Origin of the sequence: Hafnia psychrotolerans (assembly GCF_014639435.1) — a bacterium.
Classification (GTDB): Bacteria; Pseudomonadota; Gammaproteobacteria; order Enterobacterales; family Enterobacteriaceae; genus Ewingella; species Ewingella psychrotolerans.
Genome location: NZ_BMFZ01000005.1, coordinates 230,685 through 288,355, shown reverse-complemented (window position 1 = coordinate 288,355; position 57,671 = coordinate 230,685). Strand labels below are relative to the sequence as shown.

General features: G+C 50.5%; 50 protein-coding genes, 2 tRNA genes and 1 other annotated feature (2 of these 53 cut by a window edge). Of the genes, 33 read left to right on the top strand and 19 right to left on the bottom strand.

The window, feature by feature from the left end; translation table 11 throughout:
- Nucleotides 1-1,508 carry the 5' portion of an acetolactate synthase AlsS gene (gene alsS / locus IEV89_RS11695; protein ID WP_188473686.1) on the bottom strand. It extends 169 nt beyond the left edge of the window, so only the first 1,508 of its 1,677 coding nucleotides appear in the window; its start codon is at nt 1,506-1,508; the stop codon falls past the left edge of the window.
- 31 nt (nt 1,509-1,539) lie between these two features.
- The gene (budA, locus tag IEV89_RS11690) at nt 1,540-2,343 is read right to left on the bottom strand and encodes an acetolactate decarboxylase (RefSeq protein ID WP_188473685.1); all 804 of its coding nucleotides are present in this window, start codon (nt 2,341-2,343) and stop codon (nt 1,540-1,542) included.
- Between the two features lie 104 nt (nt 2,344-2,447).
- On the opposite strand from budA, the gene IEV89_RS11685 reads away from it, so the two are divergent.
- A complete protein-coding gene (locus IEV89_RS11685; RefSeq protein WP_188473684.1) occupies nt 2,448-3,320 on the top strand; it encodes a LysR family transcriptional regulator in 873 nt (290 codons plus the stop codon).
- A gap of 288 nt (nt 3,321-3,608) precedes the next feature.
- Here the strand turns inward: IEV89_RS11685 and IEV89_RS11680 are convergent, their stop codons facing one another.
- Nucleotides 3,609-3,893 carry a DUF1435 domain-containing protein gene (locus IEV89_RS11680; protein WP_188473683.1) on the bottom strand — a complete coding sequence of 95 codons (285 nt, stop codon included), beginning with the start codon at nt 3,891-3,893 and terminating at the stop codon, nt 3,609-3,611.
- A 289-nt stretch (nt 3,894-4,182) separates the two neighbouring features.
- Between IEV89_RS11680 and IEV89_RS11675 the strand changes: the two genes are divergently transcribed.
- Entirely contained in the window at nt 4,183-5,274 is a 1,092-nt protein-coding gene (locus IEV89_RS11675) for a diguanylate cyclase (protein WP_188473731.1), read from the top strand.
- A 237-nt stretch (nt 5,275-5,511) separates the two neighbouring features.
- On the opposite strand, the gene IEV89_RS11670 is transcribed toward IEV89_RS11675, so the two are convergent.
- A complete protein-coding gene (locus IEV89_RS11670) occupies nt 5,512-7,686 on the bottom strand; it encodes a YgiQ family radical SAM protein (RefSeq protein WP_188473682.1) in 2,175 nt (724 codons plus the stop codon).
- A 349-nt stretch (nt 7,687-8,035) separates the two neighbouring features.
- Here IEV89_RS11670 and IEV89_RS11665 point away from each other — a divergent pair, with 349 nt between their 5' ends.
- Both IEV89_RS11665 and IEV89_RS11660 read left to right on the top strand, forming a co-directional pair.
- Nucleotides 8,036-8,671, top strand: coding sequence for a carbonic anhydrase (locus IEV89_RS11665; RefSeq protein ID WP_188473681.1), 636 nt, complete (start codon nt 8,036-8,038; stop codon nt 8,669-8,671).
- Entirely contained in the window at nt 8,664-10,145 is a 1,482-nt protein-coding gene (locus IEV89_RS11660) for a SulP family inorganic anion transporter (protein ID WP_188473680.1), read from the top strand. Before IEV89_RS11665 ends, IEV89_RS11660 begins: the two co-directional genes overlap by 8 nt.
- Before the next feature lie 72 nt (nt 10,146-10,217).
- On the opposite strand, the gene IEV89_RS11655 is transcribed toward IEV89_RS11660, so the two are convergent.
- The 6 genes from IEV89_RS11655 to rsmC form a co-directional block, all read right to left on the bottom strand.
- The gene (locus IEV89_RS11655) at nt 10,218-11,870 is read right to left on the bottom strand and encodes a dihydroxyacetone kinase subunit DhaK (RefSeq protein ID WP_188473679.1); all 1,653 of its coding nucleotides are present in this window, start codon (nt 11,868-11,870) and stop codon (nt 10,218-10,220) included.
- Nucleotides 11,871-11,954: 84 nt separating this feature from the next.
- On the bottom strand, nt 11,955-13,322 hold the full coding sequence (locus tag IEV89_RS11650; protein WP_188473678.1) for an L-serine ammonia-lyase: 1,368 nt from the start codon (nt 13,320-13,322) through the stop codon (nt 11,955-11,957).
- 136 nt (nt 13,323-13,458) lie between these two features.
- The gene (locus IEV89_RS11645; RefSeq protein WP_188473677.1) at nt 13,459-14,742 is read right to left on the bottom strand and encodes an HAAAP family serine/threonine permease; all 1,284 of its coding nucleotides are present in this window, start codon (nt 14,740-14,742) and stop codon (nt 13,459-13,461) included.
- A 726-nt stretch (nt 14,743-15,468) separates the two neighbouring features.
- A tRNA-Leu gene (locus tag IEV89_RS11640) sits at nt 15,469-15,554 on the bottom strand.
- Between the two features lie 54 nt (nt 15,555-15,608).
- Nucleotides 15,609-15,694, bottom strand: a tRNA-Leu gene (locus tag IEV89_RS11635).
- Between the two features lie 220 nt (nt 15,695-15,914).
- Nucleotides 15,915-16,973: a 16S rRNA (guanine(1207)-N(2))-methyltransferase RsmC gene (rsmC, locus tag IEV89_RS11630; protein WP_188473676.1), complete on the bottom strand. Its 1,059-nt coding sequence runs from the start codon at nt 16,971-16,973 to the stop codon at nt 15,915-15,917.
- 147 nt (nt 16,974-17,120) lie between these two features.
- Here rsmC and IEV89_RS11625 point away from each other — a divergent pair, with 147 nt between their 5' ends.
- The 13 genes from IEV89_RS11625 to deoD all read left to right on the top strand — a co-directional run bounded on the left by IEV89_RS11625 (nt 17,121) and on the right by deoD (nt 30,073).
- Complete coding sequence (locus IEV89_RS11625; RefSeq protein ID WP_188473675.1) at nt 17,121-17,534, top strand: DNA polymerase III subunit psi; 414 nt, start codon at nt 17,121-17,123, stop codon at nt 17,532-17,534.
- Entirely contained in the window at nt 17,503-17,946 is a 444-nt protein-coding gene (gene rimI, locus IEV89_RS11620) for a ribosomal protein S18-alanine N-acetyltransferase (RefSeq protein WP_188473674.1), read from the top strand. The genes IEV89_RS11625 and rimI overlap by 32 nt, the downstream gene beginning before the upstream one ends.
- Nucleotides 17,947-18,122: 176 nt before the next feature.
- The gene (locus IEV89_RS11615; protein ID WP_229746451.1) at nt 18,123-18,455 is read left to right on the top strand and encodes a helix-turn-helix domain-containing protein; all 333 of its coding nucleotides are present in this window, start codon (nt 18,123-18,125) and stop codon (nt 18,453-18,455) included.
- Nucleotides 18,455-19,714: a type II toxin-antitoxin system HipA family toxin gene (locus IEV89_RS11610; protein ID WP_188473673.1), complete on the top strand. Its 1,260-nt coding sequence runs from the start codon at nt 18,455-18,457 to the stop codon at nt 19,712-19,714. Before IEV89_RS11615 ends, IEV89_RS11610 begins: the two co-directional genes overlap by 1 nt.
- Nucleotides 19,715-19,887: 173 nt before the next feature.
- Nucleotides 19,888-21,477, top strand: coding sequence for a peptide chain release factor 3 (gene prfC / locus IEV89_RS11605; protein ID WP_188473672.1), 1,590 nt, complete (start codon nt 19,888-19,890; stop codon nt 21,475-21,477).
- 428 nt (nt 21,478-21,905) lie between these two features.
- The gene (gene osmY / locus IEV89_RS11600) at nt 21,906-22,496 is read left to right on the top strand and encodes a molecular chaperone OsmY (RefSeq protein WP_188473671.1); all 591 of its coding nucleotides are present in this window, start codon (nt 21,906-21,908) and stop codon (nt 22,494-22,496) included.
- Between the two features lie 326 nt (nt 22,497-22,822).
- Nucleotides 22,823-22,984: a DUF1328 domain-containing protein gene (locus tag IEV89_RS11595; RefSeq protein ID WP_013577105.1), complete on the top strand. Its 162-nt coding sequence runs from the start codon at nt 22,823-22,825 to the stop codon at nt 22,982-22,984.
- A 197-nt stretch (nt 22,985-23,181) separates the two neighbouring features.
- Nucleotides 23,182-24,381: a patatin-like phospholipase family protein gene (locus IEV89_RS11590; protein WP_188473670.1), complete on the top strand. Its 1,200-nt coding sequence runs from the start codon at nt 23,182-23,184 to the stop codon at nt 24,379-24,381.
- Nucleotides 24,378-25,160 (top strand): TatD family hydrolase, encoded by a 783-nt coding sequence (locus IEV89_RS11585; protein ID WP_188473669.1) that lies wholly within the window; start codon nt 24,378-24,380, stop codon nt 25,158-25,160. The genes IEV89_RS11590 and IEV89_RS11585 overlap by 4 nt, the downstream gene beginning before the upstream one ends.
- Nucleotides 25,161-25,724: 564 nt before the next feature.
- Complete coding sequence (deoC, locus tag IEV89_RS11580; protein ID WP_188473668.1) at nt 25,725-26,504, top strand: deoxyribose-phosphate aldolase; 780 nt, start codon at nt 25,725-25,727, stop codon at nt 26,502-26,504.
- Between the two features lie 93 nt (nt 26,505-26,597).
- Nucleotides 26,598-27,917 carry a thymidine phosphorylase gene (gene deoA, locus IEV89_RS11575; RefSeq protein ID WP_188473667.1) on the top strand — a complete coding sequence of 440 codons (1,320 nt, stop codon included), beginning with the start codon at nt 26,598-26,600 and terminating at the stop codon, nt 27,915-27,917.
- Nucleotides 27,918-28,025: 108 nt separating this feature from the next.
- Nucleotides 28,026-29,249, top strand: coding sequence for a phosphopentomutase (gene deoB, locus IEV89_RS11570; protein WP_188473666.1), 1,224 nt, complete (start codon nt 28,026-28,028; stop codon nt 29,247-29,249).
- 104 nt (nt 29,250-29,353) lie between these two features.
- Nucleotides 29,354-30,073: a purine-nucleoside phosphorylase gene (deoD, locus tag IEV89_RS11565; RefSeq protein ID WP_188473665.1), complete on the top strand. Its 720-nt coding sequence runs from the start codon at nt 29,354-29,356 to the stop codon at nt 30,071-30,073.
- A 133-nt stretch (nt 30,074-30,206) separates the two neighbouring features.
- Here the strand turns inward: deoD and IEV89_RS11560 are convergent, their stop codons facing one another.
- Nucleotides 30,207-31,007, bottom strand: coding sequence for a YtjB family periplasmic protein (locus IEV89_RS11560; protein ID WP_188473664.1), 801 nt, complete (start codon nt 31,005-31,007; stop codon nt 30,207-30,209).
- A gap of 193 nt (nt 31,008-31,200) precedes the next feature.
- Here IEV89_RS11560 and serB point away from each other — a divergent pair, with 193 nt between their 5' ends.
- From serB to nadR, 3 genes are all read left to right on the top strand, one after another.
- Entirely contained in the window at nt 31,201-32,166 is a 966-nt protein-coding gene (serB, locus tag IEV89_RS11555; RefSeq protein ID WP_188473663.1) for a phosphoserine phosphatase, read from the top strand.
- A 29-nt stretch (nt 32,167-32,195) separates the two neighbouring features.
- Nucleotides 32,196-33,578, top strand: a complete 1,383-nt coding sequence (gene radA / locus IEV89_RS11550) for a DNA repair protein RadA (RefSeq protein ID WP_188473662.1) — start codon at nt 32,196-32,198, stop codon at nt 33,576-33,578.
- Nucleotides 33,579-33,654: 76 nt separating this feature from the next.
- Complete coding sequence (gene nadR / locus IEV89_RS11545; protein WP_188473661.1) at nt 33,655-34,911, top strand: multifunctional transcriptional regulator/nicotinamide-nucleotide adenylyltransferase/ribosylnicotinamide kinase NadR; 1,257 nt, start codon at nt 33,655-33,657, stop codon at nt 34,909-34,911.
- Nucleotides 34,912-34,993: 82 nt separating this feature from the next.
- On the opposite strand, the gene IEV89_RS11540 is transcribed toward nadR, so the two are convergent.
- The 3 genes from IEV89_RS11540 to rcsA all read right to left on the bottom strand — a co-directional run bounded on the left by IEV89_RS11540 (nt 34,994) and on the right by rcsA (nt 38,714).
- A complete protein-coding gene (locus IEV89_RS11540; RefSeq protein WP_188473660.1) occupies nt 34,994-35,995 on the bottom strand; it encodes a zinc-binding alcohol dehydrogenase family protein in 1,002 nt (333 codons plus the stop codon).
- 158 nt (nt 35,996-36,153) lie between these two features.
- Entirely contained in the window at nt 36,154-37,821 is a 1,668-nt protein-coding gene (gene ettA, locus IEV89_RS11535; protein ID WP_188473659.1) for an energy-dependent translational throttle protein EttA, read from the bottom strand.
- 212 nt (nt 37,822-38,033) lie between these two features.
- A complete protein-coding gene (rcsA, locus tag IEV89_RS11530) occupies nt 38,034-38,714 on the bottom strand; it encodes a transcriptional regulator RcsA (RefSeq protein ID WP_188473658.1) in 681 nt (226 codons plus the stop codon).
- A gap of 540 nt (nt 38,715-39,254) precedes the next feature.
- Between rcsA and sltY the strand changes: the two genes are divergently transcribed.
- Both sltY and trpR read left to right on the top strand, forming a co-directional pair.
- Nucleotides 39,255-41,174 carry a murein transglycosylase gene (sltY, locus tag IEV89_RS11525; RefSeq protein ID WP_188473729.1) on the top strand — a complete coding sequence of 640 codons (1,920 nt, stop codon included), beginning with the start codon at nt 39,255-39,257 and terminating at the stop codon, nt 41,172-41,174.
- A gap of 55 nt (nt 41,175-41,229) precedes the next feature.
- Nucleotides 41,230-41,562 carry a trp operon repressor gene (trpR, locus tag IEV89_RS11520; RefSeq protein WP_188473657.1) on the top strand — a complete coding sequence of 111 codons (333 nt, stop codon included), beginning with the start codon at nt 41,230-41,232 and terminating at the stop codon, nt 41,560-41,562.
- A 14-nt stretch (nt 41,563-41,576) separates the two neighbouring features.
- Here the strand turns inward: trpR and yjjX are convergent, their stop codons facing one another.
- Nucleotides 41,577-42,110 carry an inosine/xanthosine triphosphatase gene (gene yjjX, locus IEV89_RS11515; protein ID WP_188473656.1) on the bottom strand — a complete coding sequence of 178 codons (534 nt, stop codon included), beginning with the start codon at nt 42,108-42,110 and terminating at the stop codon, nt 41,577-41,579.
- A gap of 51 nt (nt 42,111-42,161) precedes the next feature.
- Here yjjX and gpmB point away from each other — a divergent pair, with 51 nt between their 5' ends.
- Nucleotides 42,162-42,809 (top strand): 2,3-diphosphoglycerate-dependent phosphoglycerate mutase GpmB, encoded by a 648-nt coding sequence (gene gpmB, locus IEV89_RS11510; RefSeq protein WP_188473655.1) that lies wholly within the window; start codon nt 42,162-42,164, stop codon nt 42,807-42,809.
- A 24-nt stretch (nt 42,810-42,833) separates the two neighbouring features.
- Here the strand turns inward: gpmB and robA are convergent, their stop codons facing one another.
- Entirely contained in the window at nt 42,834-43,700 is an 867-nt protein-coding gene (robA, locus tag IEV89_RS11505) for an MDR efflux pump AcrAB transcriptional activator RobA (protein WP_188473654.1), read from the bottom strand.
- 208 nt (nt 43,701-43,908) lie between these two features.
- On the opposite strand from robA, the gene creA reads away from it, so the two are divergent.
- Complete coding sequence (gene creA / locus IEV89_RS11500; RefSeq protein ID WP_188473653.1) at nt 43,909-44,385, top strand: protein CreA; 477 nt, start codon at nt 43,909-43,911, stop codon at nt 44,383-44,385.
- A gap of 117 nt (nt 44,386-44,502) precedes the next feature.
- Here creA and arcA read toward each other — a convergent pair whose 3' ends face one another.
- Nucleotides 44,503-45,219, bottom strand: coding sequence for a two-component system response regulator ArcA (gene arcA, locus IEV89_RS11495; protein WP_188473652.1), 717 nt, complete (start codon nt 45,217-45,219; stop codon nt 44,503-44,505).
- A 669-nt stretch (nt 45,220-45,888) separates the two neighbouring features.
- Here arcA and IEV89_RS11490 point away from each other — a divergent pair.
- From IEV89_RS11490 to thrC, 5 genes are all read left to right on the top strand, one after another.
- Nucleotides 45,889-46,575 carry a tRNA/rRNA methyltransferase gene (locus tag IEV89_RS11490; protein ID WP_188473651.1) on the top strand — a complete coding sequence of 229 codons (687 nt, stop codon included), beginning with the start codon at nt 45,889-45,891 and terminating at the stop codon, nt 46,573-46,575.
- Between the two features lie 216 nt (nt 46,576-46,791).
- Nucleotides 46,792-46,860 carry a thr operon leader peptide gene (thrL, locus tag IEV89_RS11485; protein ID WP_188473728.1) on the top strand — a complete coding sequence of 23 codons (69 nt, stop codon included), beginning with the start codon at nt 46,792-46,794 and terminating at the stop codon, nt 46,858-46,860.
- Nucleotides 46,799-46,916 (top strand) — a sequence feature (Thr leader region). It overlaps the preceding gene by 62 nt.
- 55 nt (nt 46,917-46,971) lie before the next feature.
- Entirely contained in the window at nt 46,972-49,431 is a 2,460-nt protein-coding gene (gene thrA / locus IEV89_RS11480; protein ID WP_188473650.1) for a bifunctional aspartate kinase/homoserine dehydrogenase I, read from the top strand.
- 1 nt (nt 49,432) lies between these two features.
- Nucleotides 49,433-50,362, top strand: a complete 930-nt coding sequence (thrB, locus tag IEV89_RS11475; RefSeq protein WP_188473649.1) for a homoserine kinase — start codon at nt 49,433-49,435, stop codon at nt 50,360-50,362.
- A 3-nt stretch (nt 50,363-50,365) separates the two neighbouring features.
- On the top strand, nt 50,366-51,655 hold the full coding sequence (gene thrC, locus IEV89_RS11470) for a threonine synthase (protein WP_188473648.1): 1,290 nt from the start codon (nt 50,366-50,368) through the stop codon (nt 51,653-51,655).
- Between the two features lie 69 nt (nt 51,656-51,724).
- On the opposite strand, the gene yaaA is transcribed toward thrC, so the two are convergent.
- Complete coding sequence (yaaA, locus tag IEV89_RS11465; RefSeq protein ID WP_188473647.1) at nt 51,725-52,498, bottom strand: peroxide stress protein YaaA; 774 nt, start codon at nt 52,496-52,498, stop codon at nt 51,725-51,727.
- Between the two features lie 400 nt (nt 52,499-52,898).
- On the opposite strand from yaaA, the gene tal reads away from it, so the two are divergent.
- The 3 genes from tal (at nt 52,899) to IEV89_RS11450 (ending at nt 56,071) form a co-directional block, all read left to right on the top strand.
- Nucleotides 52,899-53,852 (top strand): transaldolase, encoded by a 954-nt coding sequence (gene tal / locus IEV89_RS11460; protein ID WP_188473646.1) that lies wholly within the window; start codon nt 52,899-52,901, stop codon nt 53,850-53,852.
- 181 nt (nt 53,853-54,033) lie between these two features.
- Complete coding sequence (gene mog / locus IEV89_RS11455) at nt 54,034-54,621, top strand: molybdopterin adenylyltransferase (RefSeq protein ID WP_188473645.1); 588 nt, start codon at nt 54,034-54,036, stop codon at nt 54,619-54,621.
- Nucleotides 54,622-54,748: 127 nt separating this feature from the next.
- The gene (locus tag IEV89_RS11450) at nt 54,749-56,071 is read left to right on the top strand and encodes an MFS transporter (protein WP_188473644.1); all 1,323 of its coding nucleotides are present in this window, start codon (nt 54,749-54,751) and stop codon (nt 56,069-56,071) included.
- A 74-nt stretch (nt 56,072-56,145) separates the two neighbouring features.
- On the opposite strand, the gene satP is transcribed toward IEV89_RS11450, so the two are convergent.
- The gene (gene satP / locus IEV89_RS11445; RefSeq protein ID WP_188473643.1) at nt 56,146-56,718 is read right to left on the bottom strand and encodes an acetate uptake transporter; all 573 of its coding nucleotides are present in this window, start codon (nt 56,716-56,718) and stop codon (nt 56,146-56,148) included.
- A 320-nt stretch (nt 56,719-57,038) separates the two neighbouring features.
- Here satP and dnaK point away from each other — a divergent pair, with 320 nt between their 5' ends.
- A protein-coding gene (dnaK, locus tag IEV89_RS11440) for a molecular chaperone DnaK (RefSeq protein ID WP_188473642.1) crosses the window boundary here: on the top strand, nt 57,039-57,671 show its start. It continues 1,269 nt past the right edge of the window; only the first 633 of its 1,902 coding nucleotides appear in the window; it begins with the start codon at nt 57,039-57,041; its stop codon lies beyond the right edge, outside the window.

The window sequence follows — 57,671 nt, the reverse complement described above, 5'->3', positions numbered from 1 at the left end:
TAGGCTTTAAAGTCTATCGGGCCGAATTTTACGCCGGAGGTGCGCTGATATTTCTTCTGTTCCTGAATCGCTACCATGTTGTAGCCGTCATCCACCCAGATGATGTGCAGCAAGTTGACGCCAAGACGTACCGCGGTTTCCAGTTCCATGCTCGACTGCATGAAGCCGCCGTCGCCGGAGACAGACACCACTTTGCGGCCGGGTTCGACCAGTGCTGCACCAATCGCCCACGGCAGCGCGACGCCCATCGTCTGCTGGCCGTTGGAGATCAGCACCTGACGCGCACGGAAGCTGTAAAGATAGCGGGCGATCCATATATGGAAACTCCCCATGTCCACGCACAGCGTCACGTCACTGTTAACAATGTCCTGCATGGCGCGCACCAGGCGCAGTGGGTGAATGGCAAACTGGTTCAGGCTACGACCTTTTTGGGCCAGCAGTTCGCGCTGTTGGCGGCGATCGTCAAGGATCGCCAGCGTCGCCGAGCTGAGGTCAAAATGTTGATGCACCTGCTCGGTCAGCAGGTCCAGCGTATCGGCGATGTCACCGACCAGTTCGATATCAGGGGAGTAATCACTGTCGGTCTCAGCAGGCACCACGTCGATGTGTACCAGCTCGGCCTGGTCGTTACTCCACTGTGCCGGTTCGTACTCAACCGGACTGTAACCGATAGTGATCACTAAATCGGCATTGCGCAGCAGGCGGTCACCGGCCTGATTATTGAATAAACCGACGCGACCCGCGAAGCGGTGGAAGTGTGCCTGATCGATAACGCCTGCCGCCTGATAGGTGCTGGTCACGGGCAGATCGCTTTTACTGAGTAACCGACGGATGGCCGCAGCGTTGCGTGGCTGGCTGGCCATCAGGCCAAGCAGCAACACCGGATTTTTGGCTTTCTGCAGACAAGTGGCAACCTGATGGATGGCATCCTGTGGCGCACTGCCGAGTGTTGGTGGCTGCGAACTGAGCAAGCGGCCCTGTGCTGGCTCGTTGATAATGTCCATCGGCAGGCTAATGAATGACGCGCCGGGGCGACCAAACTCAGCGGCACGAAAGCCGTTGGCCAGCACTTCGGAGAGCGCAGAAGAGGAGGTGACTTCGGCGGCAAACTTGGTTACCGGGCGGAACATTGCCACCGTGTCCATGGTCTGGTGGACCTGCTTAACATGATCAGCACGTTTCACCGCACCGCCGATGGCGACCAGTGGGTCACCTTCTGAGGTGGCGGTAGCGACGCCGGTGATAAGGTTTGAGCAACCAGGTCCGGAAGTCACCAGCGCCACGCCAGCTTTGCCGGTCAAACGGCCAACTGCACCGGCCATAAATGCAGCATTGGCTTCGTGGCGTACCGGAATGGTCATGATCGACGAGTCGACCAGTGAATCGAATACCCGGTCAATCTTTGCACCGGGGATGCCAAAGACATGCTTCACGCCCTGTTGTTCAAGCTGCGCAACGACCAGATCCGCCCCGCAGTTCCACGTGTTTTTGTTGTCTGAATGGTTCATGAATCACACTCCTTCTTTAGCTCGGTGGCGGTTAACTTTCAACAGAACGGATGGCGTCATCCAGATTGCCAGGGTTGAGATCGGCCTGCTTAAAGTCGCGGTCGGTCGGGAAATCAATCAGTAACTTGTCAACGGTGCCGAAGGTCAGCACGCCACTTTCCAACTGGTAATCCAGCACATGGCCGCCGCTGCTGCGCTCGCGGTTGATAAAGTGCTCGTGATAGCCGGCAACGTTGATGCCTTGCATGTATTCAGGGGTCAGAAAACCAATCAATACCCCTTCGCTATGTTCAATGTGGAAGGTCGGTTGCGCCTCGATGGCCTCCAGCATGGGTTTGTACGGGCGGTGCTGTTCCGGCACGGTGCGTGTCTCCACGCGGCTGAATACACCGTCGATGCGCAGGGCGCAGAAGGTGTTATTGCTGGCGAGCACACCGTCGATGATTTTATGGATATCATCGCGACTGTGCGGTTTATCGAGAGGGTATTCATTAGTCGGATTGAAGAATGTCATCACTGCAAACGGTGTTTTTTGCTCGGGTCTGGCACGGCGGGCGGTACCATCGCCGCGCAGCTGGAATATGTTGCTATTAAAGGCAATCAGCTCACCGTCGAGATGGTTGAACGTCCCGAGGCCAAAATCGCCGTGTTCGAGCAGGTCGGCCATGGTGGTCTTGCCTTCGTAAACCCCGCTCAGCAGGGCGCTCATCATTGACGATTGATAAATGACGCGCTCAGGATGATCGTGCTGAAGCTGCATGGCGCTGCGGGTGATATCCGCCACGCAAGAGCAGTTGCTGTGGGCGTCATGGCGGTGAAGGTTATGGGAAGTCATGTTGTCGCTCCGTCAGAAAATGGTTAGCATTGTTAACTAAAGGTTGACTCCATTCAGCAAGGAGTTCCAATATGGCAAGGTGTTCACTTTGAGACGTTTTTGATATGGAACTTCGTCATCTGCGTTATTTTGTGGCAGTGGTCGATGCCGGGAATTTCACCCGCGCCGCCGAACAACTGGGGATATCGCAACCTCCGCTAAGCCAGCAAATACAGCGTCTGGAGCATGAAATCGGCGCGCCTTTACTGCGCCGCCTCACGCGGGGTGTTGAACTGACCGATGCGGGAAAAACGCTGTATGACGATGCCGTCAATATCCTGAAGCTGACCGATTCCGCACTGGAACGTGCGCGCAGCGTGGCGCGTGGCGTCAGCGGAACGTTGCGGATCGGCTTTGCCAGTTCGACCGCTTTTAATCCGCAAGTGTTTTCGCTGTTGCACCGCTTTCGCGAAAGTTATCCGGGCATGGAGTTATTGCCGCAGGAGAGGGAGATGTCGGGGTTGATGACCGCGCTGGCAGACGGCGCTATCGACGTGGCATTCATCCGCCTGCCCTGTGAGCGCAGTAAAGATTTTGCCTGCCGGGTTATTGATTTTGAGCCGATGGTGGTGGCACTGCCGAGTGCGCACCCGTTAGCACAGAAGGAGGATGTCGCGCTGGTGGCGTTGAAAGATGAATCGCTGATCACCTTTCCAAGGGACGTCGCTCCAAGCCTGTATGACTCGGTGATCGCCGCCTGTAATGAGGCCGGTTTTACGCCTAAGCTCGGGCAACAATCGCCGCAGGTCACTTCGGCCATCAGCATGGTCGCCACCGGTTTTGGTTACGCGGTCGTCCCTGCGTCACTGGGGAAAATCGATGATAAGAATGTCACCTGCCTGCCGCTCACCGGTCCGCCGCTCATCACCCAGGTCGCACTGGCGTGGCGGCGTAATGATAATGGTAAAGCGGCTATGCATCTGCTGAAGCTATTGTAGATTTGATCATGCCCGTACTGAATGTTAAAGATATGCCAGGGAATGTCACTCACTCTGTATTAGTGATGACGTTATGTTTTTAACAGGCACAGGGAAGAGATGAGGTGCTGACGTTATGATGATTATTTATAGGCAAAGGAAGAGTGATAGATATTCGTTTATTTTGTCTGGAAATGAACATGATAAATAATTTTGTGTAACTGCTGCTATATATTTATTTCAGGTGAATAATCAAGTCATTCTCTAAACGCAATAATAAAAAGTGACATAAGTAAATTTTTTCGGTTGTTATAGCAGGTTGACGTTAAGCCATAACGCTACCAACCCTCCTGCTACTGCGACGAATGACGGCAGCAGCATGTAGTGACGCAACGTTTTATGTAACAGCATGACCAGCGTGGCCAGCATGGCAACCACCACCAGCATACGCAGTTGTTCCAGAGATAAATCCGCCAATGCCAAAAAAGGTAACAGCCCGCAAGGGAGTAATACCCCCCATCCGCTGGTCAGACTCTTGCCAAAAAACCAGCTCACGCCCCACATTCCACACACTGTTACCATTGCTGCGATCATGATTTAGGCCATTAATGATAATGAGAACTAATAACATATAGGAATTTTTCTCATCATGCACCTTTTTACCTGTCAACCATCCCGCTGAGTGACACTCAATGCCAAAAGTGGTAATTTTAGCGCCAGATGTTTTTATTTTCATTCAATTGAAATAATAACGCAGGGTTACTTCTTGCGTTTTCGCATCTTGCCACTTATTTTTCTTCTCGGAATAAGCAGCGTACGACTGAAGATAGGTGCATCATCCTTATCTATTCAGAAGACCACCGGTTACCAGAGTGAATTTTTAATGATATTTCATTCCTATGATGAGTTGCTTAAAAGTAAACACCATCTTTCGATGTTGTTATTCTTTTTTTTAAATAGTGCTTCAGCACTCTTCGCCATATTGAATCCGACATTAAAAACATTAAAAATCACCTTACCTCTGGCCATGATCTTTGCTTTCTGCATCTTGGGATTTATCTTTACTTATTTTAACAAGAAAAATAGCTCGCCCTATTTAAATTTCTGTTCAATCACTGTCGGTATCTTATGGGCATGGCATATTTCTCTGCGCTTTGAGCAAATGGGGCAGGTGGATAATAACTTCCTGCTGGTCAGTTTACTCAGCGTGTTTTTTATCAGTGCTATTGCCTTAACGGATAATTTTCTGGGTTTTTGCCTTCATGCAGCACCATCCTCTATTGCTGTCATTTTATTAGATGATTTCAACCACACCGGTAAAATAGTATTCACGATTGCCCTGCCACTGATTGGCCTCTCTTTGCACCATTTTATGCTCAGGCGCAGCGATGCTTTCACGCGCCGGCTGGTGGCCAATTTATATACTGAAAGAGAGAAGTTTAGCGATCTAAGCATGCTTGACCCACTCACCGGGCTGTACAATCGGCGCGGGTTACAGAACAAGCTGGGGACATTGTTAAGCCAACAGGAGGCCAGTCATTATGTTATGTTGCTGGATATTGACCACTTCAAGGCCTATAACGACAATTATGGTCACAGCATGGGGGATCTGGCACTGGTTCAGGTCTCTGCGGCCATACGCGACGCTGTCCGCTCGCGGGATGTCGTGGTGCGCTATGGTGGCGAAGAGTTTCTGGTGCTGATATCTGACGTCAATCAGGAGTGCGCTATCCGCATGGCTGGGCGTATTCAACGTCAGGTTCTCGATCTGAACATCCCCCATCATTTTAATGCTGAGGTGTCGACGAAGGTGACGGTTAGCGCAGGGTTATCTGTCTTAGTGAAAGGAGACTTCGAAACAGCGCTAAGTGCTGCCGACCAATCCCTTTATTTGGCAAAAAATAGCGGGCGCAATAAAATTTCCTACGCATGGGATCAATCTCCGGTGAGAAAGGCCGAAAAAGTGGCACAGTGAATGGCTACCTCATTGTTATCTTTACCTATAAGTCAGGCCGTGTTGATAAATTAAGTCGTATCATGCTTGACCCTGACATGCGTTAAAGAACGGTACTGCATAACCCTACCAAATATCCCTACCCATTCGATCTTATGTCCCTACGTGAATATCCTGAATTCTCTACAGCCCTTTACCCCTAATGCCATGAGTCGTCGATGCCAGCCAATACTGATAACAGCCCGGTCAGTGATTCACTTATACCGGTTTTTTACCCCGACTGACCGGCTTTCTTTTCGCTGCGGGTTGAATGACACCGGGAGCGCCGGTAAAGCGGGTAGCCGCAGGGCTGCTGGTAAATTTCGATCTGTGGGAGGTATGACCTTTAGCCCGATCTTCGGTGTTTTCAGCCGGGATCAGGCAATCAGCACGGCTGCCAACCAGATGCTTGAGACCCAATGCGTTCAGCCCTGCACGGATCACCGGCCAGTTGAGAGGATCATGATAGCGCAGTAGTGCTTTATGCAGGCGGCGCTGACGATCCCCTTTTGGCACCACCACATCTTCACTTTTATAATCAACCTTATTCAGTGGATTTTTGCCGCTGTGATACATCGTGGTAGCGCTGGCGAGCGGAGACGGGTAGAAGTTCTGCACCTGATCTAACCGGAAACTGTTCTTTTTCAGCCACAGTGCCAGATTGACCATATCTTCATCACGGGTGCCTGGATGTGCTGAAATAAAGTAGGGGATAAGATACTGCTTTTTGCCCGCCAGTTTGGAATAGTGATCAAACAGTTTTTTGAAACGATCATAGCTGCCCATGCCCGGTTTCATCATTTTTGATAGCGGTCCGGCCTCGGTATGTTCCGGCGCGATCTTCAGATAACCCCCCACATGATGCTCAGCCAGCTCCTTGATATACAAAGGATCCTGTACCGCAAGGTCGTAACGCACACCGGAGGCGATCAGGATTTTTTTGATACCGGGTAGTGCTCGTGTACGGCGATACAGTTTGATGGTGGGTTCATGATTGGTGTCCATGTGGTGACAGATATCGGGGTAGACACATGAGGCCCGGCGACAGGTTTGTTCGGCACGGGGTGACTGGCAGCGCAACATGTACATATTCGCGGTTGGACCACCGAGATCGGAGATGACGCCGGTAAAGCCCGGAACCCGGTCACGGATCTCTTCAATCTCTTTGACAATCGACGCTTCCGAGCGACTCTGGATAATGCGCCCTTCGTGTTCGGTGATGGAACAGAACGAGCAGCCTCCGTAACACCCACGCATGATATTGACTGAGAAGCGGATCATGTCATAGGCCGGAATACGTGCCTGGCCGTAGGATGGGTGGGGCACGCGCTGGAAGGGCAGGGCAAAGACCCAATCCATTTCGTCGGTCGCCAGCGGGATGGCTGGCGGATTGATCCACACATAGCGATCACCATGTTTTTGCATCAGCGCACGTGCGCAGCCAGGGTTGGTTTCATGATGCAAAATGCGCGACGCATGGGCGTACATCACTTTGTCGTTTTTGACTTTCTCAAATGACGGCAGCAGCACATAGGTTTTCTCCCACGGCTTTGGTTTTGGTGCGCGAACGTTGATCGGTTGAGGGCCGTCGGGGTCAGGCAATACACCTTCGGAGCACGGCAGATCTTCACCGTACGGGTTCATGATAGGTTCAATGCGGCCAGGTTTGTCGAGGCGGGTAGAGTCAACCCCGCTCCAGCCGGTCAGCGCTATTTTGCGCATGATGGCCGTATTACGTACGTCAACGATGTCGGTGATCTTCTCTCCCACCGCCAGCCGATGCGCCACTTCGACTAACGGTCGTTCGCCATTACCATAGATCAACATGTCAGCCTTGGAATCTACCAGCACTGAACGGCGAACAGTGTCCGACCAGTAATCATAGTGCGCAATGCGCCGTAAGCTGGCTTCGATGCCCCCAAGCAGCACCGGTACATCACTAAATGCTTCTTTGCAGCGCTGCGTATAAGCCACAGTCGCGCGATCCGGGCGCATCCCGCCTTTATCATCCGGCGTGTAGGCATCATCATGGCGCAATTTTCGATCCGCCGTATAACGGTTGATCATTGAGTCCATATTGCCAGCCGTGACGCCAAAGAACAGATTCGGCTTGCCGAGCTGCATGAAGTCCTCTTTGCTGGTCCAGTCAGGTTGAGCAATGATCCCCACACGATAGCCTTGTGCTTCCAGCATCCTTCCCACAATCGCCATACCGAAACTCGGATGATCAACATAGGCGTCACCCGTTACCACGATCACATCGCAACTGTCCCAGCCAAGTCGAACCATCTCCTCGCGCGACATCGGCAGAAAAGGGGCCGTGCCAAAACATTCAGCCCAGTAGAGCGGGTAAGAAAACAGGTGACGATCGGGTTGGATCAGGCTGGTGGACATGAGGTCTCTTCATACAAAAAAACAATTTATAGATAAGTTTTTCTTATGTAAAAGCGCTTGATAGCCAAAGAATTTGAGGCGGGGGATTATACGGTGAGGCCGCGTGATATGTGGGCAAGAAGCACATTAACCTGCGCAATATCAACATTTTTTATACGCACTGCCATGATAGCGTGAGCAAAATCCCATCACTCTAAGATTTTCCTTATGCTGAATGGCCAACTAACATGTTAGAAAGTGTATAAATAAGCTTCAAACCGTAATTAAAGAACGCTTATGTTTATACGTTTATGGCCCTGGGCAGACGGGCTCAATCCCCGTTTGTCCCTCAGACCGAGAGAATCACACTGTGACAACATTGACACCTCTTCTGGCACGTAACCGCAGCTGGGCGCAGAAACAGCGTCAGAGCGATCCTGACTACTTCCAACTCACCGCCCAACCGCAGCAACCCCATACCTTGTGGATAGGCTGTTCTGACAGCCGCGTTCCGGCCGAAGTCCTGACCGGTGCATATCCCGGTGAACTCTTTGTGCATCGCAACATTGCCAATATGGTCATTGCCGAAGACGATAATCTGATCAGCGTGCTGCAATATGCGCTGGAGTATCTGAAGGTGTCGGCCATTATTTTGTGTGGTCACTATGGCTGTGGCGGGGTGCAGGCGGCGGTGCAATTACCTGAAATGCCCCTGGCAGCAGAAGACAGCGCCTTATCCCGCCGTATCCATCATTTACGCCACGCGCTGCAAGAACCCCTGGAGGATTTCCAGCGTGCGAAGGGGAATGACAGCGAGCGACTTAACCTGTTGGTTGAAGCCAACGTTCTGACTCAATTCGCCACGCTGATTGCCACTGCGCCGGTTCAGGCCACCTGGCGGGAAGGCAAGCCGCTGCACGTTTTCGGCTGCGTCTACGACCTGCACAGCGGTCATCTCAAACCTTTGGTGCAGCAAAGTGCTGACGGGAGTCCTGACCATGAGTAAACATCTTAGTTTTTCCACTCTGCGCTATGACATTCCCGCCGGCATTGTTGTGTTTCTGGTGGCCTTACCGCTGAGTCTTGGCATTGCTCAGGCGAGTGGAATGCCGCCTTTTGTTGGCTTACTCACCGGCGTTATCGGTGGTGTGCTGGTCACGCTGCTCAGCCCGTCGCGCTTTGCCGTTAGCGGTCCGGCAGCAGGTTTAGTCACCATTGTGGTCGGCGCGATGCATACCCTCGGTTCCTTTTCTACCCTATTGCTGGCACTCATGTTGGCGGGCGTGCTGCAAATTATCTTTGGTATTGTGAAGGCTGGCCGCTTCGTCTCGCTGGTCCCTGGCTCCGTCATTCAGGGCATGTTGGCGGCGATCGGCGTGTTGCTTATCCTGCAACAAATTCCGGTCGCGTTGGGTTATGAGGGGGATGGCGGCCTGAAAGCGTTAATCGCTGATCCGTCTGTCAGCATTTCGCCAGCCTCGCTATGGATCGCGATGGTGGCATTACTGATTTTGTGGGTGTGGACGACGGCACCCTTCAAACGCATCAAATTGATGACCTACATTCCTGGTCCGCTGATTGCCGTGCTGTGGGGAAGTCTGGCGGTGATCTTGGGTGACCGCATTCTGCCGGACGCCATGCAGTCGCTGCCGCGAATTGCTTTGCCTAAATTCGACAGTTTCGATGAAGTCACCGCGCAGTTGGAGAAACCTAATTGGAGTGCATGGAATAACCCGCAGGTTTATATCATCGCGGCCACGCTGGCCCTGGTTGCCAGCCTGGAAACATTGCTCAGCCAGGAAGCGCTGAAAAAGCTGAAAGAGCAGACGCCAGCACCGTCGCCAAACAAGGAGATGCGTGCACAAGGCATCGGTAATCTGGTGAGCGGCTTTCTGGGCGGCCTGCCGATCACCGCCGTGATTGTACGCAGTTCGGTTAACGTCAATACTGGCGCACGTAGCAAGATATCCATACTGCTGCATGGGGTTCTTCTCCTGCTGTGCGGCATGTTTTTCAGTGATCTGTTGAATACCATTCCACTGGCCTGTCTGGCGGCCGTTTTGCTGTATACCGGGTATAAATTGGCTTCACCCGAGTTGTTCATTGCGCAGTGGCGTCTTGGCCTGCCGCAATTTTTACCGTTTCTGGCCACGCTGGCGGGGATTTTAGTGTTCGGGATGCTGGCGGGTATAGGTATCGGTTTACTGGCCCAGCTGTTGTCAAGCACCTACAAAAGTCACCGCAATGCGTTACAGCTAACACGTTACGATAATCACTACGTGGTACGTTTTCAACAGAACCTGACTTTCCTGCACAACCCGCGGTTGCAGAGTTTACTGGCCGAAATACCGGACAACAGTGTGGTACGTGTCGAGCAAGACAACGCCGACTACATTGATCCTGACGTTAAAGCCGTACTGTCTGAATTTGGCGCAAAAGCTTCCGGGCGAGGTATTACTCTGGATCGCTGGCCGGGTTAATACCTGCCGGCTCATTATAAAAAACGGCCTGCCGGGCAACCGGGCAGGCCGTGAGACTTTTCGCTGGTGGCGTTACTTAGCCAGTGCTTCGAAGACTTTTTCTACTGCCACCGCGCCTGGGTCTTTCACCCCTTTTAGGCTGCTGCTGTTGAGGTAAGAAGAGCGGCCCGCATTGGCTTTTTTCATGCTGGCAGTCTCTTTCGCGCCTTTTGCCGCTGCTTTGGCGGCAGCGGTGAGATCATTCTTTTTACCGAGCGCTTCCAGTGCCGGTTGCAGCGCGTCAATCAAGGTACGATCACCCAGATTCGCACCGCCATAATGTTTCATGCGCTCAAGACCAAACAGCAGCGCATCGGCCACTTTTTTGCCTTCCTGTGCCTTTTGCCCTGCAGCGGTAAAGAAGATCGACATTAGCACGCCGCTGGAGCCGCCCATCACCGTTGCGAGCCTGTCACCCACCAATGTCAGTAATGCCGGCAGATCGTTGAGCGGCAATTTCTTGCCTTTGTTCTGCTGATGAATATCACGAGCACCTGACGCAAAGGTGGAACCGGTATCGCCATCGCCCACTTTGGCGTCCAGCTTATTCAGCTCGTCTTCAAGCCCTGATAGGGTTTGGGTGATGGTCTCGACAATGTTGCCGACTGCGGCATTGGCCGATGCCTTCACTTTCACTTTCTGGCCGATTTTTTTCGCTTTCTGTGTGGGGAGTTTTTCCAGTTTGACCAGCGGCTGCCAGCCGGAGGCTTGCACATCTGCCAGCAAGGCTTTCTCGATATCATCATTCAGGACAATGGCCGACAGTGAAAAACCTTTCATATCCAACGCACTGACCATCGCCGCAGGACCGATCAGATAACGAATGGATTTACCTAGCGCAGAGTGCACTAACTCTTTGGTCAGTTGGTTCATCTCCAGTGGAGAAACACCGCCAAGATTGTTGATAAGCAACGCCAGTTTGTCGCTCTTTTTCAGCGGTTCCTGGAGTTTCCCCACCAGCGTAGCGATGACTTTTTCACTGTTTTGGGTTTTGAGAATAGACACACCAGGCTCACCGTGAATGCCTAAACCGAGTTCAACCTGCCCGGCAGAAATACGGTTCTCTTCATCTTCTTCACTGTTGTCGCCCGGCAGACTGCAACCGGCCATCGCCACGCCGATACTTGAAATAGCATCAATGGCTTTTTGCGCTGCATCCGTTACGGCTTTGAGCGATTTACCGCGTTCGGCCGCGTAACCGGCAATTTTATGTACCAGCACCGTGCCGGCAATACCGCGCGGCTGCTTGTTGTCGGGCAAGGCAATATCATCAGACACCATCACCAGATCGACTTTATAACCGAGGTTTTTGGCTTTTTCCGCCGCCAGGCCGAAGTTAAGACGGTCGCCGGTATAATTTTTAACGATCAGCAAACAACCGGATTCACCGGTTACCGCCACGATGGCATTGAGTACGGCATCCACGCTTGGCGAGGCAAACACGTCACCACACACAGCGGCAGTCAACATGCCTTTGCCGACGAAACCGACGTGCGCAGGTTCATGCCCTGAACCCCCGCCGGAAATCAGCGCGACTTTTTTCTTATCCCAGTCGCTGCGCACCACCACGCGGATGGCCGGATCGATATCCAGTTTGGCGAGATTTTTGTAGGGTGAGGCCAAGATTGCGCCTTCAATCACGTCGTTAATAAGATTCTTACGGTCATTCATGAAAAATTTAGACATGCCGATTCGTCCCTTTAACTGTTTTTAGGTGTTGTGAAATTCTACATAACATCAAATTCAACATAGCACAGAGACGACGGGTATTCAGTTGCAGGCTAAGACCTTAATCGCTAACCCACCGCGTGACGTTTCACGGTACTTAGCATTCATATCCTTGCCGGTTTCGTACATGGTCTCGATCACTTTATCCAGGCAGACGCGCGGTTCGCTGGTGCGGCGCAGTGCCATGCGCGAGGCATTCACGGCTTTCACCGCAGAGATCGCATTGCGCTCAATGCAGGGAACTTGCACCTGTCCGGCCAGCGGATCACAGGTCAAACCGAGGTGGTGTTCCATGGCAATTTCTGCCGCCATAAATACCTGCGCGGTACTGCCACCCAGTAGTTCAGTTAGACCGGCAGCGGCCATCGAACAGGCTACACCGACTTCTCCCTGACAACCGACTTCTGCACCGGAGATCGATGCGTTCATTTTAAACAAGACGCCCACGGCGCCTGCGGCCAGGAAAAAGCGGCTGTAAGAGTCTGGGCTGACCGGACGAATAAACTGGTCATAGTAAGTCAGTACCGCAGGAATAATACCGCAGGCGCCATTGGTGGGTGCCGTGACGACTCGCCCACCCGCCGCATTTTCTTCATTGACCGCCATGGCATACATGTTGATCCAGTCAACCACACCCATAGGGTCTACATTGTTCTTGTCTTGAGTGACCAGAATTCGGCGCAGCGCGGCGGCGCGGCGGTTGATCTTCATCGGTCCCGGCAGTAAGCCTTCGGTATGAATACCTCGGGTAATGCCTTCGCTCATCACACTCCAGATCGCTGCAAAATGCTCGGCAATTTCCGTGCGTGAATGCCCGGCGAGCTCGTTTTGCAGCATTATGCCCGACAGTGAAAGGCCGGAGTCGTTGCAGTGCTGCTGTAAATCTTTCGCCGAATGGAACGAGAACGGCATGGTGACGTTGCTTTCTTCCACGAGGCCAAAGCGGCTCGCTTCGACAATAAAACCGCCACCAATAGAGTAATAAGTCTGGCGGTGGAGCAGATCCTCACCATTAAATGCACTCACCGTCATGCCGTTTTCATGCAGCGGCAGATTGTCAGAATGGAACATCATCGAGAGTTCCAGAGGGAAATCGACCTCTTTGGCTCCGTTCGCCAGCATCAGTCTGCCACTGTTTTCTACTGCCCGGATAAAAGCAGGAATAGCATCGATATCAACGGAATCCGGTAAGTTCCCGGCCAGACCCATGATAATGGCCAGATCGGTATGGTGCCCTTTACCTGTTAATGATAAAGAACCGTAAATATCTACCACGACGCGGGTTGTATTATTAATAAGGCCGAGAGAGATAAGTTCATCGCTGAATATTTTCCCGGCTTTCATTGGGCCAACAGTATGAGAACTGGAAGGGCCAATACCTATTTTGAAAATATCGAAGATGCTGATCACGTTTGACTCCATGACTTTAATTGTCAATAAAGGGCTGGGCGAGAAGTCGCCGGATAAAATAAAGATAATAACTGAGGTGGGACGTTAAAATATAAGCAGGTTTTACCCTGCTTATGATTGTGTTTTTACGTAATACTTAGCTTATTAGCGTGTAAATAATTGCCGACATGGCAATAAGACCCATTATTACAACAAATACATTACTAATATGGCCACTGTATTTTCTCATGGATGGCACTTTTCGGATGGCATACATTGGCATCAGGAATAATAGCATCGCAATGATCGGTCCGCCGATATTTTCAATGATACCTAAAATGCTAGGATTTAACGTTGCCACTAACCAGGTAGTTAATAACATGAAAATAGCGGTGTAGCGATTCAGCGTCGGCAGTTCAATATTTTTCCCTTTGCTACGCAGTGACTTAATTACCATGCCGTTAAAACCTTCACGGGCACCAAGATAATGGCCAAGGAAAGATTTAGTGATGGCAATAAAAGCAATGAAGGGTGCAACATAGGCAATCATTGGATTAGAAAAATGATTCGCCAGATAAGAGAGAATCGTGATGTTCTGGGTTTTCGCTTCCATCAGGTTTTCTGGAGACAGGCTGAGCACGCAGCTGAATACGAAGAACATGACGGTTAACACCATCATGATGTGGCTATAAGCCAGGATGCGCGAACACTTTTTCTCCGCGTCTTCACCGTACTCTTTACGTTTGGCCACCGCGAATGAGGAGATAATGGGTGAGTGGTTGAAGGAAAACACCATCACCGGGATCACCAGCCACAGGGTCATCAGCAAGCCATTACCCACACCGTTACCGGAAACAGAGATGTTCTGGAACACCGACATATTCCAGTTTGGGATCAGATATAAGGCCAGCGCCATCAGCACGGTCACAAAGGGAAACACCAAAATGCTCATTGCTTTAACGATCATGTCCTGACCGAAATGCACGATGCTCATTAGGCCAAGAATTAACACCAGAGAGAGTAATGCACGCGGTGGCGCGGTCAAATGCATTTGGTGAGTAATAAAACTTTCAACCGTATTGGTGATGGCGACGCTATAGACCAGCAGAATAGGGTAAATGGCAAAGAAATAAAGAAGGGTAATCAGTTTTCCGGCGGAGATACCAAAATGCTCTTCTACGACTTGGGTAATATCTTCACCTGCATTTTTCCCGGATAATACAAAACGCGTCAGACCACGGTGTGCAAAGAACGTCATCGGGAAAGCCAGGACGGTCATAATAAGTAAAGGAATCAAACCGCCGATGCCGGCATTAATAGGCAGGAAAAGAACGCCTGCACCAATTGCCGTACCATACAGACCCAGCATCCACATGGTGTCTGTTTTACGCCAGCTCGATGTTGAGCCACGAACCTGCGTATCAATATGTGTGTTGTCCATAATTCCTCGGTATAGAAAAATAAACTGCTATTTTAAATCGGTTTTTATTACGTCGTTTCCAGTGAGGTTTTATGTCACTTACGCGTGCTTAAAAAACCATTCAAACAAATAAAACATATCATTAATGGCGGGATGATACCTACAGGCAGCATAAAAATCTGCCATTTCCCATTAAATTGAGATCAAAGTCACTATTGGTGATGATTTATCGATAATGCAGCTTGTGGTGGGTGTTTTATTAACATAATCGTCCACAAGGTGTACCTATTAATGATCATTCGGTAACAACTTATATTTGTAGTCATCGACACATGTTTGGGTGTTATTTGTACTTGTTGTTTGTAAAATAGTCGCGGCGGTTTTTATTTATACAGTTAGACTGTGTGAGTCGTTTTTTTAACCGGAATAATACCCGGTGTTGCTGCTTCTCTGAGTTTGAATACTCTGAGTTGTTAGAGGATATAGGCGATGGCATATCCTGCGTCAGTCAGCGGCTTAAGTAGGTCAAGATCGGATCAGGTTAACTGAAAAAGACGGGAAACTTTGCGGGGTTGAATTTTAAGCATAAAAAAGACGTCCGTAGACGTCGATTCACATACTCATGGTGGCAGAATGGGGCGCGATGCTTAACAGCCAAACAACACTGTCAGTTTGAACTCGCACGTCTACCCATTTCGTCATCATCGTACAGGTATATCTTTAACGATCTGATTTATATCACCGGAGTGGTGCGAAGGGAGGGACTCGAACCCTCACATCCAAAGGACACTAACACCTGAAGCTAGCGCGTCTACCAATTCCGCCACCATCGCATACCGTACCGTGCGATATAAATCGGGTCTTTCTCAATCTACTCTGAGTTGTATTGGTGCGAAGGGAGGGACTCGAACCCTCACATCCAAAGGACACTAACACCTGAAGCTAGCGCGTCTACCAATTCCGCCACCATCGCATTCTCAGCAAAGCATTCATTCGAATACACTCTGCGAGTCATACAACTACGGGCCGAATTCTAGTGATTTCCTCACCTGCGTCAATACTTATTTCCTGCATTACGGACGTTTGACGGAAAAAACAGCATATTCGCCATGAATAGAGCAATCCGTCTCAATGACGGGGTTGAATTGCTCTATGCATGGTCGCAGCGGGCGAACGCTACGGCGCGCATCTGATTAGCGTTTTTTCTTTTTACTGTCGCGCGGTGTACGGCCTAACGTCGCCTGATACACCTTGAAGCGGGCATTTTGTGCCAAGACTTCGTGACTGCCAAAAGTGTCGTCCAGCAGCGTGGCATAAGGCAGGAATGAGTTGGCAACAATACGCAGATGGCCACCCACATTCAGGTGCTTGGCTGCCCCGCGGATCAGTTGTTCTGCGGCGTGTAGGCTGGTCTGTAGCCCTTCGTGGAACGGAGGGTTGGAGATGATCATGTCGAATCGACCGGCGATGTCTGAATAGACGTTGCTGGCGATCACGTCGCCCTGTAGCGCATTCGCGGCCAGCGTGGCGCGGCTGGCTTCAATGGCCGCAGCGCTGACGTCACTCAGGGTAATTTTCATTTTTGGTGAGTAGGTGGCCAATACCGCGGCCAGCACGCCTGAACCACAGGCGATGTCCAGCACTTTGCCTTTTACTGGTTGGTCGAAGCTGTTAATCAGTAATAGGCTACCGCTGTCGAGGCCTTCGCGGCTGAATACGCCCGGCAGTGTTTTGATGGCCACTTCTTCAACCATGTAAGTATCCCACCACGCTTCGGCGTTAAACTCAGGTTGTTTTTCCAGACGGCCGTGATACAAACCACAGCGACGAGCACTGTCGATTTTGCTCACTGCGCAAATCTCTTCCAGCACAGTGTCAGCGCTGCGGACGCCACAGCGGTTTTCACCGACGACAAACACATCAATGCCGACCGGGAGTTGTGACAACAGGTTGAACAACTGGAATTTGGCTTCCTGCTTGCTCTTTGGCCAGTAGTAAATCAGCAGGTCGCTAGGTGCGATAAATTCAGCATCAGCCAGCAGGCTGAACTGCACGTTGTCCTGCAGTGCGGCGCCAAGCATTTGTGCATGATGGTATTGATTAGTGTGAACGCGGACCTCTTCGGCACCGGTTTCTGCAACAAAATTGGTGGGTAAATCATCTTGTAAGTCACCGGCAAACAGCACGCGGCGCCCTGTAAATTCGTCACTGTGGCGCAGTATTACTTCACTTGCCGGGGTTAATGCAGACATCAGGTTGTGGCTCCTCAGGAATATAGTCCGGCATTATAGAGGTTTATTGGCGCACGTTCGATGGGTTTGCTAGCATAGCGCCGCGTTATCGTGAATTAACTGGCGGAAGTCTTCATTGTAGCGGGTCGCCAACAGACAGGAATGGGCATGGAATCAAGACGAGACTGGCTGTTACAACAGATGGGTATTACGCAGTGGACGCTGCGCAAACCGGCTGTGTTGCAAGGTGAAGTGGCAGTCAGCCTGCCTGATCATACGCAGTTGTTAATTGTCGCTGACGTCCCACCCGCGAGTGATGACCCCTTGATCTCTGATGTTCTGCGCACGTTAGCGTTGACGACTCAGCAGGTTTACCACTTGACACCAGAACAGGTCACGATGCTGCCAGAAGGCACTCAATGCAATACTTGGCGACTGGGCATCAACGAACCGTTAGCGGTCGAAGGTACGCAGTTATCCAGCCCGACGCTCTCCGAGCTTTATCAAAATGCCGGCGCCAAACGCGCGCTCTGGCAGCAGATTTGTGAAAATGAACAGTATTTCTATCCTGACGCCCGCTGATTTATCCCGCGCTTTCCAGATTGAAAACGCCAGCCATGCTTTTCCATGGACTGAAAAGACCTTTGCCAGTAATCAGGGCGAACGTTATCTCAACCTGAAAATGATGCAGGGCGATGAGATGGCCGGTTTCGCGATCACCCAAATTGTTCTCGATGAAGCGACGCTGTTTAATATCGCCATCGACCCCGTTTTTCAGCGTCATGGGCTCGGCCGCGCTCTGCTTGAAGAGCTGATCCAGCAGCTTGAACAGCGGGACGTGATCACTCTTTGGTTGGAAGTCCGGGCTTCGAACCACAAGGCCATTGCGCTTTATGAAAGCCTTGGTTTCAATGAAGTCTCTATTCGCCACAATTACTATCCTTCTGCACAAGGCCGCGAAGACGCCATTATGATGGCATTGATTTTAGGCTGAGCACGCTGAATCATCTAAAACAACATTTTGATTGTATCTATGCCATTTTAACAATTATTAAGTTGTTTTTAATTTCATTAAACAACAATAAAGATGTATTTTGCATTATAAACAGCTAATAAATTGTACTTGCAATAACAAACAACTAAAGTGATGTTTGTATTCGTTGGAGAGACATGATGAAAAAGCTTGCTCACGTCACCGAGTTTTTGAAACGACGCAGACAACAACTGAATCTGAATCAGAAAGATATGTTGATGAAAGTGGGTATGTCTCAGCAGCAGTACCAACGTATTGAAGCTGGAGGCGATCTGCGTCTTTCTACGCTATTGCGGGTTCTGGAAGGGATGGATCTTGAGCTGGTGCTCGTGCCACGCCAAAAAGTCGCTCAGGTCGAAGAATTATTGCACTCACCTCTTGTTGGTCACAATAAACTCAGCGATGAACATGCAGAGCATATGCATAACGAGTGGCTTGATATTTTAGGCCATTTGGAGGAGGAGTCGTAATGAGCAAGCAGACAGAATCCGTTGAGGCTCTGATGCTGTATCTGAAAGATCAACCTGTTGGCGTTTTGTCCCATTATTCTGGGAGTAAAAACATTCTGATATTTTCTCCAGACTATATTGCTTTGCCTGAAAGCTCTCGACCTGTTTTTACGTTAACTCAAAAACGTGCAGCCACGTATTTAGAAAAAACACGCTTTAGTTCTCAAAAATTGCCTCCTGTTTTGTCCAATTTACTGTCCGAGGGAGCGCTACGTGGATGGATGGCGCAAACATTAAAAGTGCATCGGGAGGATGAGTTTCCACTGTTTGCATACGCTGGCGGCAATTTACCCGGAGGACTGATAGCCAAGTCTATACCAAAAGGGGAGATCCCTGTATGGGCATTAGCTTCACGGGGTGAGCGCCTGGAAGCTGTACAAATTGATGTACGACATCAAGCGGATAAATTTTCGCTTGCGGGTGTTCAAATGAAGTTCTCTGCAGTCAGAAAGGAGGGCCGCTTTAATATAAGCACAGATATTGGGGCTGATAGTTGGATTATAAAAACCCCCTCAACGGTTCACCGAGCCGTGCCTGAAAACGAATTCAGTGCCATGATGCTCGCACAAAAAATCGGGGTAAGTATTCCCGAAATCAAGTTGATTGAACAATCAGAGCTGATTGATCTTCCCGATATTCCCCTCCCAGCAGAGAAGTATGCTTTTGCCATTCGGCGGTTCGATAGAGGTGATAGCGGAAGAATACATACCGAAGATTTTGCGCAAATTTTCCAAGTATATGCACATGAAAAATACAAGCGTTTTAACTATGACCATATTGCTATTGCATTACACACTGTCGGCTCAGGTGGTTTAGGTGACATTCAACAGATGGCACGTAGGCTGCTGGCTAATATTTTATTAGCCAATGGTGATGCCCATCTAAAAAATTGGACGGTCATTTATTCTAATGGACTTGATGCTCAGCTTTCACCGGCTTACGACATTGTGAGTACGCTTCCATATGTCGCCGGAGAAGATTCTGTTGCACTGAATATGGCTAAAGAGAAACGCTGGTCGATGATTGATTTTTCGACGTTTGAGAAGTGGGCCAGTCGCATTGATGTACCATGGCTTGCAATAAGGGTTCACTTACAAGATGCGATGCGCGTGGCGCGTGAAAGTTGGCCTGCAATGTTGGATGACTTACCCATGTTGGAAGCACACAAGGTTATTCTTAAAGCACACTGGGCATCACTTTCCTCTGACTTTCGCATCTGACCCTCATTCCAGGCGGTCTGACCAAAAAAGCATTGATTGCCCATCCCGGCTAAATCAGTGAAAATAGCCAGCTACAACTTATATTACCGCTTTGCCTGACGTCCTTTGACGTAGTGAACCTCTGGTGTAATGAACAACAGTGCAGGGCGGCCAACCGAAGAAACGTGAAAAACATGTCTCCAAGTGAATTCGCCCTCGAAGTGGCTAAGCGCCGTACCTTCGCTATTATTTCTCACCCCGATGCGGGTAAAACCACCATTACTGAAAAAGTGTTGTTATTCGGCAACGCGATTCAGACCGCCGGGACAGTTAAAGGCCGTGGCTCAAGCCATCACGCCAAATCTGACTGGATGGAAATGGAAAAGCAACGTGGTATTTCTATCACGACCTCGGTGATGCAATTCCCGTATAAAAAGTGCCTGGTGAATCTGCTCGATACCCCGGGACACGAAGACTTCTCCGAAGATACTTACCGTACCCTTACCGCCGTTGACTGTTGTTTGATGGTGATTGACGCCGCGAAAGGCGTAGAGGATCGAACCCGTAAGTTGATGGAAGTGACCCGTCTGCGCGATACGCCGATTCTGACGTTCATGAACAAACTCGACCGCGATATTCGTGATCCCATGGAAGTGATGGATGAAGTGGAGCGCGAGCTGAAAATCGCCTGTTCGCCAATTACCTGGCCTATCGGTTGCGGGAAGCTGTTTAAAGGCGTGTATCACCTTTATAAAGACGAAACGTATCTGTATCAGACCGGTAAAGGCAGCACGATTCAGGAAGTACGCATCGTGAAAGGGTTAAATAACCCCGATCTCGACACGGCGGTCGGCGAAGATCTCGCTAAACAGCTGCGTGAAGAGCTGGAGCTGGTGCAGGGCGCGTCGCACGAATTCGATCATGAAGCTTTCATCAGTGGCGATTTAACGCCGGTCTTCTTCGGAACGGCGTTGGGGAATTTCGGCGTGGATCATATGCTTGACGGTCTGATGGAGTGGGCGCCCGCGCCGATGCCGCGTAAAACCGACCTGCGCGAAGTGAAAGCCGACGACGAGAAATTCACCGGCTTCGTTTTCAAAATTCAGGCCAACATGGATCCCAAGCACCGTGACCGCGTGGCATTTATGCGTGTGGTGTCGGGCAGATATGAAAAGGGCATGAAACTGCGGCAGGTTCGTACTGGTAAAGATGTGGTGATCTCTGATGCCCTGACCTTTATGGCGGGCGACCGTTCTCACGTAGAAGAGGCTTTTCCAGGCGATATCATTGGCTTGCATAACCACGGCACCATTCAGATTGGCGATACCTTTACCCAAGGTGAGAACATGAAGTTCACCGGTATTCCGAACTTCGCCCCAGAGATGTTCCGTCGTATCCGTCTGCGAGATCCTCTCAAACAGAAACAGCTTCTCAAAGGTCTGGTGCAGCTCTCTGAAGAAGGTGCGGTTCAGGTATTCCGTCCCATCGCCAACAATGATTTGATCGTTGGGGCCGTCGGGGTTCTGCAGTTTGAAGTGGTGGTGGCGCGTTTGAAAAGTGAATACAACGTCGAAGCCATTTACGAGTCGGTCAACGTGAGCACCGCGCGTTGGGTTGAGTGCAACGACGTGAAGAAATTTGAAGAGTTTAAGCGCAAGAATGAAGTGAACCTGGCACTGGATGGCGGCGATAACTTGACTTACATCGCCCCGACCATGGTGAACCTGAACCTGGCCTCTGAGCGATATCCTGAAGTGAAATTCCGGAAAACCCGCGAGCATTAATTTTTTTATCGGTTTTTGCCTCCTGAGACGGCCGTTGCGCCGTCTTTTTTTCTCCTTTTCCCCTATTTTTCGATCATGCGTCACATTTCCCCTGTTCGTTTCTCCCTCAACTTGACTGAAAAATAGGCATAAGAACCCTCTGCGCTTAGGACTTATCTGCATTCGGGGCTGTTATCAACGATCTCTCTACTGTTTTTCTGATTCTTGACTATATTAAATGGGTGTTTAGGAAAAGGTGGCTTAAAGCACTATTTTTATGCCGCGACGCAGAGAGTTATATCGAAAGGCGATGAAAAGCCCGAATAAAACGAAGTACTCTGCTACAAGGGATGTAAAAACTCAGCAAAACATTTTGTTAGAAGGCGTCACCAAGAATGTGGCGTACCGAGCCCGCCAATTAGGGCTTATAAACTGAAAGGAAGAAATCGATGAAAAACTCTAAATTTGCCTATTCTATGATGGCTGTTGTTCTGGGTACCGCACTGATGAGCGGTAGCGCATTCGCTGCAACCACCACTGATAGTACAGGTGCAAAAATCGATAGTTCCATGAAGAAAGTGGATAACTATATGGGCGATAGCGCCACCACAGCAAAAGTGAAAAGTGCTCTGATAGACGAAAAAGCGATCAAGAGCAGTGATATCTCAGTAAAAACGGAACATGGCGTGGTTACGCTGAGCGGTTTTGTGGGTTCGCAGAAAGAAGCTGAACAGGCTGTTGCCGTGGCGACCAAAGTTGAAGGCGTGAAATCCGTCAGCGACAAACTCCACACTAAAGACAGCAAAGACCAATCGGTGACAGGGTATGCCGGTGACGCCGCCACCACCACATCGGTGAAAGCGAAACTGTTGGCTGACGACATCGTCCCTTCGCGTATGGTGAAAGTTGAAACGACTGACGGCGTTGTACAGTTATCCGGTTCGGTAAAAGATCAGGCGCAGTCTGACCGTGCTGAAAGCGTAGCCAAGACCGTTGATGGTGTGAAAAGTGTCAAGAATGACCTGAAAATCGCACCATAGGCTTCTATATACGTTGAGCGGTAACGTGTTGTAAGTGCAGTAAAGGTTGCCTGTCATAGGGTTTATGTGGCAGGCAACCTGTTCTTATAAAGTCAGCATAAAACACTATAAAACAGTACACATGGGGCCTTTCGGCCTAAAAAGTTGCCAGTTTTTCTAACACTTTCATTTTTGCAGCTATCTTTAAAAGGTAAGCATTTTTATTATCCGGGCAAAACGGGTTTTAAGACGCCAAATAGAAAGGTTTAAAATTGGGTTCAGGCCCGAAATATTGGGTACACCATGTTGAATTAGGCACTATTTAAAAATAGGGTAAGGAGAAGCTTATGTTTCGTTGGGGCATTATATTTCTAATCATCGCGTTAATCGCGGCGGCTCTTGGTTTTGGTGGTTTGGCCGGTACAGCGGCTTGGGCTGCAAAAATTGTCTTCGTAGTGGGTATCATTCTGTTCTTGGTCAGCCTCTTTACGGGTCGTAAACGACTCTGACATTCTTACTGACAGATTAAGCACTGAATAGACTCCTGCCGGAGATTGGGTCGTACACTGTTCAACTGAAACTAGTTAACAGAAAGTAACGATTTAATCTCCGGTATTTTATTAGAAAATTACCGAACTCATAAAGAAAAGGTATGCTCTGAGGTGAGGCCCATAGACTTTGCGGCTTGTTCACTGAGGGGAAGGCGTTGGGATACAGAATACCTGTTACGCTCGGCAATATTGAACCGCTGGCATACAAACCTTACAAACCCGGCAAGATTGCGCTGGTGTGTGAAGGCGGCGGGCAACGCGGGATTTTCACCGCGGGCGTGCTGGACGAATTTCAACGTGCGGGATTTAATCCGTTCGATCTTTTTATTGGTACCTCGGCAGGTGCGCAAAATCTCTCGGCCTTTGTTTGCGGCCAGCCAGGATATGCACGGCGGGTCATCACTCGATACACCACCAGTCCTCATTTTTTTAATCCACTGCGCTTTGTCCGTGGCGGGCATCTTATCGATCTCGACTGGCTGGTGGACGAAACCTCTAAAAATATGCCGTTGGCGATGGACTCGGCTGAGAAACTGTTGATCGACGGCCGTGAGTTTCTCATGTGTGCCTGTCGCAGCGATGATTACACCGCCAACTATTTTGCGCCAACGCGTGAAAACTGGTTACCCGTGATCAAAGCTTCCAGCGCTATACCGGGTTTTTACCGCATGGGCGTGGATCTTGACGGGATCAGCTATCAGGACGGTGGCATCAGCGATGCCATTCCAGTCGAAGAGGCCTACCGACGCGGCGCGGATACCATTGTGGTGATTCGCACCGTACCCTCGGCGATGTTCTACACGCCGCAGTGGATGAAGCGCATGGAACAGTGGTTGAGTGAAAGCAGTCTGCAGCAACTGGTGCGGATGATGCAGCATCATGAGAGCAGCTATCACCGCATTCAGCAGTTCATCGAAAACCCACCGGGCGATCTGCGAATTTTTGAAATTTTCCCACCCAAGCCACTTGCCAGCCACGCCTTAGGCAGCCGCTTACCCGCGCTAAATCAGGATTATCACCTTGGGCGTCGCTGCGCCCGCTACTTTCTGTCGGCGGTATCACACTGGTTTATTCCCCGCGAAAATGAACGCCCTATGCCGTTTATCACGCCGCGTAAAGCTCGGCCGAAGCGCGTGGTGGTGCCACAGGATAATCCAGATAACGTGATACCGCTTGCGGCTGCCAGCGTTGTCGAACAGATTATTCTCGACCCCGCCGTGCTTACAGATATGATTGCCGATGGCGGAATGGTGCGTCCTGCAGCCAGTGCATTTCATGATGATACCCAACACGCAGCTCACCACGAGATTCCGCACAGTGAAGAGAGCCATTATAACGAAGGTGAAGATCGGTGAGTTTCCATCTGATTGACACACACTGCCATTTTGATTTCCCGCCGTTTACCGGTGCTGAAACTGCAAGCCTGCAAAAAGCCGAAGTTGCCAATGTGCGGCAGTTGATTGTGCCTGCTGTCACCGCTGACCGTTTTCCGGGCGTACTGAAACTGGCAAAACACTATCCACAGATTTTCGCTGCACTTGGACTGCATCCGCTTTATATCTCTCGCCACAAGGACGCCGATCTTGAGTTACTTGAGGACGGGTTATCTCATCGTGATGCCAGGCTGGTGGCGATCGGCGAGATAGGTCTGGACCTGTATATGGCACAACCGCTGTTTGAGCGGCAGCAGCAGTTGCTCAAAGCACAGTTCGTGCTAGCGAAACGTGAAAACCTGCCGGTGATCCTGCATTCACGCCGCAGTCACGATCAGCTTGCGGCGATGCTGCGTCAGGCTCGACTTCCAGCCACCGGTGTGGTTCATGGTTTTGCGGGTAGCCTGTCACAAGCGCAGGTATTTGTGAAACTGGGGTTTGCCATCGGCGTAGGCGGTACCATCACTTACCATCGGGCGCAGAAAACGCGTAATGTGATGGCACAACTTCCTCTTTCATCCCTGGTGCTGGAAACCGATGCACCCGATATGCCACTGCAGGGTTTTCAGGGACAGCCTAATCGACCCGAGCGTGCTGCATCCGTGTTTGATGCATTATGTGAACTGCGCAGTGAAACGCCGGAGCAGATTGCCACCGCGCTGCTTGATAATACGCGCCGCATTTTTGCCCTGCCTGGCTGACCGCGAAAGCACCTTCATCGGCCTTTAAAATCATATGTTATTTAAATAACATTTTAATGTCGAACCTATCTATTTACACCCCATTCTCTCGATTCATGGCGCAATGACTTCCTTTGTTAATGTTATTATTATAACATTTATGCCGTGATTGCCGGTCGGTAGTCGCAGAGTGAGTCACCCGCCATCTATTGTAGTAAAAGGGGTATACACTCTTTATTCAGGCCAAATTCTGAGCGTAGAGCTGGTGTTATGTGATCTTAGTCCCATTTCACCAAGTAACGTTGCAATGGGTTTTCATTTTGTGTGAAATACTGCACACAGCAACCTGATGTGATGTGTTCAAATAGTCACAACGAATTGGCAGATGCCAATCCAAGCGCGGTGAGAAGGATCTCAGTTGCCAGCGGAAATGCTTCATCGTGTTTCCCGCACGCTATCTTCAAGGAACCAAGTCCGCTCGCCAACCGTGCAGAATTCTGCTGATGCCACACGGCACCCAATGAGTTCATGACTGTATGCTCAGTTCTGGCTGGTCGCTGGAATTGATAATTGTTGGAGAGTTTTATGACCGATTTAAACGCCGCTGCACAACGTGCACTGAACCTGATGGATTTAACTACCCTGAATGACGACGACACTGACGAAAAAGTGATCGCTCTTTGTCATCAGGCCAAAAGCCCTGCCGGCAATACCGCGGCTATCTGCATCTATCCACGTTTCATTCCTGTAGCCCGTAAAGCGCTGCGCGAACAAGGTACACCAGACATCCGTATTGCCACTGTCACCAACTTCCCGCACGGAAACGATGACATTGACATCGCTGTCGCAGAAACGCGTGCTGCTATCGCCTATGGCGCAGACGAAGTGGACGTCGTCTTCCCTTACCGTGCGTTGATCGCCGGTAATGAGCAGGTTGGTTTCGAGCTGGTGAAACAGTGTAAAGAAGCCTGCGCCGCCGCGAATGTGCTACTGAAAGTGATTATCGAAACCGGTGAACTGAAGCAGGATTCGCTGATCCGTAAAGCGTCCGAAATGGCTATCAAAGCCGGTGCTGACTTTATCAAAACCTCAACCGGCAAAGTGCCTGAGAACGCCACGTTGCACAGCGCAGAGCTGATGATGAGCGTGATTGCCGAGATGGGGGTTGGCAAAACGGTTGGTTTTAAACCCGCTGGTGGCGTGAAAACGGCTGAAGATGCCGCGCAATATCTGGCGTTGGCTGACCGTCTACTGGGACGCGAATGGGCTGATGCACGCCATTTCCGTTTTGGTGCTTCAAGCTTGTTGGCCAGTCTGCTGACTACGCTTGGCCACGCTGATCAAAAATCTACCAGCAGCTACTGATTGTTATCGTCATTGCGCAGTGTTGAACTGCGCTTTTGGCGATAGGAAGAACATCGGTTACCCCTTATACCTCTAGTCATCAAGGAGCACTCCGTGTTTCTCGCACAAGAAATCATTCGTAAAAAACGTGACGGGCAGTCATTAAGCGAAGAAGAAATTCGCTTTTTCATCAATGGTATTCGTGACAGTCAGATTTCCGAAGGTCAGATTGCTGCCCTGGCAATGACCATCTATTTCAATGATATGAATATGAACGAGCGTGTGGCGCTGACCATGGCGATGCGCGATTCTGGCACGGTACTTAACTGGAAAAGCCTCAACCTCAACGGCCCGGTTGTGGATAAACACTCCACCGGCGGTGTCGGGGATGTAACCTCCCTAATGCTTGGCCCGATGGTGGCCGCTTGTGGTGGCTATGTGCCCATGATCTCTGGACGTGGCCTCGGCCATACTGGCGGTACGCTGGACAAACTAGAAGCTATCCCGGGCTTTGATATCTTCCCTGATGACAACCGCTTTCGCAGTATCATTCAGGATGTCGGCGTAGCCATTATCGGTCAGACCAGTTCGCTGGCACCGGCGGACAAACGCTTCTATGCCACTCGCGACATTACCGCCACTGTTGATTCTATTCCGCTGATCACCGCTTCAATCCTCGCCAAAAAATTGGCTGAAGGTCTGGACGCGCTGGTCATGGACGTTAAAGTCGGCTCCGGTGCATTTATGCCGACCTATCAGTTGTCGCAGGATCTGGCCCAGGCCATTGTTGATGTTGCCAATGGCGCAGGTTGTAAAACCACCGCGCTGTTGACCGACATGAACCAGGTATTGGCTTCCAGCGCCGGTAACGCCGTCGAAGTGCGTGAAGCTGTGCGCTTCCTGACCGGTGAGTACCGTAATCCACGTCTGTTGGACGTGACGATGGCGCTGTGCGTTGAGATGTTGCTCTCTGGTGGTCTGGCAAAAGACGACGCTGATGCCCGCAGCAAATTACAGGCTGTACTGGATAACGGCAAAGCGGCAGAAATCTTCGGCCGTATGATCGCTGCGCAGAAAGGGCCGATCGACTTTATGGAACGCTACGATAGCTATCTGCCGCAGGCGACGCTGAGCAAGCCGGTTTACTCCGAGAAGGCCGGTATCGTCAGCGCCATGGATACCCGCGCGCTCGGTATGTCGGTGGTGTCACTGGGTGGTGGTCGCCGCCGCGCCGCCGATGCTATCGACTACAGCGTGGGGCTGACACATATGGCGCAACTGGGCCAGAAGGTGGACACCCAGCAACCGCTGGCGATGATTCATGCTAACAGCGAAGAAGCCTGGCAGCAGGCCGCCGAAGAAGTGCGCACCTCGATTGTCCTCAGTGATAAAGCGCCGGAAAGCACGCCAGTGATTTATCGCCGTATCAATTAACGAATACAAAAGAGGGTTGAAAATATTCATGATGCCCCCAAATCAATGCGATCAGTGTGTCGACCTTAACCGATGCACGCAACGAATAACCAAGCGTAGGAGTACAAGATGAAACGTACGTTTATCATGGTATTGGACTCATTTGGTATTGGTGCCAGTGAAGATGCTGAAAAATTCGGTGATACCGGTTCTGACACGCTGGGACATATTGCTGCCGCCTGCGCTCGTGGCGAAGCCAATGTGGGCCGTCAGGGCCCGCTAAATCTGCCTAACCTGACCCGTCTTGGGCTGGCGAAAGCCGCAGAAGAATCCACCGGTAAAATCCCTGAAGGGTTGGACGGTAATGCAGAAATCTCTGGCGCTTATGCTTATGCCAGCGAACTCTCCTCAGGTAAAGATACGCCGTCTGGCCACTGGGAAATTGCCGGTGTGCCTGTGCTGTTTGACTGGGGATATTTCAGCGATACGACCAACAGCTTCCCGCAAGCGCTGCTGGATAAACTGGTGAAGCGCGGTAATCTGCCCGGCTACCTCGGTAACTGCCATTCTTCGGGTACAGTCGTACTGGACGAGCTTGGCGAAGAACACATGAAAACGGGCAAGCCGATTTTCTATACCTCTGCTGACTCTGTATTTCAGATCGCCTGTCACGAGGAGACTTTCGGATTGGATCGCCTGTATGAACTGTGCGAAATCGCCCGCGAAGAGCTCACCGAAGGTGGCTACAATATTGGCCGTGTTATCGCCCGTCCGTTCCTGGGCGATAAAGTCGGTAACTTCGAACGTACCGGTAACCGCCACGACTTAGCGGTTGAACCACCGGCACCGACGATCCTGAAAAAACTGGTTGATGAGAAAAATGGCCAGGTGGTTTCCGTCGGTAAGATTGCCGATATCTACGCGCAAGTTGGTATCACCAAAAAAGTGAAAGCCACCGGTCTGGACGCGCTGTTTGATGCGACCATCAAAGAAATGAAAGAAGCCGGTGACAAAACTATCGTCTTCACTAACTTCGTTGATTTCGACTCATCTTACGGTCATCGTCGCGATGTGGCAGGTTATGCCGCTGCGTTGGAGCTGTTCGACCGTCGCCTGCCTGAACTGCTGGCGCTGGTGAAAGAAGATGACATGATCATCTTTACTGCGGACCACGGTTGCGACCCAACCTGGCGCGGCACAGACCATACTCGTGAGCACATTCCGGTGTTAATCTACGGCCCGAAAGTGAAACCTGGCTCATTAGGTCACCGCGACACTTTCGCGGATATCGGCCAGACCGTGGCGAAATACTTCGACTTGTCGCCAATGGACTACGGTAAATCGATGCTCTAAAGCCTATGCCTTTCACGTTGTTAGCTTGATGTCTGGCGACAACGTCGAATCCTTTGGGTTGGTACCTCGGTGCATTTTTAATAAGAATTTAAGGAAAGATAATAATGGCAACTCCACACATTAATGCTGAAATGGGCGACTTCGCTGACGTAGTGCTGATGCCGGGCGATCCGCTGCGCGCTAAACACATTGCTGAAACGTTCCTGAAAGATATTAAGCAGGTGAATGACGTGCGTGGCATGTTGGGTTTCACCGGGACTTATAAAGGTCGCAAAATCTCTGTTATGGGCCACGGTATGGGCATTCCTTCCTGCTCAATTTATGCCAAAGAGTTGATCACCGAATTTGGCGTGAAAAAAATCATCCGTGTGGGTTCTTGCGGTGCCGTTCGTGCGGACATTAAACTGCGCGACATCGTGATTGGGATGGGCGCTTGTACGGATTCCAAAGTGAACCGCATGCGTTTTAAAGATCATGACTACGCCGCTATTGCTGATTATGACATGGTGCGTAACGCGTCTGATGCGGCCAAGGCCAAAGGCATTAATGCCCGTGTAGGTAACATCTTCTCCGCTGATCTGTTCTACACGCCGGACCCACAGATGTTCGACGTAATGGAAAAATACGGCATTCTGGGCGTGGAAATGGAAGCCGCGGGTATCTACGGGGTCGCCGCTGAGTTCGGTGCGAAAGCGCTAACCATTTGTACCGTATCCGACCACATTCGTACCCACGAACAAACCACTGCTGAAGAACGCCAGACCACGTTCAACGACATGGTTGAAATCGCACTGGAATCCGTTCTGTTGGGTGATAAAGAGTAAGTTCTGTCGTTTTTCACCGATCGTAAAACGGGGGCTTTTAAAGTCCCCGTTTCTATTTAGGTTTATTGGTTTTGCTCTTCACTAAAGACAAATCGGCTTAGTACAGAATAAGTGGGAAGAATGAGTGTCTGGCTTAATCCTTTCTTTCCCGGCTACGTTTTAGGCTGCGGTAAGCTGCCTGGGCGGCTTCTTTGGTTTGTGCTTCGGTGGCCGGTTTGGCGGGAGCGACCGCGTCGTCAGGCTCGGTCATATTCAGCGTTGGCGGCGGGCCGAATTCATCGGTGTCTTCTTCTTCTTCCGGCTCGTCATCTTCTTTTAAAGGCTTACTGGCGGTCAGCAGGAATGGTGATTGCTGCCAGCGACTGCGGCGACCTTGCAACAGTGTGCGAGCAAGAATGATACCCACGCCAAGGGCAGCCAGCATCATCAGGCGTAGTAAGTTGGTGGTGTTATCCACCTGTTTGGACTCCGTGGCCAGCACGTGGGTATCCAGTGTTAAGCGCAGGAAACCGCTCGGGCCGTCTTTATCTTCAATGGGTTGTACAATCTGGTGATTGAAATAACTGCCCGCTCGCTTCCCGTCAAGCGCCAGTCGGTCACGCACCGGCACCTTCTCACCGGCGTGGGCCAACAGTGAGCCGTCCACTTCATAAACGCTGGCGTCAAGAATGCGGCTGTTATCGGTAAGTTGATTCAAAATAGTGGAAATTTGTGCGATATCAGCGCCATCATTGTCGCTGTTCATCAGCGGAGCCAGCGTAAAGGCCACCTGTTTCGCCAGTGTCTGGGCGAGTTGTTCCACCTGCTGAGATCGTGCAAGTTGATGTCCGAGGCTAAAATAGGATGCGCCTTGCATAAGCACGACTAATAAAGCCAGACAAATCATCACGATAAACGTGCGGTGCAGGCGAAATTTCAGTTTGGCCTTTGCCATTCCATTTCCTTAAGATTTTCGACGACTTTAATGTTGCCAGAAGCGTTGGCGATAGGGTAGCTTGATGCGTCATTTATACTCGGCATCCTTCAAGCAGTCCCTGCGCTGGCAGCCTTCCTGCAACTCGAACGATTTTGGGTATAACGTGCCATCCTTATTTTCCGACTGCCTTAACCGCCTGACAGGAGTAATCATGCCAAACAGTCTGACCTATTGCGATCTTCCCGCGGAGATCCATCAATGGCCGGGACTTCCCCTTTCTCTAAGCGGCGATGAAGTCATGCCGCTGGATTACCGCGCTGGGCATACTGGCTGGCTGCTGTATGGCAGGACACTCGACAAAACCAGCATTACCGAATTTCAGCGCCGTTTAGGCCGGGCATTGGTGATTGTCAGTGCCTGGACCGTTGATGACTATCAGGTTATCCGCTTGGCTGGCGCATTGACGGATGATGTAGAAGCCTTGGCCGAATCCTTCGCGTTGGATGTGACCCAACTCGGAAAAGTCCCGTACATGCGCATGCCGGGCCTACTGGTGATGGACATGGATTCTACTGCGATTGAGATTGAATGCATCGATGAGATCGCCAAATTGGCGGGTGTTGGTGAGCAGGTGGCTGAAGTCACGGAAAGGGCGATGCGCGGCGAGCTGGATTTTGCCGCCAGCCTGCGTCAGCGTGTCGCAACGCTAAAAGATGCCGATGCCAGCATTTTGCAGCAGGTGCGTGAAACCTTGCCACTGATGCCTGGGTTAACCCGCCTGGTGCAGCGTTTACAAGAATTAGGCTGGCATGTCGCCATCGCATCCGGTGGCTTTACTTATTATGCGGAATATTTACGTGACCAGTTGAACCTGGTTGATGTCGCAGCCAATGAGCTGGAGGTTCGCGACGGTAAACTGACTGGTCGGGTGATTGGGCCGATTGTCGATGCGCAATACAAAGCCGATACCCTGTTGAGGTTGGCAGACAAACTGGGCATTGCGAAAGAGCAGACCGTAGCGATTGGCGACGGTGCCAATGATTTGAAAATGATGGCGGTGGCGGGAATGGGCATTGCCTACCATGCTAAACCGAAAGTCTACGAGCAGGCTGAAGTGTGTATTCGCCATGCTGACTTAATCGGTGTGCTGTGCATTCTCAGTGGCAGTGTGGCGTAGTTTTTCCCAATTAAATAACGAGGTAGGTTGTGGCAAAAGCAGCAAAACGGGCATTTGTGTGTAATGAATGCGGTGCAGATTATCCGCGCTGGCAGGGGCAATGCAGTGCTTGTCAGGCCTGGAATTCTATTACCGAAATCCGTTTGTCGGCATCGCCGACCGTGGCTCGCAACGAACGTCTGACGGGTTACGCAGGTGACACCGGTGTTAGCCGGGTGCAGAAGTTGTCGGACATCAGCCTCGATGAAATGCCACGCTTCAGTACTGGCTTTAAAGAGTTCGACCGTGTGCTTGGCGGTGGCGTTGTACCCGGCAGTGCCATTTTGATCGGCGGCAACCCCGGCGCAGGTAAGAGTACTCTGCTGTTGCAGATTTTGTGCAGCCTCGGCGAGAGCATGAAAACCCTGTACGTGACGGGCGAAGAGTCTCTGCAACAGGTGGCCATGCGGGCGCATCGACTTGGGCTGCCGACCGCCAATATGAATATGCTGTCTGAAACCAGCATCGAGCAAATCTGCCTGATTGCCGATCAGGAAAAGCCGAAGCTGATGGTGATCGACTCCATTCAAGTGATGCACATGTCAGATATCCAATCCTCGCCCGGCACGGTGGCGCAGGTACGAGAAACCGCGGCATATCTTACGCGCTTCGCTAAAACCCGTGGTGTGGCGATTGTCATGGTCGGTCATGTGACCAAAGATGGCTCACTTGCCGGGCCAAAAGTGCTTGAGCACTGCATTGACTGCTCGGTAATGCTTGACGGCGATGCAGATTCCCGCTTTCGCACGCTGCGCAGCCATAAAAACCGCTTCGGTGCGGTTAACGAATTAGGTGTTTTCGCTATGACCGAACAGGGCCTGCGCGAAGTCAGTAATCCTTCCGCTATTTTCCTCAGTCGTGGCGATGAAATTACTTCAGGCAGTTCGGTGATGGTGTTGTGGGAAGGAACGCGCCCGCTGCTGGTAGAGATTCAGGCGCTGGTGGATCACTCAATGATGGGGAATCCGCGCCGTGTGGCGGTTGGCCTCGAACAAAATCGTCTGGCGATCCTCCTGGCCGTGTTACACCGCCACGGTGGTTTGCAAATGGCTGATCAGGACGTGTTTGTCAACGTGGTGGGTGGCGTGAAGGTTACTGAAACCAGCGCCGATTTAGCCCTGCTGCTGTCGCTGGTCTCCAGTCTGCGCGATCGTCCGTTGCCGCAGGATCTGGTGGTGTTTGGTGAAGTCGGGCTGGCCGGAGAAATTCGCCCGGTGCCGAGTGGGCAGGAGCGTATTGCTGAAGCCGCCAAACACGGCTTTAAGCGTGCGATTGTCCCTCACGCCAATGTGCCGAAGAAATTACCTGCCGGAATGCAGGTCTTTGGCGTGAAGAAACTGGCCGATGCGTTGGCACTCCTTGATGATTTGTAACAACGTCTGTATGTTGCTCTGGCCGTGAGCTATGCTATTTTTGTTTAGCAAACTAAACATGAGGTGAGGACAAGGTATGTCGCAGTTCGATTATCTAAAAACGGCCATTAAACAACAGGGACGCACCTTACAGCAGGTAGCTGATGCCAGCGGCATGACCAAAGGGTATCTGAGCCAACTGCTCAACGCCAAAATCAAAAGCCCGAGCGCCCAGAAACTGGAAGCTATACACCGCTTTCTGGACCTTGAATTTCCCCGCCGTGAGAAAAAAATTGGCGTGGTGTTTGGTAAGTTTTACCCTTTGCACACCGGCCACATCTATTTGATCCAGCGCGCCTGCAGCCAGGTTGACGAGTTGCACCTTATTATGGGCTATGACGAGCCCCGCGATCGGGCGCTGTTCGAAAACAGTTCGATGTCGCAACAACCGACGGTCAGTGACCGGCTGCGTTGGTTATTGCAAACGTTCAAGTATCAGAAAAATATTCATATCCATTCCTTCAATGAAGAGGGAATGGAGCCATATCCCCATGGCTGGGATGTTTGGAGCCGTGGCATCACGGAGTTTATGGAGAAAAAAGGGATCAACCCCAATACCATTTACTCCAGCGAAGAAAATGATGCGCCGCAGTACCGCAAACATCTGGGTATCGACACCGTACTTATCGATCCTAAACGTTCATTTATGAACATCAGCGGTTCGCAAATCCGTCAGGATCCCTTCCGTTACTGGGATTATATTCCGACCGAAGTGAAGCCTTTTTTTGTTCGCACCGTGGCGATTCTGGGTGGGGAATCCAGTGGGAAATCCACATTGGTCAATAAGTTAGCCAATATTTTTAACACAACCAGCGCCTGGGAATATGGTCGCGACTATGTCTTTTCACATCTGGGCGGCGATGAAATGGCGCTGCAATACTCTGACTATGACAAAATCGCGCTAGGGCAGGCACAGTACATTGATTTTGCAGTAAAATATGCCAATAAAGTGGCTTTTATTGATACGGACTTTCTTACTACGCAGGCGTTTTGTAAGAAGTACGAAGGGCGTGAGCATCCGTTTGTTCAGGCGCTGATGGATGAATACCGCTTTGATCTCGTGATCCTGCTGGAAAACAATACCCCCTGGGTGTCTGACGGTTTGCGGAGTCTCGGTAGCACAACGGATCGCATGTCATTCCAGAATCTGTTGATCGACATGCTCAAAAAAAATGGCGTCAATTATGTTCATGTCGAATCTGCGGACTACGATCAGCGCTTCCTGGAATGTGTCGAACTGGTGCAGACCATGCTGGCTGCTGACACGACCAGGGTCCGCCATCCGGTAAAATAAAACGGCGGACCGTGCCCCGTCACGAGTGCGAAGATGACGTGTCTGTTCGCCAGAAACCCTGTCATCGTCGTGACGGTTTTTTTCAGAACGCGATCACAACCTTGCCCTGCATATGGCCGCCGAGCACTTTGGTGTGCGCGGCCTCGATGCTTTCTACGGTGAGTCCCTGAAGCGTTTCACTCAGGGTTGTTTGTACTTTGCCTTCATCGACCAAGGCGGCAACCTGTTTGAGTATCTCACCTTGCTGCGCGATATCCGGCGTATTGAACATGCTGCGGGTGAACATCAACTCCCAGTGCAGTGCGGCGCTTTTCAGCTTCAGCTGGTTCAGCTCCAGCGGTTTTTTATTTTCGACAATCGTACAAATATGCCCCATGGGCGCAATGAGGTCGCTGATGGCGTCCCAGTGGCCATCGGTGTCATTGAGGCAGAGAATGTAGTCAACCTGTTTGATGTCATGCTTCGCCAATTCGCCTTGTAGATCGTTGTAGTTCACGGTGAGATCCGCGCCTCGTTCGAGACACCATTGAGCTGATTCCGGGCGTGACGCCGTGGCAATGATTTTTACCTTGCTACGTAATGCGGCCAGTGGGATTGCCAGCGAACCCACACCACCCGCGCCGCCAATGACCAGCAGGGTTTTGTCTGCTGGTGCATTCTGAATGTTGAGGTGTTCGAACAGGGCTTCCCAAGCGGTCAGCGCGGTTAAGGGCATCGCAGCAGATTGCGCCCAGTTCAGCGTTTTCGGCTTGACCGAGACGATACGGGAATCGATAAGCTGTTCGGTGGTGTTGCTACCGGAACGTGTGATGTCACCGGCATACCAGACTTCATCACCCGCTTTGAAATTTTTCACCGCGCTGCCGACGGATTTGACGATGCCGCTCGCATCCCAGCCCAGCACTTTCGGCGCATCCAGGCCGCTTTTTTGCAGGCTTTTATGCACCTTGGTGTCAACCGGATTGATTGACACGGCTTTCACTTCCACCAGCAGATCAAACTCTGTCGCTACCGGTTGTGGTAACTGAATGGACATGAAATGTGCTGGATCTTGCGGATTCACTGTAATGGCTTTGATAGTCATATTTTTTCTCCAATAAGGGTTATAGAGAGTCTAGGCTTCATACAGTAGTTTGTTCTATTAATTTTATGCTGTGACTCAGGATAACTGCGAAGTGATGGCGTGCGGAAAAGGGCACAAAAAAGGCCCATTTCCGGGCCTTTTTTGTTTCTGGTTGATGACTATTTGATCAGCTTCTTGTACTTGATACGTTTGGGTTCTAACGCTTCTGCGCCTAAAGTCCGTTTCTTATATTCTTCGTATTCGGTGAAGTTACCTTCGAAGAATTCGACTTTACCTTCATCCTGATAATCGAGGATATGGGTCGCTATACGGTCGAGGAACCAACGGTCATGGGAAATGACCATCGCGCAGCCCGGGAACTCCAGCAAGGCGTTTTCCAGCGCGCGCAGGGTTTCGATGTCCAGGTCGTTGGTTGGTTCATCGAGCAGCAACATGTTACCGCCAACCTGCAGCAGTTTAGCCAGATGCAGACGACCACGCTCACCACCAGACAGTTCGCCAACGCGTTTGCCTTGATCAACCCCTTTGAAGTTGAAACGGCCGACGTAGGCGCGGCTTGGCATTTCAGTGGTGCCAATGCGCATGATGTCCTGACCACGGGACACTTCTTCCCACACGGTTTTGCTGTTGTCCATGGAATCACGGAACTGATCGACCGACGCCAGCTTGACGGTGTCACCCAGTTCGATGGTGCCGCTGTTGGCCTCTTCCTGGCCAGACATCATACGGAACAGCGTCGATTTCCCCGCGCCATTCGGTCCGATAATCCCGACAATCGCCCCTTTAGGTACGGAGAAGGAAAGGTCGTCGATCAGAACGCGATCACCGTAAGACTTGCTGAGGTTCTTCACTTCAACCACTTTATCGCCCAGGCGTGGGCCCGGTGGGATAAACAGTTCGTTGGTTTCGTTACGTTTCTGATATTCGGCATTGTTCAGTTCTTCGAAGCGGGACAAACGTGCCTTGCCTTTAGACTGTTGGCCTTTTGCACCTTTGCGTACCCACTCCAGCTCTTTCTCGATCGATTTACGACGAGCCGCTTCAGATGACGCTTCCTGGGCCAGACGTTCATCTTTCTGTTCCAGCCAGCTGGAGTAGTTACCTTCCCACGGAATACCTTCACCGCGGTCAAGCTCAAGGATCCATCCGGCGACGTTATCGAGGAAGTAACGGTCATGCGTGATTGCCACAACGGTACCTTCGAAATCGTGCAGGAAGCGTTCCAGCCATGCCACGGACTCTGCATCCAGGTGGTTGGTTGGTTCGTCGAGCAGCAGCATGTCAGGCTTTTCTAACAGCAGGCGGCACAGGGCAACGCGGCGACGCTCACCACCGGAAAGGGTGGCGACTTTTGCATCCCAATCAGCCAGACGCAGTGCATCGGCGGCACGTTCCAGTTGGTTGTTCAGGTTATGACCGTCATGTGCCTGAATGATCTCTTCCAACTTACCCTGTTCCGCCGCCAGTTTATCGAAATCAGCGTCTGGATCGGCGTACAGCGCATAGACCTCATCGAGACGTTTTAATGCACCAACCACTTCTGACACGGCTTCTTCCACGGACTCACGTACCGTGTGTTCCATGTTCAGCTGAGGTTCCTGCGGCAGATAACCAATTTTCAAGTCCGGCTGTGCGCGTGCTTCGCCTTCGATATCCGTATCGACACCGGCCATGATGCGCAACAGCGTTGATTTGCCTGAGCCGTTCAGACCTAAAACACCGATTTTGGCGCCAGGGAAGAAACTGAGGGAGATGTTTTTCAGAATATGACGCTTCGGCGGAACCACTTTGCCGAGGCGATGCATTGAGTATACGTATTGAGCCACGTTGTCTTGAGCCTCTGTCTATGCGAGCCGCGCGCTTTCCATCAAAGGCAGGCGCTGCGGCGGATTAAAGTCAGTCCCGCCTGAAAACGGCATAACTGAGAAGTGTTCTGACTGCGAAGTTTAGCGTGTTTCGCCACGCTTCCCAACCTTCAACCTCACGGGATGCCAAGAATATGGCGATCACTGAGTTTAATCGTGTCAATAAAGTGGTGTTACATCAGTACAGGGGCGTGAAGATAGGGGGTTACCACTTTGGGAAAAGAGCGCACGCGGCCGACAAACATACCGGAGGTCAGGGCATCCGCCAGCTTCACCACATGATAGATCGCCTGCTTATTCTGTGTTTTCACTTTGCGCTTAATATTGCCTTTATGCGAGGCGACGGTTTTTTCTTTGATATTGAGGTGCTGGGAAATACGCAGGGTGTCGTGGCCTGACATCCACATTTTCAGAATATCGGCTTCGGTGCGGCTGAGGTTTACCGGTGTGAGATCCAAAACCTCGACGTTCAGGCTGGTTTCATCCAGTTGCAGGTTATGTTTAATCAGACGACAGACCAGCTGTGTCCGGATGGATTTTGATAAAATAATAATGTTATTGCGGATTGGAATATAATTTTGATAATTAAGGTTTTCTTTGGAGATAAAAATGAAAAATAGCGTCTTAGGATGGCTGTTTATCACGCCGCGTAACGCTTCACCGATGAGGGGGGCATAGGTGAAACTGTCTTCATTGATGAAGATCATATCCGGAGAAAGATCATTGCATGCTGTTTGCAGTTGGTTAATGTCAGTGAGAGAAATAATATCTTTATTTTTCATTCCATTATTCTGCAAAAGACACTGCAATGCCAGCTGTGTGTAGTGACAATTGTCCACAATGAGCGACGACATTTCAATCTACCTATTTTCTATGGGCTTTACTTTTCTCCGACTTATTCAGGTCATCCATGAAGTGAAAAAGAGTAGAGAAAAAAGCCTCGTTGTTTATGAATAAACCTGATGCGATGAGGCGGTTTTCCGCTAAAAAAAGGCAAGCCACGTCGGTGCAGATGCTGTGTAAACGTCGTGGTCGCGGAAAATACCTTGGGTAAAGATATAAAGAGCCGTGGTCGGAATGTAAACGAGGTGTGAACCTGTTGGGACAAAATGAACGTGATCAGGGACGAAATGAAACAAGTCTGGCGCATAACGGGTCTGCGAATGACAACATTTAAAATGCTTGTCGTCTGGTATCTCCATTGACATTGCACCACACTGTGTAAAGTTTGTGATGCCTTGAGTACATGGCTTCAATTTTAGAAATGAATCAATTAGCGTAGAAGGTATCTGGGCATAGCGGACGGCATGTATATCCCATTGGGGACACCACTGTGGCGCAGTATCGGGTAGTGAGCTCTACAATCAACGAGGATAAAGGTAAGTATGGTCAAGGTGGACAAATGGCATTTTCTGGCTGTGGGCATGTTGTTGATAACCGCATCCAGTGCGGTAAACGCTGATTCTTTAGACGGGCAGCGTCAGCGCTATATGCAAATCAAGCAGGCCTGGGACAACAACCAGATGGATACGGTTAACCAATTGATGCCCACCCTTGAGGACTACCCGCTTTATCCCTATCTCGAATATCGTCAACTGACGCAGAATCTGAGTATTGTCACATCAAAGCAAGTGAATGATTTCATCAAAACGCATCCCACTCTGCCACCGGCGCGTTCGCTGCCTTCGCGTTTTGTTAATGAGTTGGCAACCCGCCAAGATTGGACGGGTTTGCTCTCCTTCAGCCCGCAGGCACCCAAGCCGGTTGCGGCGCGCTGTAATTATTACTATGCAAAATGGGCCACCGGCCAGCAGAAAGTCGCCATGGATGCAACCAAAGACATCTGGCTGACAGGCAAATCTTTGCCGGGTACCTGTGACAAACTGTTCACCGTTTGGCAGCAGGCGGGCAATCAAACCGCGCTGACAACACTGCAACGCATCGGTCTGGCGATGAAAGAGGGCAACACCAATCTGGTAAACTTCCTCGCCAAGCAACTGCCGCCAGATTATCAGACGATGCGTGACGCATTGCTGGCGCTGCAAAAAGATCCCAACAGTATTGAAAGTTTCGCCCGCACCGTAGGGCCGACCGACTTCACCCGAAATGTAGTGAGTATTGCCTTTACCCGCATTGCTCGCGATGATCTTGATAACGCCCGCGCTATGCTACCGGTGCTGGCTCGCTTACAGAAAATGAGTGACAGTGACCGGCTGGAACTGGAAGAGACGGTCGCATGGCGCCTGATGGGCAGTGACGCTACACCGGAACAGGCTAACTGGCGTGATAACGTTATTCTCCGCAGCCACTCTACCTCGCTGGTTGAGCGCCGCATCCGTATGGCGCTAGCCGCAGGTGACCGTCATGGGTTGAGTCAGTGGATGGACCGTTTAACGCCTGACGCGCAACAGGAAGATGAATGGCGCTACTGGGAGGCATCGGTACTTCTCGATCAAGGTAAGCGTACCCAGAGCGAAGCGATTTTGCGCAAGCTGATGCAGGGACGTGGGTTCTATCCGATGGCCGCCGCGCAAAAACTCGGCGTGGCGTATCCGATTCAGGTCTCCGTGGCGGCTAAACCGGATGCCGACATGGCGAAGCTGCCAGAGATTGCTCGAGTTCGTGAGCTGATGTACTGGCATATGGATAATCTGGCGCGCACTGAATGGACCTATCTGGTACTGAGCCGCAGCAAGGAGCAGCAAACTGCGCTGGCACGTTACGCTTTTAATCAAAAGTGGGCCGATCTCAGTGTGCAGGCCACCATTGCCGGTAAACTGTGGAATTATTTGGAAGAGCGCTTCCCGTTGGCATGGTCGCCGGAATTCCGACAGGCAACCAACGACAAAGGCATTACGCAGAGCTATGCGATGGCCATTGCCCGTCAGGAAAGTGCCTGGAACCCAGAGGCGCGTTCACCGGTTGGCGCTGCGGGTTTGATGCAGGTGATGCCAGCTACGGCACAACATACTGTGCAGATGTTCGGCATTGCCGGTTACAGCGGCCCTGGGCAGCTGTTGGACCCACAGATGAATATCAACATTGGCACCCATTATCTGGAGTACGTTTACCAACAGTTTGGTCGTAACCGTATTCTTTCCAGCGCTGCCTACAACGCCGGCCCTTCCCGGGTAAATACTTGGTTGAGTAACAGCGGTGGGCGTATCGATGCCGTCGCTTTTATCGAAAGTATCCCTTTTTCTGAAACACGCAGATATGTTAAAAATGTGTTGGCATATGATGTATTTTATCGCTACTTTTTACATCAGCCCGCCAAAGTGTTGACCGATGCAGAGTGGCAGAGGCGTTACTGATTTTTAGGACTTATGCTATGCTGCTGTACTAGTTTAATAGTATGGCAGCCATAATATGACACGAATATTGTTAACCGACCCCGCTCTTTCCCAACAAGGCAATGAGGACTGGCAGCGCTTTATGGCGCTGTTACAACAAGCTTTTGCTGAAAATCTCCAACAGGATTTGCTGCAACTGCTGCTGACCCCTGATGAGCGCGCAGCATTAGGGACAAGAGTGAAGATCATTGAGGAATTGATGCGGGGTACGTTGAGTCAGCGCGAGTTGAAAAATCAGCTGGGAGCCGGAATTGCAACCATCACCCGTGGTTCGAATGGATTGAAAACGGCATCTCCCAGACTGAAAACCTGGCTTGATACACAACTTCTTAAGGGGTCAGAGACATAGTCATGATCTCTGCTTCAATGCGTTTGAGCTCGAGCCTGGTAGATGGCGTTATGGAAGGGCGCTAAGGCTAAAACCAATGCCTGATGGTAGACGCTGGTTCGACTGAGTTTACCGGCTGTAAATATCCCGATGGCGCCGCCTTTTCGCTTCACTTCATTAATTCCGGTCAATTTATCCATTTCATCGCCCAATTCGCTGCCTTGATTGATCTCTTGTAATATAGTTTCAGGCAGCATCAGGCTGGCAGAACGTGATTCTCCGCGTTGATGCATGTTTTCAATGACCATCCAGGCGAATGTCATATTGTCTTCGATACCGGCCTCAACGCCGACCCAAAAGTCGGCTTCAGGGCGAACCTGGCGCGCACCGATAACCCGGTGTCTTGCGCCCGTTCGGGTTTCGCTGCTGCCGATAGGCTGGTTGGGAACGCCACTATCGACGTCAACGCCTTCGATACGGAATGCATCAGCGCCAAAAATGTCCTCAAAAGCCATTGCGATAGCTTTGATCTTTGCCGGATTAGTGGTAGCAGCGACAACGTGGTACATAGAGTTTTAGCATCCTTTAGCAAATTTCACGCAGTATAACGGAAAACACTCATGTTACAGGTATATCTCGTCCGTCATGGCGAAACCGAATGGAATGCAGCTCGTAAGATTCAGGGGCAGTCTGACAGCCCGCTAACGCCAAAAGGCATTTTTCAGGCGCAGCAAGTGGCGGAACGCGTTCGTCATGAAGGTATCACGCATGTGATTGCCAGCGACCTAGGTCGGACTCGTGCCACGGCGCAAATTATCGCTGACGTCTGCGGTTGTGAGGTCAACGTTGAACCGCGGCTGCGTGAGTTGCATATGGGAGTGTTGGAAGCGCGCGAGCTGGACACGCTCAGCGCTGAAGAGGAAGTCTGGCGCAAACAGATGGTCGACGGCACCCCTGACGGGCGGATTCCTCAGGGGGAGAGCATGACAGAATTGGCTTTGCGCATGCGGTTAGCGCTGGACTGCTGTCTCGATTTACCCGCAGGCAGTAAGCCTTTGCTGGTCAGTCATGGCATTGCGCTGGGATGTCTTATCAGCACCATCCTTGGACTGGCTCCTTATGCAGAGCGTCGTTTGCGTTTGCGTAACTGCTCTATCTCGCGAGTCGATCATCAGGAAAGCGCGTGGCTGGCATCGGGATGGATAGTCGAAACTGCGGGCGATATATCACATCTTGATCAGCCCGCATTAGATGAGCAGCAGCGTTAATCACGACAGCTTTATGTCGGTGGGTTAGCGACGAATAGGGATAAGGTAATCACATTCTATTTCAACAGGTGGTGTCACGCTTGGCACCTTGTCTCTGGTATAGAAACGCTCGATATCTTGTCCCTTTCTACGCGTCATTTTTAACGTTGGCAGGCAGGTTCCGTATAACGTCAGAATGAATTCTTGCAGCCGTTCCGGCGACCCTTTGTAATGGAACATGGCATATTCACCTTCCTGCACCACAATTGGCTGACCTTCCACATTTTCTGGTAAGTGATTGGGCTCAATCGCCGTGGTGTACAGTACTTCCTGCTCGTCGTCTTTTTCCTGACTTGGGCGGGAGTGATGCAACCCATACAGCAATGGTGGTAGCGTTTTGGCTTCACCAATGTACTGACGCCAGAAGTGCAGACGCATTTCATTACGGTAGGTTGAAATTTGTTCCAGGGTGCAGGAGTAGCTTTGCGTTATGCCAATGAGATTCTGTTGAGGCAGCGATATAAACTCTGGCTGTGGCAAAATGAAGGCACCAAGGCGTATTGGTGGGCAAATCCCAAAGGAGTGCCAATCTTCAGAGCGGCGGTACAAGGCTGGAGTCTGTGCAAACTGTTTTTTGAAAGCACGGGTAAACGTCTGCTGAGAATCAAAACGATATTGCAGAGCGATATCTAAAATCGGGCGACTGGTCAGCCGTAAAGCGACGGCGGCCTTTGACAATCGCCGGGCACGGATATAAGCACCAATCGCGTTACTGGTGACATCCTTAAACATCCGCTGCAGGTGCCATTTAGAATAACCGGCTTTGGCTGCGACGTGGTCGAGTGATAACGGCTGGTCCAGGTGTGTTTCTAACCAGCTGAGAAGATCACGAATGATTCCTGCTTGATCCATAGATCGTCCTCGTTGAACTAAGATAAATGCACAGAATGTGACGCCGCATAATAGCAACTTTTTAAGCTTAAGACTTCTTAAGTATTTTTTGGCTATCTGTGCTATTCGTGGATATTACTGGTGATTGGATTCTTAATTTTTGAGCACTGGCTTCTTTTAATCTGTTTTTAACACAATCAACGTCGGTCAGCTGACACGGAGTAACTTGATGAAAAAATGTTGTATTTTGGTGTTTGGACTGCTTTTCGTTTGTAGTCATTCAGCGCTTGCCGAACAGATAGGCTCTGTCGATACGGTATTTAAACTGTTTGGGCCGGACCACAAAATTGTGGTGGAAGCTTTTGATGATCCTGATATTAAAAATGTAACCTGTTATATCAGTCGCGCTAAAACCGGTGGAATAAAAGGCGGGCTAGGTCTGGCCGAGGATACCTCTGATGCGGCGATTTCCTGCCAGCAAGTGGGGCCAATCGAACTGAGTGATAAAATAAAGCAAGGGAAGGATAAAGGGACTGTCGTTTTCCAGAAACGTACCTCTCTGGTGTTCAAAAAATTGCAGGTCGTGCGTTTCTATGATGATAAACGCAATGCGCTTATCTATCTTAGCTATTCGGATAAAGTCGTTGATGGCTCTCCAAAAAATGCCCTGAGCGCGGTGCCAATTATTCCGTGGGGTGCTCGCTAATTCTCTCGACGTTCTCGTTCTGTAAACGACAGTTTCCTGTCGATGGTAAAAGTAAAGGCCAGTAAACGCTGGCCTTTACTTTTACATATTGCAGCAGAAGGGTTGGCAACCTGCTGCTTATTCTTCTAAATCACCGCAGAAACGATAACCTTCGCCATGAATGGTGGCGATGATTTCAGGGGTATCTGGTGTGGATTCAAAATGCTTGCGAATTCGACGGATGGTGACGTCGACAGTACGGTCATGTGGTTTGAGTTCGCGTCCGGTCATCTTTTTGAGCAAATCACCACGGGTTTGAATCTTGCCTGGGTTTTCACAGAAGTGCAGCATGGCGCGGAACTCACTGCGTGGCAATTTGTATTGCTCGCCGGCAGGGCCCACCAATGAGCGGCTATTAATATCCAGTTCCCAACCGTTGAATTTGTAGCTTTCAACCAGACGGCGTTCTTCACCGGTGGTGCCCAGATTCATAGTACGGGACAACAGGTTGCGTGCACGGATGGTCAGTTCGCGCGGGTTAAAAGGTTTGGTGATGTAATCATCAGCACCAATTTCCAGCCCCAAAATTTTGTCGACTTCATTATCGCGACCGGTCAGGAACATCAGGGCTACACTGGCTTGTTCACGTAATTCACGCGCCAACAGCAGGCCATTTTTGCCGGGTAAATTGATATCCATGATCACTAAATTGATGTCATTTTCGGAAAGAATGTGGTGCATTTCTGCGCCATCATTAGCTTCATGCACCATGTAGCCTTCTGCTTCGAAAATGCTTTTTAACGTATTTCGTGTCACTAACTCGTCTTCGACGATCAGAATGTGAGGAGTCTGCATTATTGCTACCTAAGATTGCCAACAAATTGAAAATAGGAGTACAGAAGTCCTTGTTATTCCGATGAATGCTGATGGCCAACTAGGCTATCTCACTCGTTACATGACTAAAGTACGTAAATGCGTTACTGATGCGCTTTCTTTAAACGCTAACGTTGTCGCCAGCATGATAAGGAAGTCCACTTTTTGTCTTCCCAAAAGGGCATCGAATCGGCGGCTATACTAACCTCATTAACAGCAATATAACAGCTAGTGCCGATGTTAGTACCCAACAAAACTACGCTTTATTGACATACATCAAATTCAATTGTAGCACGGTAACAGTTTGGTGAAAAACACTTACAAGAATGCACGCTTAAGTCACATTCCATCAGTTTTGAACACGATTCAGCCTTTTAGAATAAACACCTTTTCAGTAAGTGGGATTAGGTTAAATAATATTAATTATTATTATGATTAATAAGGTTTAATTTTATATATGAAGTGTTTGATTAAGTTTCACTGTATTTGTGTCAGTTAATGTCTATTTTCCTATAAATTACGCTAATCCGTTCTGGTTGCTGTTAAGCTAATGTGAATGATTGATCATTTTTGACCTTGCGTTTTGGCAAACGATAAACGTCATTTAACATCAGCGAAAGATAACGGTCAGAAGTCTTTACCGAGGGACTCATGCAACTTCATATTATTTTGGTTTCACCGGCGCGCCCCGAGAATGTCGGTGCCGCTGCTCGCGCAATGAAAACCATGGGATTTACGTCGCTGCGGATTGTGGATAGCCAGGCACATTTGCAGCCTGAAGCCGGATGGGTAGCGCATGGTTCCAATGAGATCCTGCACCATGCGTTGCACTTCATGACACTGGAAGAGGCGTTGGCCGATATTGATTTCACTGTCGCTACGACCGCACGCAGCCGCGCACGCTTTCATTACTATTGCACGCCAGTGGAACTGCTGGGGCAGTTGGAAGAAAAACGCCAGTGGGTGAGTAATGCCGCGTTGGTGTTCGGGCGAGAAGATTCCGGGCTGACCAATGAAGAGCTGTCTCTGGCGGATATTCTCACTGGCGTCCCTATGGTGGCTGATTATCCCTCGCTTAATCTTGGGCAGGCGGTGATGGTGTTCTGTTATCAGCTTGCGTCACTTAATCAGGTATCCAACGCGTTACCTGGGAATGCGCAAGCAGGGCAACTGGCCGCATTGCGCTCACGTGTTGACCGGTTATTGGTTAACGTAGAGGCGGCTGACGATCAAAAACTGGGCGATTGGCTGCATCAACGACTGGGACTTTTACAGCAGCGCGATGCGGCTATGTTGCATACATTGCTGCATGATATCGAAAAAAAACTGGCGAAGTGATATGAGGTGTTCGAGGGTTCAGGTGGTTATAAAATTGGTCATGGCATCTTTATTCTGATTTTTTCACTGGATTTCATGATTTATGGAGAGAATAATCTGTTTTGGATGAAGTGCGCGTATTGGCTTGAAAACAGAAAAAAATTGACTTGTCCTGCCTGATGCTTTAGCTAATAGAGTCAGACAGCGTAAAAACACAATCAACAGACAGAAGAAAAAATGCGAACCATCAGCCTGAACACAACAATTATTACCACCACCGAAACCACAGGTAACGGGGCGGGCTGACGCATACAGGATAAACAGAAAAAAGCCCGCACCTAACCAGTGCGGGCTTTTTTTTTACCGACTTTTTACCAAATTATCATTTATAAAATGAGCTTCAGGAGAGTATCAGAAATGCGAGTGTTGAAATTTGGCGGCACCTCAGTAGCAAACGCGGAGCGCTTCTTGCGCGTCGCAGATATTATGGAAAGTAATACAGGTCAGGGACAGATTGCCACGGTGTTATCCGCGCCTGCCAAAATTACCAACCATCTGGTCGCGATGATCGAACGTACGGTTGCCGGTCAAGACATTCAGCCGATCATGAGTGACGCGCAGCGCATTTTCTCAGAGCTGCTAACGGGTCTGGCTGAGGCGCAGCCGGGCTTTGATTTGCTTAAGGTAAAGACCTTCGTTGAGCAAGAGTTTGCCCAGCTTAAACAACTGCTGCATGGCATCAACCTGTTAGGGCAGTGCCCAGACAGTGTGAACGCGTCGATCATCTGCCGTGGCGAAAAACTCTCTGTTGCCATTATGGAAGCCGTGTTTGTTGCCAAAGGTTTTGGTGTCACCGTCATTGATCCCGTGAAGAAACTTCTGGCGCAGGGCAGTTATCTTGAATCGACCGTTGATATCAATGAATCCACACTGCGAATTTCCGCCAGTGCCATCCCAGCCGAACACATCATTCTGATGGCGGGTTTCACCGCAGGCAATGATAAAGGCGAACTCGTGGTGCTGGGCCGCAATGGCTCCGACTATTCTGCTGCCGTGCTGGCGGCGTGTTTGCGTGCTGACTGCTGTGAAATCTGGACCGATGTCGATGGCGTCTATACTTGTGACCCACGCACTGTCCCGGATGCTCGCCTGTTGAAATCCATGTCATATCAGGAAGCGATGGAGTTGTCGTATTTCGGTGCCAAAGTGCTTCATCCTCGCACCATTCTGCCCATCGCCCAGTTCCAGATCCCATGCCTGATCAAAAATACCACTAATCCACAGGCTCCCGGCACGCTGATTGGTAGTGAAAGCCTTGACGACAACACACCGGTTAAAGGCATCACTAATCTTAACCATATGGCGATGATTAACGTCTCAGGACCGGGCATGAAGGGCATGATCGGTATGGCTGCCCGCGTGTTTGCGGTGATGTCCCGCTCCGGTATTTCGGTGGTGTTAATCACCCAGTCCTCTTCGGAATACAGCATCAGTTTCTGCATCCCACAGGGCGAACTGGCACGTGCACGTAAGGCGCTGGAAGACGAGTTTTATCTGGAGTTGAAAGACGGTTTGCTGGAGCCGCTGGACGTGATGGAGAAACTGGCCGTCATTTCTGTGGTTGGCGACGGTATGCGCACACTGCGTGGCATCTCAGCCAAGTTCTTCTCTGCGCTGGCCCGCGCTAATATCAATATTGTGGCCATTGCCCAAGGGTCTTCTGAACGTTCAATCTCTGTCGTCGTGAATAACGATGATGCCACTACCGGCGTGCGCGTCAGCCATCAGATGCTATTCAATACCGATCAGGTTATCGAAGTATTCCTGATTGGCGTGGGTGGTGTGGGTGGTGCGTTGATTGAGCAGATTCGCCGCCAGCAGCAATGGTTGAAAACCAAACATATCGATCTCCGGGTGTGCGGTATTGCCAATTCACGAGCGATGCTAACCAATACGCACGGCATTCCGCTGGAGAACTGGCGTGAAGAGTTGGGCGCGGCAAAAGAGCCCTTCAACCTGGGGCGCCTGATCCGTCTGGTGAAGGAGTATCACCTGCTCAATCCGGTGATTGTGGACTGTACCTCGAGTCAGGAAGTGGCGGACCAGTACGCTGATTTTCTGAGTGACGGTTTCCATGTCGTGACGCCGAACAAGAAAGCCAATACCTCTTCCATGAATTATTATTATCAGCTGCGTAAAGCCGCTGAAGGTTCACGTCGTAAATTTCTTTATGACACCAACGTCGGGGCCGGTCTTCCGGTAATCGAAAATCTACAGAATCTGCTGAATGCCGGTGATGAGTTGGTGCGTTTCTCCGGTATCCTTTCCGGTTCATTGTCGTTCATCTTCGGCAAGCTGGATGAAGGGTTGTCGCTGTCAGAGGCGACGCTTCAGGCACGTGATATGGGCTACACCGAGCCGGATCCGCGTGATGATCTCTCGGGCATGGATGTAGCACGCAAGCTGTTGATCCTCGCCCGCGAAGCAGGATACAAACTTGAACTGTCTGATATTGATGTTGAGTCTGTTTTACCTGCAACATTCAATTCAGAAGGCAGTGTGGCTGATTTTGTAGCCCGTTTGCCGGAGCTGGATAATGATTTCAGCCAGCGCGTGGCCGATGCCACGGCGCAGGGTAAAGTATTACGCTATGTTGGCGCTATCCATGAGGGGCGCTGTCAGGTGAAAATTGACGCGGTTGATGGTAATGATCCGTTGTATAAAGTGAAGAATGGTGAGAACGCGCTGGCATTTTACAGCCGCTATTATCAGCCTCTGCCTATGGTTTTACGCGGCTATGGTGCGGGTAACGATGTTACCGCAGCCGGCGTGTTTGCTGATCTTTTGCGGACGCTGTCATGGAAGTTAGGAGTTTAATATGGTTAAGGTGTATGCACCAGCCTCGATTGGTAACGTCAGCGTAGGTTTTGATGTACTGGGCGCAGCAGTTTCGCCGGTTGATGGTTCACTGCTGGGCGATTGCGTCAGCGTTGAAGCCGCAAATGAGTTCAGCCTTAAAAGTGAAGGGCGCTTCGTGTCCAAGTTACCGGACCGCATGGAAGACAACATCGTTTATCAGTGCTGGCAGCGTTTCTGCCAGGAGATCGGTAAAGAAGTACCAGTCGCCATGACGTTGGAAAAAAACATGCCGATTGGCTCCGGGCTGGGTTCCAGCGCCTGTTCAGTCGTTGCTGGTCTGATGGCGATGAATGAGTTTTGTGGTAAGCCGCTAGATGAAAATACCATGCTGGCACTGATGGGGGAGTTGGAAGGACGTATTTCCGGCAGCGTACATTTTGATAACGTTGCACCCTGTTATCTCGGTGGTATTCAACTGATGCTGGAAGAGCTGGACATTATCAGTCAGAACGTACCGAGCTTCGATGACTGGCTGTGGGTGATGGCCTATCCAGGGATTAAAGTGTCGACTGCGGAAGCACGCGCTATTTTGCCCGCGCAGTATCGCCGTCAGGATTGCATTAGCCATGGGCGTTACCTGGCCGGTTTCATCCATGCCTGCCATACGCAGCAGCCTGCGCTTGCGGCTAAACTGATGAAAGATGTCATCGCCGAGCCTTACCGCACACGTCTGTTACCGGGCTTTGCAGAAGCCCGTAGCGCGGCCGAAGAAATGGGTGCTTTGGCCTGCGGTATTTCCGGCTCCGGTCCGACGCTGTTTGCCGTTTGCAATGACAGTGCGACCGCTAAACGTATGGCCGATTGGTTGCAGAGTCACTATCTGCAAAATGATGAAGGTTTTGTTCATATTTGTCGTCTGGATACCACAGGCGCGAGACTACTGGGATAAATGATGAAACTGTACAACCTGAAGGATCACAACGAGCAGGTCAGCTTTGCTCAGGCCGTTAAGCAAGGCTTAGGCAAGCAGCAAGGTCTGTTCTTTCCGCTCGAATTGCCTGAGTTTGCACTGAGTGAGATCGATGTTTTACTGGAGCAGGATTTTGTCACTCGTAGCAGCCGCATTCTCTCCGCCTTCATTGGTGACGAGATTTCTGAAGACGAACTATATCAGCGGGTGAAAAGCGCGTTTGCGTTCCCAGCACCGGTCGCGAAAGTTGAAGAAGACATCGCCTGTCTCGAACTGTTCCATGGCCCTACGTTGGCGTTCAAAGACTTCGGTGGCCGCTTTATGGCGCAGATCCTGACCCAGGTTTCCGGCGACCAGCCAGTGACCATTTTGACCGCAACGTCTGGTGATACTGGCGCGGCGGTGGCACACGCCTTCCACGGCATGAAAAATGTGCGTGTGGTGATCCTCTATCCGCGTGGCAAAATCAGTCCGCTGCAGGAAAAACTGTTCTGTACGCTGGGCGACAACATCCATACGATTGCTATCGACGGTGACTTCGACCAGTGCCAGGCGCTGGTGAAGCAGGCGTTTGACGATGAGGAACTCAAGCATGAGTTGAAGCTGAACTCGGCAAACTCCATTAATATCAGTCGTCTGCTGGCGCAAATTTGCTACTATTTTGAAGCCGTGGCGCAGTTGCCACAGGAAGCGCGCAATCAACTCGTGATCTCCGTACCAAGCGGGAATTTTGGGGATCTGACCGCGGGTTTGCTGGCGAAGTCTCTCGGCTTGCCGGTGAAGCGTTTTATCGCTGCGACTAACGCCAATGATACGGTTCCGCGCTATTTGCACGACGGTGAGTGGGCGCCTAAGAAAACTGTCGCTACGCTCTCTAACGCCATGGACGTCAGCCAGCCAAATAACTGGCCGCGCGTGGAAGAGTTGTACCGCCGTAAAACCTGGCAGTTGAAAGATCTGGGCTTTGGCGCCATCAGCGATGACACCACTGAAGATGCCATGCGCGAGCTGGCTGACCTGGGGTATATTTCCGAACCTCATGCAGCGATCGCCTACCGTGTGCTGCGTGATCAATTGAAACCCGGTGAATTTGGTTTGTTTATCGGCACCGCGCATCCGGCCAAATTCAAAGAAAGCGTCGAGTCGATTCTGGGTCAGGACATCGGCCTGCCGAAAGAGCTGGCTGAGCGCGCTGATCTGCCGCTGCTGTCGCATAGCCTGTCAGCTGATTTCAGCGAAATGCGTGCTTTCCTGATGGCGCTACCTGAATAACAACGCGGGCTTCTGAAATGCAAAAACCCTCTTCGCGAGGGTTTTTTTATATCTGTCATATTATAAAAATCAGCGCTCAGGGCGGGTAAATACCAGCTCGTTGCCCTGCGAGCGCGATTCGTCAAACTGGTAGCCTTCCAGATTGAAATCCTGCAACTGCTTCGGCTTATCCAGACGTTCTTTAATAATGAAACGACTCATCAGACCGCGCGCTTTTTTGGCATAAAAACTGATGACTTTATAGTTGCCGTTCTTCTGGTCAAGAAATATGGGTTTGATGATTTCACCGTCGAGTTTCGCGGGTTTCACTACTTTGAAATATTCATCCGAAGCCAGGTTGATCAACACCTTGCTGCCTTGCTGGCTCAGTAGGCTATTGAGTTTCTCGGTGAGTAAATCCCCCCAGAAGGCATACAGATTGGCACCTTCTGCGTTTGGCAGGCGGATACCCATTTCCAGCCGGTAGGGCATCATCAAATCAAGGGGACGGAGTAAACCATACAGTCCGGACAGCATGCGCAGATGATTTTGTGCGAAATCAAAATCCTCCGCGCTGAAATCTTCTGCCTGCAAACCGGTATACACATCGCCTTTGAAGGCCAGAATTGCCTGACGCACATTGTCTGGCGAGAAATCCGGCTGCCAGTCATTGAAGCGCTCAGCATTGAGCAGTGCGAGCTTGTCGCTGATCCCCATCAGACTTGAGATTTGTGCTGGGGTCAATGTGCGGGCGATATTCATTAATTGGCTGGATTTATCCAGTAATTCGGGCTGGGTGAAACGTTCTGTCACCAGCGGGCTTTCGTAATCCAGAGTCTTGGCAGGAGAAATAATGGTTAGCATAGTCGCATCCGTTTGGTCGGCTGTCGGTTTAAATTAAACAATCTGTATGGGATTACTGTAACAAATAAATGGCATAAAACCGGCTAAAAAAGTCGCGATGAAGGGCTCTGAGCGGAAATTTCAGCGATAGGTAAAACGTAATTTTCTGACGGATCAGATTTTTGGCGTCATATGTCCATCCCGCGCATCTTTATCACCGCGTGATCGTCTGTTTTTCGCGGTAGCGACACGGATATATTTGGCTGGGGTGCGTGATTTTTGTTCCGCGAGAACTCTTTTTAAATCGGGGTTGTCTCGTCGCTATATCTGCCTTGCGCCTGGCTTTTTGCATGTTATCATCAAGCAAAGGCAAGGCATGAAAATGCCTCAACGATAATATATAAACGATGAGATATGCCAAATGACCGATAAACTGACCTCACTACGCCAATTGACTCAAGTTGTTGCAGATACCGGGGATATCGCGGCAATGAAGTTGTATAAGCCGCAAGATGCCACCACTAACCCGTCTCTGATCCTCAATGCAGCGCAAATTCCTGAATATCGCAAACTGATCGACGAGGCGATTGCCTGGGCGAAAGATCAGAGTAGCGATCGCGATCAACAGATCATTGATGCCGCAGACAAGCTAGCGGTAAACATTGGTCTTGAAATCCTTAAGCTGGTTCCCGGCCGTATTTCTACCGAAGTTGACGCGCGTCTTTCCTATGATACCGATGCCAGCATCGCTAAAGCTCACCGTTTGATCAAACTCTACAATGATGCGGGTATCAGCAATGACCGTATCTTGATCAAACTGGCCTCTACCTGGCAGGGCATCCGCGCTGCAGAAAAACTGGAAAAAGCCGGTATCAACTGTAACCTGACGCTGCTGTTCTCCTTTGCTCAGGCACGTGCTTGTGCTGAAGCGGGTGCCTACCTGATTTCGCCATTCGTTGGCCGTATCCTCGACTGGTACAAAGCCAATGGCGACAAAAAAGAGTTCGCTCCGCATGAAGATCCAGGTGTTGTATCCGTGACTGAAATTTACGAATACTACAAACAGCATGGCTATGAAACCGTCGTCATGGGCGCAAGCTTCCGTAACATCGGTGAAATCATCGAGCTGGCCGGTTGTGACCGTCTGACCATCGCGCCTGCATTGCTCAAAGAGCTGGCAGAAAGCGAAGGTGCGCTGGAGCGTAAACTTTCTTACACTGGCGAAACCAAATCCCGTCCAGAGCCACTGACTGAATCTCAGTTCTACTGGGACCACAGCCAGGATCCAATGGCTGTCGACAAACTGGCTGACGGCATTCGTAAGTTTGCTATCGACCAGGGCAAGCTGGAAAAAATGATTTCTGATCTGCTGTAATTACCGTCACTCAGCAATCATTCCTGATGTTAAAAGGCAGCCTGGCTGCCTTTTTTTATGTGCATCTGCCAGGAAATTTTTTCCTTAGATGAAACTCGTGCTGCACTTATCGATATACTGAATTTTTACTGCTCAGCATGGTGACTGTGCAGGCCGTTAAAAAATGACGTGGAGAACAGGCATGGATAAATTACGAATTGGTCTGGTATCGGTATCTGATCGCGCCTCAAACGGTATCTATCAGGATAAAGGGATCCCGGCGCTGGAAGCCTGGCTTGAGCGCGCGCTCATCACGCCATTTGTACTGGATAAAAAACTTATCCCTGACGAACAGTCATTAATCGAACAAGCCATTTGTGAGTTGGTAGACGAAAGTGGCTGCCAACTGGTGCTGACGACCGGGGGAACGGGTCCAGCCCGGCGTGATGTGACTCCTGATGCAACGCTGGCGATAGCCGATCGCGAGATGCCTGGCTTTGGCGAACAGATGCGCCAGATCAGCCTGCATTTTGTGCCTACCGCCATTTTGTCTCGTCAGGTGGGGGTTATCCGCAAGCAGTCGCTGATTTTGAATCTGCCGGGCCAGCCGAAATCGATCCAGGAAACGTTGGAAGGCCTGAAAGACGCAGACGGTAATGTGATTGTGTCCGGTATTTTTGCCAGCGTGCCTTACTGTATCCAACTGCTCGACGGCCCTTATATCGAAACCCATGAGGTGGTAGTAGCAGCTTTTCGTCCTAAGAACGCCCGCCGCGATACAAAAAACTAAAATTGAGCTATTTCTGACATAAGATTCAGCCACTGTGGTGTGAAAAATATTTGCCGCTATAGTAATGATTACTTTACATGAAGCGGCTAAAGCCCTTTTTCTCTACTCTGGTGCTATACGGTATCTTATGCAACACGCAAATAATCGCCGGCTGAACCGGCAAGATTTTAAAACCTTATCTCTTGCAGCATTAGGTGGCGCACTCGAATTCTACGATTTCATCATCTTTGTCTTCTTCGCTGCGATCCTTGGCGACCTGTTCTTTCCGGCAGACATGCCTGACTGGTTACGACAGGTACAAACCTTCGGTATTTTTGCTGCCGGTTATCTGGCACGTCCGCTAGGTGGCATCATCATGGCGCACTTTGGTGACCTGGTAGGCCGCAAGCGCATGTTCAGCCTGAGTATCTTACTTATGGCCTTACCAACGCTGGCGATGGGGTTGTTGCCGACTTACGCTTCGATTGGCATTGCTGCGCCGTTATTGCTGTTGTTGATGCGCGTTTTGCAAGGCGCAGCGATTGGAGGAGAAGTGCCGGGCGCCTGGGTGTTCGTGGCCGAGCATGTGCCGCGTAAACGCATCGGTTTTGCCTGCGGCACGCTAACCGCAGGGTTGACGGCCGGTATTTTACTCGGCTCCCTTGTTGCCACACTGCTTAACAGCACGCTCTCTCCGGCAACCATGAGTGATTATGGCTGGCGTATTCCGTTCTTCCTCGGTGGAATATTTGGCTTGTTCGCCATGTATTTGCGCCGTTGGTTGCAGGAAACACCGATTTTCCTGGAGATGAAAGCCCATAAGGCACTGGCTGCAGAGATGCCGCTGAAGTCAGTGGTGGCGAATCATAAAAAGGAGATCATTGTTTCCATGATCATGACCTGGCTGTTGTCGGCCGGTATCGTCGTGGTGATTCTGATGACACCGACTTATCTGCAAAAGCAGTTGGGGATCCCAGCAGCCCAGGCACTACAGGCTAACTGTCTGGCGACCATAGCACTGACCTTTGGTTGTGTAGCCGCAGGATGGATTGTTGACCGGTTGGGCGCGAGCAAGACGTTTATTTTTGGTAGCTTGTTCCTTGGCATCTGTACGTGGTTGTTCTATCACGTGGTGGCTGCTGACCCATCAAAACTGATGCTGATGTATACCTTGGCTGGTTTTAGTGTGGGTGTGGTGGGCGCAGTGCCTTACGTACTGGTTCGCGCTTTCCCAGCGGAGGTGCGTTTCACCGGAATATCCTTCTCTTATAATGTGGCCTATGCCATTTTCGGCGGGCTGACACCGATTTTTGTCACCTTAATTATGCGTATTACGCCGATGGCACCTGCTTATTATGTTTTGGCGCTGTCTGTGATTGGTTTGCTGACCGGTATTTACCTCAGCCGAGATTTAAACAGTGAAACCAAGGGAAAAGACAAATTTACCGAACGTGCGCTCTCCGGGCGATAGTGCCCTGATAAAAAGCCCCGACAGTATCTCGATAACTGTCGGGGCTTTTTATTACGTGAACGATAAGAAAGGGGTTATGCGCTTTTCATTACGCCAATCGGTAATACTGTACGGTCATACTGCTCATTCAGCATTTCAGCCATGGCCAGGTAAATAGCGCTGGCACCGCAGAAGATGCCTTCAAAACCTGCAAATCGCAGTAGCGCAGCATTGCCAGTCATATTACCTACGGCCAGCAGGGCAAATAAAAGGGTTAGGCTGCCGAAAATGACCTGTAATCCCCGGTTTGCTTTGAGTGTGCCAAAAAACATGAACAGCGTGAAAATGCCCCACAATCCAAGGTACGCGCCGAGGGCGCTTTCACTGCTGGCATCGGCAAGGCCCATGCGTGGCAGCATCAGAATACCGACCAGGCTCAGCCAGAATGCGCCGTAAGAAGTAAAAGCCGTGGTACCAAATGTGTTGCCCTTTTTGAATTCCATTACGCCTGCCAGAATTTGAATCAGGCCGCCGTAGAAAATCCCCATGCTGAGGATCACCGCAGTCAGCGGGAAGAAACCAGCATTGTGTAAATTCAATAAGATCGTTGTCATGCCAAAACCCATTAGACCCAAAGGGCCGGGATTAGCCATCGTTTTACTGTGCATATGTCCTCTGAACTCTAAATTATTATGAATAAATAACAGGGCTATAGCCGCTTGCGAACGGGCTAAAAAGTCCACATATCGTCAGAGGCGCGCGGCATCATAATGAGGTGCTGGCGAGCAAACATTGATCTGGCGTAACTGCAGTTGAAGATTTTTTTTCATCGAACCCCTTGATGCTGGCTCGCATGGCCCCATCTTATTCTCAACCGCAGTTGTTACCGCCGGTAAAACAGCGATATCGGACAGTTGAAATCAAATAAAATGTCCGCATATAGAGTAGCAACCTGACCGATTATGAATTTTTAGTGGAGGCGTTTGAAATGGGTAGAATTATTGGGATCGACCTGGGTACCACCAACTCTTGTGTGGCTATTATGGATGGTACTACTGCACGTGTGCTGGAGAACGCCGAAGGCGATCGCACAACTCCTTCCATCATTGCTTATGCAGCAGATGGCGAAATCTTGGTAGGTTCACCGGCTAAACGCCAGGCTGTAACCAACCCGCAGAACACGCTGTTTGCGATCAAGCGCCTGATTGGCCGCCGCTTCCAGGACGAAGAAGTGCAGCGTGACAAAGGCATTATGCCTTACCAGATCGTTGGCGCTGACAATGGCGATGCCTGGATTGACGTTAAAGGCCAGAAAATTGCACCTCCGCAGATCTCTGCTGAAGTGTTGAAGAAAATGAAGAAAACAGCCGAAGATTATCTGGGCGAACCAGTAACTGAAGCCGTTATCACTGTACCTGCATACTTCAATGATGCACAGCGTCAGGCAACTAAAGACGCCGGTCGTATCGCAGGTCTGGAAGTAAAACGTATTATCAACGAACCAACCGCAGCGGCTCTGGCCTACGGTCTGGATCGTGAAATTGGTAACCGTACCATTGCGGTATATGACTTGGGCGGCGGTACTTTCGATATCTCTATTATCGAAATAGATGAAGTTGAT

Coding starts and splice junctions, on each gene's coding strand:
- rsmC (WP_188473676.1), bottom strand. CDS start 16,973: ATGTCTGCATTAACCCCGGCAAGTGAAGTAATACTGCGCCACAGTGAC.
- IEV89_RS11670 (WP_188473682.1), bottom strand. CDS start 7,686: ATGTCCACCAGCCTGATCCAACCCGATCGTCACCTGTTTTCTTACCCG.
- budA (WP_188473685.1), bottom strand. CDS start 2,343: ATGACTTCCCATAACCTTCACCGCCATGACGCCCACAGCAACTGCTCT.
- robA (WP_188473654.1), bottom strand. CDS start 43,700: ATGGATCAAGCAGGAATCATTCGTGATCTTCTCAGCTGGTTAGAAACA.
- thrC (WP_188473648.1), top strand. CDS start 50,366: ATGAAACTGTACAACCTGAAGGATCACAACGAGCAGGTCAGCTTTGCT.
- IEV89_RS11680 (WP_188473683.1), bottom strand. CDS start 3,893: ATGATCGCAGCAATGGTAACAGTGTGTGGAATGTGGGGCGTGAGCTGG.
- satP (WP_188473643.1), bottom strand. CDS start 56,718: ATGCACAGTAAAACGATGGCTAATCCCGGCCCTTTGGGTCTAATGGGT.
- serB (WP_188473663.1), top strand. CDS start 31,201: ATGCCAAACAGTCTGACCTATTGCGATCTTCCCGCGGAGATCCATCAA.
- deoB (WP_188473666.1), top strand. CDS start 28,026: ATGAAACGTACGTTTATCATGGTATTGGACTCATTTGGTATTGGTGCC.
- gpmB (WP_188473655.1), top strand. CDS start 42,162: ATGTTACAGGTATATCTCGTCCGTCATGGCGAAACCGAATGGAATGCA.
- IEV89_RS11625 (WP_188473675.1), top strand. CDS start 17,121: ATGGAATCAAGACGAGACTGGCTGTTACAACAGATGGGTATTACGCAG.
- thrA (WP_188473650.1), top strand. CDS start 46,972: ATGCGAGTGTTGAAATTTGGCGGCACCTCAGTAGCAAACGCGGAGCGC.
- IEV89_RS11540 (WP_188473660.1), bottom strand. CDS start 35,995: ATGACTATCAAAGCCATTACAGTGAATCCGCAAGATCCAGCACATTTC.
- yjjX (WP_188473656.1), bottom strand. CDS start 42,110: ATGTACCACGTTGTCGCTGCTACCACTAATCCGGCAAAGATCAAAGCT.
- IEV89_RS11685 (WP_188473684.1), top strand. CDS start 2,448: ATGGAACTTCGTCATCTGCGTTATTTTGTGGCAGTGGTCGATGCCGGG.
- IEV89_RS11560 (WP_188473664.1), bottom strand. CDS start 31,007: ATGGCAAAGGCCAAACTGAAATTTCGCCTGCACCGCACGTTTATCGTG.
- IEV89_RS11595 (WP_013577105.1), top strand. CDS start 22,823: ATGTTTCGTTGGGGCATTATATTTCTAATCATCGCGTTAATCGCGGCG.
- prfC (WP_188473672.1), top strand. CDS start 19,888: ATGTCTCCAAGTGAATTCGCCCTCGAAGTGGCTAAGCGCCGTACCTTC.
- mog (WP_188473645.1), top strand. CDS start 54,034: ATGGATAAATTACGAATTGGTCTGGTATCGGTATCTGATCGCGCCTCA.
- IEV89_RS11645 (WP_188473677.1), bottom strand. CDS start 14,742: ATGGACAACACACATATTGATACGCAGGTTCGTGGCTCAACATCGAGC.
- IEV89_RS11610 (WP_188473673.1), top strand. CDS start 18,455: ATGAGCAAGCAGACAGAATCCGTTGAGGCTCTGATGCTGTATCTGAAA.
- IEV89_RS11660 (WP_188473680.1), top strand. CDS start 8,664: ATGAGTAAACATCTTAGTTTTTCCACTCTGCGCTATGACATTCCCGCC.
- IEV89_RS11615 (WP_229746451.1), top strand. CDS start 18,123: ATGATGAAAAAGCTTGCTCACGTCACCGAGTTTTTGAAACGACGCAGA.
- IEV89_RS11655 (WP_188473679.1), bottom strand. CDS start 11,870: ATGTCTAAATTTTTCATGAATGACCGTAAGAATCTTATTAACGACGTG.
- rimI (WP_188473674.1), top strand. CDS start 17,503: ATGAACAGTATTTCTATCCTGACGCCCGCTGATTTATCCCGCGCTTTC.
- rcsA (WP_188473658.1), bottom strand. CDS start 38,714: ATGTCGTCGCTCATTGTGGACAATTGTCACTACACACAGCTGGCATTG.
- nadR (WP_188473661.1), top strand. CDS start 33,655: ATGTCGCAGTTCGATTATCTAAAAACGGCCATTAAACAACAGGGACGC.
- thrB (WP_188473649.1), top strand. CDS start 49,433: ATGGTTAAGGTGTATGCACCAGCCTCGATTGGTAACGTCAGCGTAGGT.
- trpR (WP_188473657.1), top strand. CDS start 41,230: ATGACACGAATATTGTTAACCGACCCCGCTCTTTCCCAACAAGGCAAT.
- tal (WP_188473646.1), top strand. CDS start 52,899: ATGACCGATAAACTGACCTCACTACGCCAATTGACTCAAGTTGTTGCA.
- osmY (WP_188473671.1), top strand. CDS start 21,906: ATGAAAAACTCTAAATTTGCCTATTCTATGATGGCTGTTGTTCTGGGT.
- arcA (WP_188473652.1), bottom strand. CDS start 45,219: ATGCAGACTCCTCACATTCTGATCGTCGAAGACGAGTTAGTGACACGA.
- deoD (WP_188473665.1), top strand. CDS start 29,354: ATGGCAACTCCACACATTAATGCTGAAATGGGCGACTTCGCTGACGTA.
- creA (WP_188473653.1), top strand. CDS start 43,909: ATGAAAAAATGTTGTATTTTGGTGTTTGGACTGCTTTTCGTTTGTAGT.
- IEV89_RS11450 (WP_188473644.1), top strand. CDS start 54,749: ATGCAACACGCAAATAATCGCCGGCTGAACCGGCAAGATTTTAAAACC.
- IEV89_RS11490 (WP_188473651.1), top strand. CDS start 45,889: ATGCAACTTCATATTATTTTGGTTTCACCGGCGCGCCCCGAGAATGTC.
- IEV89_RS11675 (WP_188473731.1), top strand. CDS start 4,183: ATGATATTTCATTCCTATGATGAGTTGCTTAAAAGTAAACACCATCTT.
- deoC (WP_188473668.1), top strand. CDS start 25,725: ATGACCGATTTAAACGCCGCTGCACAACGTGCACTGAACCTGATGGAT.
- yaaA (WP_188473647.1), bottom strand. CDS start 52,498: ATGCTAACCATTATTTCTCCTGCCAAGACTCTGGATTACGAAAGCCCG.